Annotated in this window: 45 protein-coding genes and 1 pseudogene (1 of these 46 only partly in view); 35 read left to right on the top strand and 11 right to left on the bottom strand. The window is 61.9% G+C overall.

The window, feature by feature from the left end; translation table 11 throughout:
* Nucleotides 1–500: the 5' portion of an LLM class flavin-dependent oxidoreductase gene (locus OH764_RS10175; RefSeq protein ID WP_498846694.1), read on the bottom strand. The gene continues 496 nt to the left of window position 1, outside the view; the window shows 500 of its 996 coding nt (coding positions 1–500); the start codon lies at nt 498–500; its stop codon lies beyond the left edge, outside the window.
* A gap of 289 nt (nt 501–789) precedes the next feature.
* Between OH764_RS10175 and OH764_RS10170 the strand changes: the two genes are divergently transcribed.
* The 19 genes from OH764_RS10170 (at nt 790) to OH764_RS10080 (ending at nt 22,586) form a co-directional block, all read left to right on the top strand.
* Entirely contained in the window at nt 790–1,905 is a 1,116-nt protein-coding gene (locus OH764_RS10170; protein WP_087750346.1) for an LLM class flavin-dependent oxidoreductase, read from the top strand.
* A gap of 11 nt (nt 1,906–1,916) precedes the next feature.
* Nucleotides 1,917–2,762: a class II aldolase/adducin family protein gene (locus tag OH764_RS10165; RefSeq protein ID WP_498846693.1), complete on the top strand. Its 846-nt coding sequence runs from the start codon at nt 1,917–1,919 to the stop codon at nt 2,760–2,762.
* Between the two features lie 238 nt (nt 2,763–3,000).
* Entirely contained in the window at nt 3,001–3,609 is a 609-nt protein-coding gene (locus OH764_RS10160; protein WP_498846692.1) for a cysteine dioxygenase family protein, read from the top strand.
* Nucleotides 3,606–5,207, top strand: a complete 1,602-nt coding sequence (locus OH764_RS10155; RefSeq protein WP_498846691.1) for a rhodanese-related sulfurtransferase — start codon at nt 3,606–3,608, stop codon at nt 5,205–5,207. The genes OH764_RS10160 and OH764_RS10155 overlap by 4 nt, the downstream gene beginning before the upstream one ends.
* Before the next feature lie 373 nt (nt 5,208–5,580).
* Nucleotides 5,581–6,567: an ABC transporter substrate-binding protein gene (locus OH764_RS10150; RefSeq protein ID WP_498846690.1), complete on the top strand. Its 987-nt coding sequence runs from the start codon at nt 5,581–5,583 to the stop codon at nt 6,565–6,567.
* Nucleotides 6,568–7,171: 604 nt separating this feature from the next.
* Entirely contained in the window at nt 7,172–7,723 is a 552-nt protein-coding gene (locus tag OH764_RS10145) for a hypothetical protein (protein ID WP_498846689.1), read from the top strand.
* A gap of 38 nt (nt 7,724–7,761) precedes the next feature.
* The gene (locus tag OH764_RS10140; RefSeq protein ID WP_027777331.1) at nt 7,762–8,715 is read left to right on the top strand and encodes a patatin-like phospholipase family protein; all 954 of its coding nucleotides are present in this window, start codon (nt 7,762–7,764) and stop codon (nt 8,713–8,715) included.
* Between the two features lie 331 nt (nt 8,716–9,046).
* Nucleotides 9,047–9,736: an ABC transporter permease gene (locus OH764_RS10135; protein ID WP_027777330.1), complete on the top strand. Its 690-nt coding sequence runs from the start codon at nt 9,047–9,049 to the stop codon at nt 9,734–9,736.
* A gap of 4 nt (nt 9,737–9,740) precedes the next feature.
* Nucleotides 9,741–10,454, top strand: coding sequence for an ABC transporter permease (locus OH764_RS10130; RefSeq protein ID WP_020071452.1), 714 nt, complete (start codon nt 9,741–9,743; stop codon nt 10,452–10,454).
* A gap of 78 nt (nt 10,455–10,532) precedes the next feature.
* Nucleotides 10,533–11,324 carry an ABC transporter ATP-binding protein gene (locus tag OH764_RS10125; protein WP_110405214.1) on the top strand — a complete coding sequence of 264 codons (792 nt, stop codon included), beginning with the start codon at nt 10,533–10,535 and terminating at the stop codon, nt 11,322–11,324.
* A 24-nt stretch (nt 11,325–11,348) separates the two neighbouring features.
* The gene (locus OH764_RS10120; protein WP_027805165.1) at nt 11,349–12,398 is read left to right on the top strand and encodes a GlxA family transcriptional regulator; all 1,050 of its coding nucleotides are present in this window, start codon (nt 11,349–11,351) and stop codon (nt 12,396–12,398) included.
* Between the two features lie 175 nt (nt 12,399–12,573).
* Nucleotides 12,574–13,809, top strand: a complete 1,236-nt coding sequence (locus tag OH764_RS10115; RefSeq protein WP_498846688.1) for an aspartate aminotransferase family protein — start codon at nt 12,574–12,576, stop codon at nt 13,807–13,809.
* A 64-nt stretch (nt 13,810–13,873) separates the two neighbouring features.
* Nucleotides 13,874–14,932, top strand: a complete 1,059-nt coding sequence (gene aruF / locus OH764_RS10110; protein ID WP_498848800.1) for an arginine N-succinyltransferase — start codon at nt 13,874–13,876, stop codon at nt 14,930–14,932.
* The gene (astA, locus tag OH764_RS10105) at nt 14,929–15,966 is read left to right on the top strand and encodes an arginine N-succinyltransferase (RefSeq protein WP_498846687.1); all 1,038 of its coding nucleotides are present in this window, start codon (nt 14,929–14,931) and stop codon (nt 15,964–15,966) included. The genes aruF and astA overlap by 4 nt, the downstream gene beginning before the upstream one ends.
* A gap of 2 nt (nt 15,967–15,968) precedes the next feature.
* A complete protein-coding gene (gene astD, locus OH764_RS10100; RefSeq protein WP_204521054.1) occupies nt 15,969–17,432 on the top strand; it encodes a succinylglutamate-semialdehyde dehydrogenase in 1,464 nt (487 codons plus the stop codon).
* 9 nt (nt 17,433–17,441) lie between these two features.
* Nucleotides 17,442–18,782 carry an N-succinylarginine dihydrolase gene (gene astB, locus OH764_RS10095; RefSeq protein ID WP_498846686.1) on the top strand — a complete coding sequence of 447 codons (1,341 nt, stop codon included), beginning with the start codon at nt 17,442–17,444 and terminating at the stop codon, nt 18,780–18,782.
* Complete coding sequence (astE, locus tag OH764_RS10090) at nt 18,766–19,818, top strand: succinylglutamate desuccinylase (RefSeq protein WP_498846685.1); 1,053 nt, start codon at nt 18,766–18,768, stop codon at nt 19,816–19,818. Before astB ends, astE begins: the two co-directional genes overlap by 17 nt.
* A 279-nt stretch (nt 19,819–20,097) precedes the next feature.
* Nucleotides 20,098–20,898: an ABC transporter substrate-binding protein gene (locus tag OH764_RS10085; RefSeq protein ID WP_088175212.1), complete on the top strand. Its 801-nt coding sequence runs from the start codon at nt 20,098–20,100 to the stop codon at nt 20,896–20,898.
* 308 nt (nt 20,899–21,206) lie between these two features.
* The gene (locus tag OH764_RS10080) at nt 21,207–22,586 is read left to right on the top strand and encodes an EAL and HDOD domain-containing protein (protein WP_498846684.1); all 1,380 of its coding nucleotides are present in this window, start codon (nt 21,207–21,209) and stop codon (nt 22,584–22,586) included.
* A 130-nt stretch (nt 22,587–22,716) separates the two neighbouring features.
* On the opposite strand, the gene OH764_RS10075 is transcribed toward OH764_RS10080, so the two are convergent.
* Complete coding sequence (locus OH764_RS10075) at nt 22,717–24,174, bottom strand: HDOD domain-containing protein (RefSeq protein WP_027777319.1); 1,458 nt, start codon at nt 24,172–24,174, stop codon at nt 22,717–22,719.
* Nucleotides 24,175–24,265: 91 nt separating this feature from the next.
* A complete protein-coding gene (locus OH764_RS10070; protein WP_498846683.1) occupies nt 24,266–26,080 on the bottom strand; it encodes a putative bifunctional diguanylate cyclase/phosphodiesterase in 1,815 nt (604 codons plus the stop codon).
* A gap of 296 nt (nt 26,081–26,376) precedes the next feature.
* Here OH764_RS10070 and OH764_RS10065 point away from each other — a divergent pair, with 296 nt between their 5' ends.
* From OH764_RS10065 to OH764_RS10055, 3 genes are all read left to right on the top strand, one after another.
* Nucleotides 26,377–27,714, top strand: a complete 1,338-nt coding sequence (locus OH764_RS10065) for an EAL and HDOD domain-containing protein (protein WP_498846682.1) — start codon at nt 26,377–26,379, stop codon at nt 27,712–27,714.
* A 245-nt stretch (nt 27,715–27,959) separates the two neighbouring features.
* On the top strand, nt 27,960–28,523 hold the full coding sequence (locus OH764_RS10060; protein ID WP_498846681.1) for a peroxiredoxin: 564 nt from the start codon (nt 27,960–27,962) through the stop codon (nt 28,521–28,523).
* Between the two features lie 22 nt (nt 28,524–28,545).
* Nucleotides 28,546–29,010, top strand: a complete 465-nt coding sequence (locus OH764_RS10055) for a hypothetical protein (protein ID WP_498846680.1) — start codon at nt 28,546–28,548, stop codon at nt 29,008–29,010.
* A 112-nt stretch (nt 29,011–29,122) separates the two neighbouring features.
* Here the strand turns inward: OH764_RS10055 and OH764_RS10050 are convergent, their stop codons facing one another.
* The 4 genes from OH764_RS10050 to OH764_RS10035 all read right to left on the bottom strand — a co-directional run bounded on the left by OH764_RS10050 (nt 29,123) and on the right by OH764_RS10035 (nt 38,253).
* Nucleotides 29,123–32,437 carry an efflux RND transporter permease subunit gene (locus OH764_RS10050; protein ID WP_498846679.1) on the bottom strand — a complete coding sequence of 1,105 codons (3,315 nt, stop codon included), beginning with the start codon at nt 32,435–32,437 and terminating at the stop codon, nt 29,123–29,125.
* A 4-nt stretch (nt 32,438–32,441) separates the two neighbouring features.
* Entirely contained in the window at nt 32,442–35,576 is a 3,135-nt protein-coding gene (locus OH764_RS10045) for an MdtB/MuxB family multidrug efflux RND transporter permease subunit (RefSeq protein WP_498846678.1), read from the bottom strand.
* Between the two features lie 18 nt (nt 35,577–35,594).
* On the bottom strand, nt 35,595–37,028 hold the full coding sequence (locus OH764_RS10040; RefSeq protein WP_498846677.1) for an MdtA/MuxA family multidrug efflux RND transporter periplasmic adaptor subunit: 1,434 nt from the start codon (nt 37,026–37,028) through the stop codon (nt 35,595–35,597).
* A gap of 388 nt (nt 37,029–37,416) precedes the next feature.
* Nucleotides 37,417–38,253 (bottom strand): IclR family transcriptional regulator, encoded by an 837-nt coding sequence (locus OH764_RS10035; protein ID WP_498846676.1) that lies wholly within the window; start codon nt 38,251–38,253, stop codon nt 37,417–37,419.
* A 668-nt stretch (nt 38,254–38,921) separates the two neighbouring features.
* On the opposite strand from OH764_RS10035, the gene OH764_RS10030 reads away from it, so the two are divergent.
* The 4 genes from OH764_RS10030 to OH764_RS10015 all read left to right on the top strand — a co-directional run bounded on the left by OH764_RS10030 (nt 38,922) and on the right by OH764_RS10015 (nt 41,395).
* A complete protein-coding gene (locus OH764_RS10030; protein ID WP_498846675.1) occupies nt 38,922–39,173 on the top strand; it encodes a hypothetical protein in 252 nt (83 codons plus the stop codon).
* Nucleotides 39,173–39,613, top strand: a complete 441-nt coding sequence (locus tag OH764_RS10025; RefSeq protein ID WP_498846674.1) for a hypothetical protein — start codon at nt 39,173–39,175, stop codon at nt 39,611–39,613. Before OH764_RS10030 ends, OH764_RS10025 begins: the two co-directional genes overlap by 1 nt.
* Nucleotides 39,614–40,018: 405 nt before the next feature.
* The gene (locus tag OH764_RS10020) at nt 40,019–40,852 is read left to right on the top strand and encodes a hypothetical protein (RefSeq protein WP_498846673.1); all 834 of its coding nucleotides are present in this window, start codon (nt 40,019–40,021) and stop codon (nt 40,850–40,852) included.
* A 264-nt stretch (nt 40,853–41,116) separates the two neighbouring features.
* A complete protein-coding gene (locus OH764_RS10015; protein WP_498846672.1) occupies nt 41,117–41,395 on the top strand; it encodes a hypothetical protein in 279 nt (92 codons plus the stop codon).
* A 345-nt stretch (nt 41,396–41,740) separates the two neighbouring features.
* Here OH764_RS10015 and OH764_RS10010 read toward each other — a convergent pair whose 3' ends face one another.
* Nucleotides 41,741–42,448, bottom strand: coding sequence for an MgtC/SapB family protein (locus OH764_RS10010; protein WP_498846671.1), 708 nt, complete (start codon nt 42,446–42,448; stop codon nt 41,741–41,743).
* Nucleotides 42,449–42,986: 538 nt separating this feature from the next.
* On the bottom strand, nt 42,987–43,793 hold the full coding sequence (locus OH764_RS10005; protein ID WP_498846670.1) for an RMD1 family protein: 807 nt from the start codon (nt 43,791–43,793) through the stop codon (nt 42,987–42,989).
* Nucleotides 43,794–44,351: 558 nt separating this feature from the next.
* Here OH764_RS10005 and OH764_RS10000 point away from each other — a divergent pair.
* Nucleotides 44,352–44,669 carry a P-II family nitrogen regulator gene (locus tag OH764_RS10000; RefSeq protein ID WP_498846669.1) on the top strand — a complete coding sequence of 106 codons (318 nt, stop codon included), beginning with the start codon at nt 44,352–44,354 and terminating at the stop codon, nt 44,667–44,669.
* 146 nt (nt 44,670–44,815) lie between these two features.
* Here OH764_RS10000 and OH764_RS09995 read toward each other — a convergent pair whose 3' ends face one another.
* Complete coding sequence (locus OH764_RS09995) at nt 44,816–45,106, bottom strand: hypothetical protein (RefSeq protein ID WP_498846668.1); 291 nt, start codon at nt 45,104–45,106, stop codon at nt 44,816–44,818.
* 324 nt (nt 45,107–45,430) lie between these two features.
* Between OH764_RS09995 and OH764_RS09990 the strand changes: the two genes are divergently transcribed.
* The 4 genes and pseudogenes from OH764_RS09990 to OH764_RS09975 all read left to right on the top strand — a co-directional run bounded on the left by OH764_RS09990 (nt 45,431) and on the right by OH764_RS09975 (nt 48,322).
* Nucleotides 45,431–45,673, top strand: coding sequence for a hypothetical protein (locus tag OH764_RS09990; protein WP_498846667.1), 243 nt, complete (start codon nt 45,431–45,433; stop codon nt 45,671–45,673).
* Nucleotides 45,674–45,723: 50 nt separating this feature from the next.
* A pseudogene (gene ligD / locus OH764_RS09985) lies at nt 45,724–46,316 on the top strand (non-homologous end-joining DNA ligase LigD); the annotation flags it as partial.
* Between the two features lie 216 nt (nt 46,317–46,532).
* Complete coding sequence (gene ku / locus OH764_RS09980) at nt 46,533–47,483, top strand: Ku protein (protein ID WP_498846666.1); 951 nt, start codon at nt 46,533–46,535, stop codon at nt 47,481–47,483.
* On the top strand, nt 47,480–48,322 hold the full coding sequence (locus tag OH764_RS09975) for a tetratricopeptide repeat protein (RefSeq protein ID WP_498846665.1): 843 nt from the start codon (nt 47,480–47,482) through the stop codon (nt 48,320–48,322). Before ku ends, OH764_RS09975 begins: the two co-directional genes overlap by 4 nt.
* 131 nt (nt 48,323–48,453) lie before the next feature.
* On the opposite strand, the gene OH764_RS09970 is transcribed toward OH764_RS09975, so the two are convergent.
* Nucleotides 48,454–50,352, bottom strand: a complete 1,899-nt coding sequence (locus tag OH764_RS09970) for an acyl-CoA synthetase (protein ID WP_498846664.1) — start codon at nt 50,350–50,352, stop codon at nt 48,454–48,456.
* 1,917 nt (nt 50,353–52,269) lie between these two features.
* Between OH764_RS09970 and OH764_RS09965 the strand changes: the two genes are divergently transcribed.
* The 4 genes from OH764_RS09965 (at nt 52,270) to OH764_RS09950 (ending at nt 57,260) form a co-directional block, all read left to right on the top strand.
* Nucleotides 52,270–52,785: a hypothetical protein gene (locus tag OH764_RS09965; RefSeq protein WP_498846663.1), complete on the top strand. Its 516-nt coding sequence runs from the start codon at nt 52,270–52,272 to the stop codon at nt 52,783–52,785.
* Between the two features lie 652 nt (nt 52,786–53,437).
* Nucleotides 53,438–53,848 carry a response regulator gene (locus OH764_RS09960; RefSeq protein ID WP_498846662.1) on the top strand — a complete coding sequence of 137 codons (411 nt, stop codon included), beginning with the start codon at nt 53,438–53,440 and terminating at the stop codon, nt 53,846–53,848.
* A gap of 584 nt (nt 53,849–54,432) precedes the next feature.
* Nucleotides 54,433–56,115, top strand: coding sequence for a phospholipase C (locus tag OH764_RS09955; protein ID WP_498846661.1), 1,683 nt, complete (start codon nt 54,433–54,435; stop codon nt 56,113–56,115).
* A 164-nt stretch (nt 56,116–56,279) separates the two neighbouring features.
* Nucleotides 56,280–57,260, top strand: a complete 981-nt coding sequence (locus OH764_RS09950; RefSeq protein ID WP_498846660.1) for an NADPH:quinone oxidoreductase family protein — start codon at nt 56,280–56,282, stop codon at nt 57,258–57,260.
* Nucleotides 57,261–57,671 lie beyond the last annotated feature (411 nt).

Raw genomic sequence — 57,671 nt, 5'->3', positions numbered from 1 at the left:
CCCAGCAGCCACAACGGCACATGCAGGCCCGCGCCGGGCACAGCGCGAATCCGTTGGCCTGAGACCGGGTCCGCGAAATAGCGCTGCAATTCGGCGACGTCGTCGGGGAAAGAGTCCGCGCTGTTTTGCAGATCGCGGCGCAGCGCGCGTGCCGTGGATTGGTCCGTGCCCGGCGCGCGGCCAAGGCCGAGATCGATCCGGCCCGGATACAACGACTCGAGCGTGCCGAACTGTTCCGCGATCACCAGCGGCGCGTGATTCGGCAGCATGACGCCGCCCGAGCCGACGCGAATCGTCTTCGTGCCGCCGGCGACATAACCGATCACGACCGAAGTCGCCGCGCTCGCAATGCCGGTCATGTTGTGATGCTCCGCGAGCCAGAAGCGGCGGTAGTTCCACCGTTCCGCATGCTGCGCGAGATCAAGGGTGTTCTTGAAGGCATCTGCAGGCGTTGCGCCCGCGATGACCGGCGAGAGGTCGAGGACCGAAAAAGGGATCATTGTCTGTTCGCTTGCTGTTTCTGGCGCTTTCACGCGATGGGACATTCTCCCAAAGCTTTGTGCTTTCTGCTGATGGCGGCGCGATGCCCACGTTCGCGAAAGGGTTTGTCTGTGCGAAGCGGACCGCGGCGACGGCGCCGCCGTTACATGCAAAGTCGATATAGATATGGACGATCGATATTTAACAAGCGCATGACGCGCTGCTACCTTGAACGCCTCCAGAGAGCACGGCATTTCGCGTGCGATGCCGCTGCCCCGCCGGGCAGCAACCATTCACGGAGGTACTCGCGTGTCCATCGAATTCATCGGCATGATCCAGACCCGGAAGGTATCGGAAACGCATGCGCCGCAAGGGCCCGCTGTCGACGTCGGGTATGTCGCGCAGTTCGCCCGCGCGCATGAGGCGGCGGGCTTCGACCGCATTCTCGTGCCGCACCATTCCACGAGCCCCGATGCGCTGCTTACCGTCGCGCATGCCGCCAGTGTGACGAGCAGGGTGCATTTCATGCTCGCCCATCGCCCGGGGTTTGTCGCGCCGACTCTCGCCGCGCGCCAACTGGCGACCCTCGACCAGTATTCGGGCGGCCGGCTCGCCGTGCACATCATTTCAGGCGGCGACGACGCGGAACAGCGCCGCGACGGCGACTTCCTCTCGCACGACGAACGCTATGCGCGCACCGACGAGTATCTGAACATCGTGCGTCGCATCTGGACCGACGCAAAGCCGTTCGATCACCACGGGCAGTACTATCGTTTCGAACAGGGCTTTTCCGAAGTGAAGCCGGTGCAGCAGCCGCACATTCCGGTGTATTTCGGCGGCGCGTCGGCTCCTGCGCTCGAAATTGCCGGACGTCATGCGGATGTCTACGCACTGTGGGGCGAATCGAAGGCGCAAGTGCGCGAGCAGGTGACGCGCGTGCGCGCCGAAGCCGCGAAGCACGGTCGCACAGTGCGCTTCTCGGTGTCATTCCGGCCGATTCTCGCCGCGACAGAGGCCGCCGCGTGGGAGCGCGCCGATCACATCCTCGCTGAAACGAGACGGCTGCGCGCGGCGCAAGGACTCGGGGTAGGCGGGCCCGCGCAAAGCGAAGGCGCGCGGCGTTTGCTCGCGGCATCCGGCGATTCGGATCGTGCCGACGAACGCCTGTGGACCGGCATCGCAAAGGAAATCGGCGGACGGTCTAATTCGACCGCCCTGGTCGGCACGCCGCAACAGGTCGCCGACACGCTCGCCGAGTACTACGCGCTGGGCGTCTCCACTTTTCTCGTGCGTGGCTTCGATCCGCTCGAAGACGCGATCGACTATGGCCGCGAGCTGATTCCCGCGACGCGCGAACGCATTGCGCGCTTGCGTAGCGCCGAGGGAGCCCAGGGCGCTGCGACTACCGAGACCTTGGCCGCATGACTGGACGCGCGATGACCGATCTTTCTCACGCACGTCCGACCGGCGAAAGCTCCGCGCTCTACGGCGAATCATCGACGTTCAGGCGCCACGCGCCGCTGCGCAAATTCTGGTTCGACGACGTGCCGCCGCGCGAAGGTGTCGCCGACGAGCGGCGTTACCGTCAGGAGCGGCTCGCGGTCGCGTTTCGGCTCTTTGCACGCTACGGCTTCGATCAGGGGCTCGCCGGCCACATCACCGCCCGCGATCCGGAATGGCCCGATCACTTCTGGGTCAATCCGCTTGGCAAGCACTTCGGTCGCATCCGCGTATCGGATCTGTTGCTTGTCAATTCGCAAGGCGAGATCGTGGTCGGCGAGGGGCCCGTGAATCAGGCCGCTTTTGCGATTCATGCGGCGATCCACGAGGCTCGTCCCGAAGTGGTCGCGGCCGCGCACACACATTCGTTGTACGGCAAGGCGTGGTCCACGCTCGGCCGCAAGCTCGATCCGCTGACGCAGGATTCGTGCGCGTTCTACCAGGACCACGCATTGTTCGACGATTTCCGCGGCGTCGTGCTCGATACCGAAGAGGGCGCGCGCATTGCTGCGGCGCTCGGCGGCAATAAAGCGGTGATTCTGAAGAATCACGGCATCCTGACGGCGGGTCCGAGCGTCGAAGCGGCGGCCTGGTGGTACATCGCGCTCGACAACGCCTGCCACGCGCAATTGCTCGCCGAAGCGGCCGGCGCGCCGCAAGCCATTCCTCACGAGATGGCGGCGCTGACGCACGAGCAGGTCGGCCGTGCGAACGGCGCTTTGTTCGCCTTTCAGAGCCTGTTCGAAGGCCTCGTGGAAGCGGAGCCCGACGTGCTGACCTGAGCGCTTTTGCGGAAATCTCGCCGTTGATCGCAGCGCCGCTGCGATGCCGCGGCTACATGGCACAAAGGCGGGCGAAGGTAAGCAACCACCGGGCGACGGGCGGGCAACCACGGTCGAGCGGCGTGCCTAACTCGCACCGCTTTGGACCCGATTCTTCAATGCGGCGCTCGCTGCAGGTGCGCGAAGCGACCAGTGCCTCCCGCGCGCCGAACTTCCACATTATTCTGTCAAGCTATCCATGACCCAGACTCTGAGGCATGACCGGCTGCGCGCGTTCGTCGGCCGGATTGCGTCGCTCGTCGACGACGAAACGCCCGAAGCCGCGCTGCTCGAAGCGGGCGCTGTTGCGCTGCGCGAACTGATTGCGCACGACGACTGGCTGCCCGATGCTTTCGCGCGGCCCGACCCCGAGCGCTACCAGCAGTATCTGTTGCATGCGGACTCGCGGCAGCGTTTTTCGATCGTCAGTTTTGTCTGGGGGCCGGGGCAATCGACGCCCGTGCACGATCATACGGTTTGGGGGTTGATCGGCGTGCTGCGTGGCGCGGAAATTGCGCAGCAGTACCGTGCCGCACCGCATGGCGAGCTGGTCGAAGACGGCGCACCGCAGCGCCTCGATACCGGTGCCGTGGCTGCGGTGTCGCCGCGCACCGGCGATATTCATCGCGTGCGCAATGCATTTGGTGACCGTACGTCGATCAGCATTCACGTGTACGGTGGAAATATTGGAGCGGTGAGCCGCTCCGTTTATCCGTGCGGCGGTGGCCGCAAAAATTTTGTGTCCGGCTACTCGAACGACGTGTTGCCGAACATCTGGAATGTGTCAAAGGAGTCTCCGATCTCATGACATTCGTAAAAGATATACGTACCCGATCTTATGCAGACGTGCGCCGCGCACTGCTCGAACGCGAGGAAATCGCGCTCGTCGATGTGCGCGAGGAAGATCCGCACGCGCGCAGTCATCCGTTGTTCGCAGCGAACCTGCCGCTGTCGCGGCTCGAACTCGATGCGCCGGTGCGCCTGCCGCGCCGCGACGTGCCCATTGTCGTGCTCGACGACGGCGAAGGGCTTGCCACTCGTGCGGCGGAGCGCCTTGCGAGCCTCGGCTACACCGACGTCGCGTTGCTCGAAGGCGGTTTGCAAGGCTGGCGCAAGGCCGGCGGTGAGCTTTTCCAGGACGTCAACGTGCCGAGCAAAGCGTTCGGCGAACTGGTGGAAAGCGTGCGCCACACGCCGTCGATGCCGGCGCAGCAAGTGCAGGCGTTGCTCGATCGCGAAGAAAACGTGGTCGTTCTCGACGCGCGCCGTTTCGACGAATATCAGACGATGAATATTCCCGGCAGCATCAGCGTGCCGGGCGCCGAACTGGTGCTGCGCGCGCGTGAACTCGCGCCGGACCCTACGACGCGGATCATCGTCAATTGCGCAGGGCGTACGCGCAGCATCATCGGCGCGCAGTCGCTCATCAACGCGGGCGTGCCGAACCCGGTCGCCGCGCTGCGCAACGGCACCATCGGCTGGACCCTCGCCGGGCAGCCGCTCGCGCATGGCAGTTCGCGCCGGCCGCATCCGGTCGTCGACGATACGCTGCGCCTCGTCGCCGCCGACGGCGCGCGGGCGGTCGCCGATCGCGCGAAAGTAGGGCGCACGTCGCGCGACGAAGCACGCCGTTGGGCCGACGAGGCGGTACGCACCGTGTACCGCTTCGATGTGCGCACGCAAGAGGAATATGAAGCGGGCCACGTACCGGGCTTTCGCCACGCGCCAGGCGGTCAGCTCGTGCAGGAAACCGAGATGTTCGCGCCGGTGCGCGGTGCGCGCGTGATCCTTGCGGACAGCGATGGCGTGCGCGCGAACATGACCGCGTCGTGGCTCGCGCAGATGAACATCGAGGTGTACGTGGTGGACGGCCTGACCGCCGCCGACTTCGCCGAAAAAGGTCAGGCGCCTGGCGCGCGCCTCGCGCCCCAGCCGCCCGCCGCCGACGAAATCGCGCCGGCGGAACTCGCCGCGCTCCTGCAGTCGCCAGGCACGGTCGTACTCGATGTCACGAGCAGCGCGAACTATGTGAAGCGTCATATTCCAGGCGCGTGGTTCGCCATTCGCAGTGACCTGGAGAGGGCGGTGCACAAGCTGCCGGACGCCCAGCGTTATGTGCTCACATGTGGCAGCAGTCTGCTCGCGCGCTTCGCGGCGCCCGAGTTGGCGGCGTTGACCGGCAAGCCGGTGCAGGTACTGACGGGCGGCACGGCGGCATGGATCGAAGCGGGTCTGCCCGTGGAGAGCGGCGAAACGCGGCTGGCGTCGCCGCGCATCGATCGATATCGGCGTCCATATGAAGGCACCGATAACGCGCGCGAGGCAATGAACGCCTATCTCGAGTGGGAGTATGGGCTCGTCGCGCAACTGGCTCGCGACGGCACGCATGGCTTTCATGTGATCTGACGTTGACGCTCATGCCCGCGGTGCGGTTGCCGTAACGCGGGCTAAACCACCAACTAGCGACGAACCAGCGACCACATTGAGAACGAACACACGCGACGCGCCTTGAGCAGCGCGTTGCGTGCGCGCCTCCTTGAAGTGCCGTTCGATCGCCGCGCCGAACCCTCTCGACCGTCCGCTGCCATTCTTCAAGCAGACGTGGGATCTTCACGACGAGCCGCGAGGTGTTCGTGCGCCTGGCGACAACACGCGCGAGGCCATTTTTTCAAACCTCGCACGCAATAAAAATTCGCATATTTGCATAGCAGAATAAGGCGTTTGTCTTATATGAGCCGGTCGCTTATCGTCGCTGGAAACTCATTCGCAGGACTTCCACATGACGCTATCCGGTTCTCTTTTCGCGACGTTCTCCGCGCTGCAACGCGCGCTTGCCGAAGCGCTCACAGCCGCTGTGCTGGCGATTCCCGCTTTGCTATTTGCAAGCGCATCGAATGCCGCCGATCTGCCCGTGCTCAAGGTCGGCGATCAATCGCTGCAAACGCGCGGCATTCTTGAGGCATCGGGCCAGTTGAAAGACCTGCCGTACAAGATCGAATGGTTCAACTTTCCGGCAGCGCAACCGCTTGGCGAAGCGTTGAATGCCGGTGCCGTGGATGTCGGCGGACTCGGAGACGCGCCGCTCGTGTTCGCGCTCGCTGCCGGCGCGCGCGTGCGGGCCGTCGCCGCGACGCGGTCCAATCCGCTTGATCTCGCCATCGTGGTGGGTCCGCAATCGCCGCTCACCGAGGTCGCGAATCTGAAGGGAAAGCGCCTTGCCACGACGCGCGGCTCCATCGGTCATTACCTCGCGCTCGCCGCACTGAAGAAGGCGAATGTGTCCGCGAGCGACGTCACGTTCGTGTTCCTCGCACCGGCCGACGCCAAGGCCGCGCTCGCTTCGGGCAGCGTCGATGCGTGGTCCGTTTGGGACCCGTACACCGCGCTTGGCGAGTCGCGCGATCACGACCGCATCATCGCGAACGGCGTAGGTCTGTCTGAAGGGCTCAGCTATCAGGTTGCCACCGAGACCGCGATTGCGGCCAAGCGGGCACAGTTAGCCGACTTTCTGCGGCGCGTGGCTACCGGGCAGCGCTGGGCGCTGACGCATCCCGATGAAGTCGCGGCGATGCAGTCGCGCGTCACCGGCTTGCCGACCGATGTATTGAAGACCGTCTATCAGCGCGGCCAGGTGCATCCGGTCGCCATAGACGATAGCGTCGTGGCCGCTCAGCAGCGCACCGCCGACACCTACGAAGCAGCCAGCGTAATTCGCGCACATCTGGATGTGCGTGCGAGTTTCGACCGCAGTTTTCCTCTACCCTGAGCGCTCGACTGCAACGAAATCCTCTGCAAATTCGGTGTAAACGCGCTCTCGTCTAAACCGTCCGATCCCGTTAGATTAACGTCACCTGAAGGCTTATCGAGGGACCAGGACGGCCATACAAGCAGCGGTTCGTCACTTCCGGCGATGGCGCAAGGTGAGCGGCCAAGGTCGTTCATCGCCGCGCTGGAACCGGACCGCTGCGCGTCGTCCGCGCACTCATCCCGGTCTTTCGCATCTTCCGTAGTCCCTTCTTTCTACGCGTCGCTTCTTGCCGCCGGCCTACCTTCCGTACCGGTCGCGCGCACTTCATTGCCGCCGCGAGTCACGCCGACGCTTTCCATGGCGTCGCCTGTTTGCTTTCTGTTGCGTCTGTTGCTGTTTGCAATAAACCTCGCTCAGACAGCGTGATCTTCCAGAAAACGCCTGACGTCCCGCGTTTTTCGCATGCGAGCACCGGCATCGCCCGGTTCTGGCGCACGGGCGTGCGCTCGCGGTTTTTGCCGCACGCGGTTATCCTGTAGCGCGTTCCAAAGGATGTCCCTTTGGTGAATCACTACACGAGCGGTGCGCACAGTCGCGCTCGCATCGATACAGGAATTCCGCTGTGAGCCTGAAATTGCCTATTGCCGCCATGCTGGCCGCGTGCATCGCGCTCACTGCTTGCGACGACCAACAGAGCGAGCGCGCCGTGCAAAAAATCAAGGAACTGTTCAACGCGGTGAAGCCCGACGCGCTGCTGCTGAAGAACATGACGCCGGGCGTCACCACCGAAGCGCAGATCCGCGAGCAGATGGGTAAGCCCGAAACCGAGCGCACCTATACGGACGGCTCGAAACGCTTCGAGTATCCACGTGGTCCGCAAGGTCTGAATACGTACATGGTCGACATCGACCGTGACGGTAAGCTTCAAGCAATCACGCAGGTTCTTACCGCTGCGAACTTCGGCAAGATCCGTATCGGCATGAGCGAGGACGAAGTGCGACGCCTGCTCGGCAAACCGGGCCAAATCGCGGTGTTCCCGCTCAAGCCGGAGACGGTGTGGAGTTGGAAGTGGCGCGAAGGCGGCGTGACGGAAGAAGGCATTTTCAACGTGCACTTCGACCAGAACAGGAAGGTGTACACGACATCGCGCTCGGACGTGGTGCGCGGGCACTAGAAGCAACGACAAGACAGACGAATGGAAGGCGGGGAATCATGATACGTCGACGTCGATACAGCCGGATCGGACTGGTGTTGGGGGGCGGCGCGGCTCGAGGCTGGGCGCATATCGGTGCGATTCGCGCGTTGCACGACGCGGGCATCAAACCCGACGTGGTGTGCGGCACATCGATCGGCGCGCTGGTCGGCGCCGTGTATGCGAACGGCGACCTCGACTGGCTCGAGGAGTGGGTGTCGCGTCTCACGTGGCAGACGGTCGTGCGACTGCTCGACTTGCGCCTCTCGGGCGGCCTGCTCGGCGGGCGCAAGGTCATCCAGCTTTTCGCCGACAAGTTCGACGGCCGCTCCATCGCGCAGCTGAACATGCCATTCGCGGCGGTCGCCACCGAACTCGATTCGGGCCGCGAGAGCTGGCTGCAGGACGGCAGCGTGGTCGACGCGGTGCGCGCATCGATTGCGATTCCCGGCATCTTCACGCCGGTTTGGCACAACGGCGTATGGCTCGTGGACGGCGGGCTCAGTAATCCGGTGCCGGTGTCGGTCGCGCGCGGCATGCGGGCGGACTGTGTGATCGCCGTCGATCTGAACAACGACATTCTCAACGGCCGCGATTTCGGCGGCGCGGTGGTGGACACCCCGGCAATCGATCCCACCGCACCGCCGCCCGTGTCGCTGCGCCGTAACGGCAAGCCATGGCCGCGCTGGCTCGCGCCCGCCGAAGAGCGCGTCACCGACGACGTTCGCGTGCCGCCCGCACCGAGCGCACGCGTGCCTTCGATGTTGAGTTCGATCGCGCAAAGCATCGACATCATGCAGGTTCGGATTACCCGAAGCCGTCTCGCCGGCGAGCCCGCGGACATTCTGATCCAGCCGCGTCTCGGCGGCATGGGCATTTTCGACTTTCACCGCGCGGCGCCGGCCATCGAGGAAGGGCGCGCGGCAGTCGAATATATGCTGCCGGCGATTCGCGCGCGGCTCGGCATCGAATAGCGGCGGCGCGCAATACGTGTTTGCGCCACGTTGAGTGCGACCCTTCGCCCTGCGCGGAGCCCGCGCCCATCTATCGAAAAAGCGACCTCAAACTTGCGAAATCGCAGCGGCCATGGTTGCCCGCGTGGGAGGGCGTATCCCCCGAGGCGCCCCCGTACCAAGCGCCGTCAGCCGTACCACGTTGTCATTGCCGGTTTGTTGCGTCGCAGCAAATGCCACGCCGGCCTTTGAGAATTTAATTTTCGCTTGCGAGACTCCGCGCCATGCAGGATGAGTCGGGGCGCTAGCCGACGACATCCCTGGGATTCAACGAACCTGGATGGAGACACGCGTGGTGCTATACGGCTTTGGTCCGGTATTACTGGCCGGCACGATCCAGACGGTCGAGCTGTCGGTCCTTTCACTCGCGGCCGCCGTGGTGCTCGGCCTCGCCGGCGCGGCGGCGAAACTTTCGTTCAACCGGCCGTTGCGCGCGCTCGCCACCGGCTACACGACGTTGATCCGCTCGGTGCCAGACCTCGTGCTGATGTTGCTGCTGTTCTATAGCATTCAGATCGCTGTCAACAATCTGACCGACGCGCTCAATCTGCCGCAGTTCGACATCGACCCGTTCGTCGCGGGCGTGCTGACGCTCGGCTTCATTTACGGCGCGTACTTCACCGAAACCTTTCGCGGCGCCTTTCTCGCGGTGCCGCGCGGGCAGCTGGAAGCGGGCAGCGCTTATGGCATGAGCGGCGCGCGCGTGTTCGCACGCATCCTGTTTCCGCAGATGATGCGTTTCGCGCTGCCGGGCATCGGCAACAACTGGCAGGTGCTCGTGAAAGCGACGGCGCTGGTGTCGATCATCGGTCTCGCCGACGTCGTGAAGGCTGCGCAGGACGCGGGCAAAAGCACGTTCAACATGTTCTTTTTCATTCTGATCGCCGCGCTGATCTATCTGGCGCTGACGACCGTCTCGAACCTCGCGCTGATCTGGCTGGAACGCCGCTATTCGATCGGCGTGCGGCACGCGGAGCTTTAAGACCATGATCGACATTCTCAATCAGTTCTGGCGTGCGTTCCTCTACTGGGACGGTCAGCGCATATCCGGCCTTGCGGTTACGTTGTGGCTGCTGGTGGCATCCGTCGGTATCGGCTTCTGTCTCGCGATTCCCCTGGCGGTGGCCCGCGTGTCGAAGAAGCGCTGGCTTTCCACGCCGGTGCGTCTTTACACTTACGTGTTTCGGGGCACGCCGCTGTACGTGCAATTGCTGCTGATCTATACCGGCATGTACAGCCTCGAATTCGTGCGTTCGCATCAACTGCTCGATGCGTTCTTTCGCAGCGGTTTTCACTGCGCGATTCTGGCGTTCGCGTTGAATACCTGCGCATACACCACGGAGATTTTTGCCGGCGCGATCCGCTCGACGTCGCACGGTGAAGTGGAAGCGGCACGCGCCTACGGTATGAGCTGGTTCACGATGTACCGGCGCATTGTGATACCGTCCGCGCTGCGCCGCGCTTTACCGTTGTACAGTAACGAAGTGATTCTGATGCTGCATGCCACGACGGTCGCGTTCACGGCCACCGTGCCGGACATCCTGAAGGTCGCGCGCGACGCGAATTCGGCCACTTATCAATCGTTCGACGCGTTCGGCCTGGCCGCGCTGATTTATCTCGTGGTGTCGTTCGCCCTCGTTGCGTTGTTCCGCCGCGCCGAGCGTCACTGGCTCGGTTACCTGGCGGTGCGCACGCATTGAGCGCGCCTTGTTTGCAGCAGGCGGTGCGATAAAAGCGCGCCGTCGACGTTCGATCCGTATATTCACAGGGAGAGCATCTTGCTCCACACCACGCAAACCGAAGCTTGCAAGCTCGCCGTGCAGGACATCCACAAGCGCTATGGCGACAACGAAGTGCTCAAGGGCGTATCGCTCAATGCGAACAAGGGCGACGTAATCAGCATCATCGGCGCGAGCGGCTCGGGCAAGAGCACCTTCCTGCGCTGCATTAATTTTCTCGAGCGGCCGAACGCCGGGCAGATCGTCGTCGACGGCGAAGCGGTCAAGACGAAAGCCGACCGCGCCGGCAATCTGGAAGTGGCCGATCACAAGCAATTGCAGCGCATTCGCACGAAGCTCGCGATGGTGTTCCAGCACTTCAACTTGTGGGCGCACATGAACGTGATCGAGAACATCGTCGAGGCGCCGATTCATGTGCTCGGTCTGCCGCGTCGCGAAGCCGAGGAGCGCGCGCGCGAATATCTCGAGAAAGTGGGCCTCGCACCGCGTCTGGAAAAACAATATCCGTCGCATCTGTCGGGCGGTCAGCAGCAGCGCGTGGCGATCGCGCGCGCACTTGCAATGAACCCCGACGTGATGCTGTTCGACGAGCCGACTTCGGCGCTCGACCCCGAACTGGTCGGCGAGGTGTTGAAAGTCATGCAGAAGCTCGCCGAAGAAGGGCGCACGATGATCGTCGTCACGCACGAAATGGGTTTTGCGCGCAACGTGTCGAACCATGTGATGTTCCTTCACCAGGGTCGTACGGAAGAAGAAGGTCTGCCCGCCGAGGTGCTGAGTTCGCCGCGCAGCGAGCGGCTCAAGCAGTTCCTCTCCGGCAGCCTCAAGTAACGCTCGCCGTCTTCTATCTGATCGATGGCTCGCACGTCCAGCCCCGCACGCACCATGCAGGTTGCAATCGTGGCATTGCCGCCTGTGTCGATGTCGGGCGTCGGGCCGATTGTCGACGCGCTCAATCTCGCCAATGAAATCGACGGCCGCGCGCTGTACCGCGTGCAGGTGTGCTCGTGGGACGGCCGCGCGGTGCCGCTGGCGGGCGGCGCGCAATGGCCGGCCGACGTGGCCTTCGGCGACGCAGTGGTATGCGACTGGCTGATCGTGGTCAGCGAACGGTTTCAGCAATTCGCCGACTACCGCCTGTTTCTCGCAAGTTTGTCGCGCGTAGGGCAACGCACGCCGCTTGTCACCGGCATTCATCACGGCGTGTGGTGGCTCGCGATGGCGGGCCAGTTGTCGGGCTATCGCGTCAGCGTGAACTGGGAAACGTATCAGCAGTTCTCCGAGCAGTTCGAGCGCTCCATCGTCACCCAGCAGATTTTCGAAATCGATCGCGATCGCGCCACTTGCGCGGGCGGTCAGGCAACCGTCGACTTCATGCTCGCGATGATCGGCCGCGAGCACGGTCCGGAGCTCGCGGATCGCATCGCGGATACGCTTGGCGTCGGCGTGTTGCGTGCGGGCGAAGAGCGTCAGCGCATACCGTTCGTGACAGCGCCCGGCGAGCGTCATCCGCGCCTGAACGATGCGTTGTTGCTGATGGAAGCGAACATCGAAGATCCGCTCACCACCGACGAAATCGCCGGTCTCGTCGGTGTTTCGCGACGCCAGCTGGAGCGCCTCTTTCGCCAGTATCTCGGCTCGATGCCGTCCAAATACTATCTTGGCCTGCGCCTTTCGAAGGCACGCACGCAATTGCAGCGCACCAGCAAGTCGGTCGTGCAGATCAGTCTCGCTTGCGGGTTTTCGTCGGCGGCGCATTTTTCGAATGCATATCGCGAACGCTTCGGCGTGACGCCGCGCGAGGACCGCCGCAACTGGATCGACAAACAGACCGGCGCAAGCGGCGCCGCAGCCAGCGAGCCGCGCGCGGGTGCGCTGATCGAGCCGCCGGATAGGGGCGACTGAAGGGCGGCAAGCGGGCGGCGAGTGTTCGCGTCGGTTGGCGATGCAACGGGTCAGCATGCGTGAGGCCCCGCATGCCGCGCGGAAGCTCATAGAAAGCGTCGCGTATGCGCAAGACGTAACGCGTGTGGTTTCCTACACTATCTGTACTACCTCTCACCTGTAACGAGGATTTGCCATGAACGACCTGACTGTGACACGCAAGACCTTCGACGAAGTCATGGTGCCGGTATTCGCACCCGCCGCCTTCGTGCCGGATCGCGGTCTCGGCTCACGCGTCTGGGATACGCAAGGCCGCGACTATATCGACTTCGCCGGCGGTATCGCCGTCACCGCGCTCGGTCATGCGCATCCCGAACTGCTGAAAGTCCTGCACGAGCAGGGTAGCAAGCTCTGGCACATCGGTAATGGCTACACCAACGAGCCGGTGCTGCGTCTCGCCAGGCGTCTCGAAGAACTGACGTTCGCCGACCGCGCTTTCTTCGCGAACTCGGGCGCGGAAGCGAATGAAGCCGCGTTGAAGCTCGCGCGCCGCGTCGCATTCGAGCGTCATGGCGCCGACAAATACGAGATCATCTCGTTCACGCAGTCGTTCCACGGCCGAACGTTCTTCACCGTCAGCGTGGGCGGTCAGCCGAAGTATTCGGAAGGCTTCGGGCCGGTGCCGCAAGGCATCGTTCATCTGCCGTACAACGACATACAGGCCGCGAAAAAGGCGATCGGCGCGAAGACCTGCGCGGTCATCGTCGAGACGATTCAGGGCGAAGGCGGTGTGATCCCCGCCGATCCGGCGTTCCTCAAAGCGCTGCGCGAAGCCTGCGACCAGCACGGCGCGCTGCTGATTTTTGATGAGGTACAAACAGGTGTCGGCCGCAGCGGCTACTTCTATGCGTATCAGGACACGGGCGTTACGCCGGACATCCTGACCACCGCGAAGGCGCTCGGCAACGGCTTTCCGATCGGCGCGATGCTGACCACGACCGAACTCGCCGCGCACTTCAAGGTCGGCGTGCATGGCACGACTTACGGCGGCAATCCGCTGGGTTCCGCCATTGCGGAAAAAGTGGTTGAGCTGGTCAGCGATCCAAAGCTGCTCGAAGGCGTGCGCACCCGCAGTGAAGTGTTAAAGGGCCATCTCGCTAAGCTCAACGAGCGCTTCGGTCTTTTCGACGAGGTGCGGGGCAAGGGCTTGTTGATCGGCGCGCAACTGACCGACGCTTACAAGGGTCGCGCGAAAGACTTCGTCACAGCGGCCGGCCAGCATGGCGTCATCATGCTGATGGCAGGACCGGACGTGCTGCGCTTCGTGCCGTCGCTGATCATGCCGCTCGACGACATGAACGAAGGCTTCGAGCGTCTCGCTAAAGCTATTGCGGACGTGGTCGGCGTGAAGGCCGAAGCTGCGTCCAGGTGAACGGCGGTTCCAGCGGTTCCAACGCTCCGCCTTCGCTCATGCGTCACATTGAACAGGAACGATGATGCTCTTCGTACGCCCCGGCCGCCTCGCCGATCTCGATGCGCTCGAACATATGGCGCGCACCGCGCAACCGGTGCTGCATTCGCTACCGCACGACCGGCGCGCGCTCGAAGCACGCGTCGCGTTGTCAGAAGACTCGTTTCGCGCGGAGGTCGATTTCCCGGGCGAGGAGTTCTATCTGTTCGTGCTCGAAGATTCGGAGAGCGGCAAGCTGATGGGCACGGCGAGCATCGTTGCCGCCGCGGGTTACTCCGATCCGTTCTATGCGTTTCGCAACGACGCGCTGATCCATGCATCCCGTGAACTGCACGTGAACCGCAAGATTCACGCGCTCACCATGTCGCACGAGCTGACCGGCAAGAGCCGGCTCGCGGGCTACTACATCGACCCGTCGCTGCGCGGCGACGCCGCCGCGCATCTCATGTCGCGCGCACGAATGATGTATATCGCGGCCAACCGCAAGCGCTTTACACCCGAGGTGTTCTCGCTGCTGCTAGGCGTCACCGACGAGAACGGCGTGTCGCCGTTCTGGGAAGCGGTAGGGCGCAAGTTTTTCGGCCGCAATTTCGCCGACATCGAAATCGAGTCCGGTGGGCGTAGTCGAACGTTCATCGCCGAAGTCATGCCGACGTACCCGATCTATGTGCCGTTGCTACCCGAAGCGGCGCAGCGCGTACTCGGCGAGCCGGATTCGAAGGCTCTGCTCGCATATGAAATACACCTTGAAGAAGGGTTCGAGACCGATCGCTTCATCGACATCTTCGACGCGGGCCCGGTGCTCACCGCGCAAGTGGATCGTAGTGCCTGCGTGACGCGCAACGAAACGCGGGTGGTGCACGAGGCGTCTGCCGGGGCGAACGGCTCGACCTATCTGATCGCCCACAACGGCGCGGACGGTCAATTCCGCTGCGTGCTCGGCGAGCTGCCCACGGCGAGGAACGAAGGCGCGCCGCTCGCCCAGCCGGCGCGTGCGGCGCTCGGCGTGCAGGACGGCGATACGGTGCGCTGCGTGCCGTTGCATCGCCCGGAAACGAATGAACAATCGGGAGACGCGCAATGATCGTCGTTCGCGTGGTGCAACGAGGCGATGTCGACGCGTTGATGCGGCTCGCGCAGGAAACCGGGCCGGGGCTCACGACCTTCAAGCCGGATCGCGACGCACTTGCGGCGCGAGTCGAACGCGCGCGCCGCACGATGGAAGACAAGGCCGAGCCGCATGAGGCCGGCTACTTCTTCGTGATGGAAGACACCGCGACCGGCGACGTGGCCGGCGTGTGCGGAATCGAAACGGCGGTCGGTCTGCAACAGCCGTTCTATAACTATCGCGTGAGCACCGTAGTACACGCGAGCCAGGACCTGGGCATCTGGACGCGCATGCGTGCGCTGAACATCTCGCACGACCTGACCGGTTATGCCGAAGTGTGCTCGCTGTTCTTGAGTCCGCGATATCGCACGAGCGGCGTGGGCGGCTTGCTGTCGCGCTCGCGCTTCATGTTTCTCGCGCAGTTCCGTGAGCGTTTTCCGCAGCGGCTATGCGCGGAATTGCGCGGGCATTTCGATGCGGAAGGCACTTCGCCGTTCTGGCGCGCGGTCGGCTCCCACTTCTATCAAATCGATTTCAACGCGGCGGACTATCTAAGCTCGCACGGCCGTAAAGCGTTCCTTGCGGAACTGATGCCGCGCTATCCGGTGTATGTCGAGTTGTTGCCGCAAGAGGCGCAGGAATGCGTCGGCCTCACGCATAACGACACGATTCCGGCGCGCCGCATGCTCGAAGCGGAAGGGCTGCGCTACGAAAACCACGTCGATATTTTCGATGCCGGTCCGGTGCTCGAATGCCACATTTCCGACTTGCGCACGGTGCGCGAAAGCGCGCTGGTGCCGGTCGAGATTGCCGATGTACCGGAGGGCGCGGCGCAGGATGCACCGCGCTCGATGGTGTCGAACACGTCGCTCGGCGATTTTCGCGTGGGCGTGGCGGCGGGCGTGCCGCAAGACGGCGTGTTCCGCATGAACGCGACAGAAGCGTCGGCGCTGGGCGTCAAAGCAGGCGACCCGGTTCGGGTGCTGGCGCTGAAACACAAACAAGGATGATCATGAGCGAGCTTTTCATCGACGGCGAATGGGCCGCCGGCACAGGACCCGCATTCGCGTCGCGCAATCCGGGCACGGGCGCGACGGTGTGGGAAGGCAATAGCGCCTCGGCAGACGACGTGGACCGCGCGGTGCGCAGCGCGCGCCGCGCGTTCGCAGCATGGTCTGCATCGAGCCTCGACGAGCGGTGCGCGGTAGTGCGCCGCTTTGCCGCGCTCGTCACCGAACGCAAAGAGGCGCTCGCCGAAGCGATTGGCCGCGAAACCGGCAAGCCTCTGTGGGAAGCGCGCACCGAAGCGGCGTCGATGGCTGCGAAAGTCGAGATTTCGATTCAGTCGTACAACGAGCGCACGGGCGAAAAGCGTTCGGCAATGGCGGACGGCACTGCAGTATTGCGGCATCGTCCGCACGGCGTAGTGGCAGTGTTCGGGCCATATAACTTTCCCGGCCACTTGCCGAACGGGCATATCGTGCCGGCGCTGATCGCGGGCAACGCGGTTGTTTTCAAACCGTCGGAACTCGCGCCGGGCGTGGCGGCGCTCACCGTGCAGACGTGGCGCGACGCGGGCCTGCCCGCCGGCGTCCTCAATCTCGTGCAGGGTGAGAAGGACACGGGCATTGCGCTCGCGAACCACCGGCAGATCGACGGTCTGTTCTTCACAGGTAGTTCGGACACCGGAACATTGTTGCACAAGCAGTTCGGTGGACGTCCGGAGATCGTGCTTGCGCTGGAAATGGGCGGCAACAATCCGCTCGTGATCGGACCGGTGGCGGACCTCGACGCCGCCGTGCATCACACCATCCAGTCGGCGTTTTTGTCAGCGGGACAGCGCTGTACCTGCGCGCGCCGTATCTTCGTGCCGAACGACGCGTTCGGCGAGCGCTTCCTGGCGCGCCTCGTCGAAGTGACGTCGCGCATCAGCGTCGGCGAATACAACGCCGAACCGCAGCCTTTCATGGGCGCGGTGATTTCGGCGCGCGCGGCTTCGCGGCTCGTCGCCGCGCAGGAGCGTTTGCTTGCCGACGGCGCGCACGCGTTGCTGAAGATGGAGCAACGCGATCCGAAACTGGGTTTCGTCACGCCGGCCATTCTCGACGTGAGCGCTGTGAAGAATCTGCCCGACGAGGAGCATTTCGGACCGCTTGCGCAGATCATCCGTTACGACAGCTTCGACGAAGCGCTCGACAAAGCCAACGACACCGAGTTTGGCCTGTCCGCAGGACTGCTCGCCGACGACGAATCGCTGTGGACGCACTTCCAGCGCACCATCCGCGCGGGCATCGTCAACTGGAACCGGCCGACTAATGGGGCTTCGTCGGGTGCGCCGTTCGGCGGACCGGGCCGTTCGGGCAATCACCGGCCAAGCGCCTATTACGCGGCCGACTACTGCGCGTACCCGATGGCTTCCGTCGAAAGCGCGCAACTGCAAATGCCCGCGAGCGTTTCGCCGGGCCTCCAATTCTAAGGATCGACGATGCAAGCCACTGAAGCCAATTTCGACGGTCTGGTCGGCCCGACGCACAACTACGCGGGGCTGTCGTTCGGCAACGTCGCGTCGCAGAACAACGAGAAGTCGGTTGCGAATCCGAAGGCGGCCGCGAAGCAGGGCCTGCGCAAGATGAAGCAGTTGGCCGATCTCGGCTTTCATCAAGGCGTGTTGCCGCCACAGGAACGCCCGTCGATGCGTCTGTTGCGCGAGCTGGGTTTTTCCGGCGACGACGCGACGGTGATCGCGCGCGTGGCGAAAAACGCGCCTGAGTTGCTGGCCGCGGCAAGTTCGGCATCGGCGATGTGGACTGCGAATGCCGCGACGGTGAGTCCGTCCGCCGACACGCACGACGGCCGCGTGCATTTCACGCCGGCCAATCTGTGCAGCAAGCTGCATCGCGCGATCGAGCACGAATCGACGCGCCGCACGTTGCGCGCCATTTTCAGCGACGCCGATCGCTTCGCGGTGCACGAAGCGCTGCCCGGCACGCCTGCGCTCGGCGACGAAGGCGCGGCGAATCACACGCGCTTCTGTTCCGAATATGGCACCCGTGGTGTCGAATTCTTCGTGTATGGCCGCAGCGAGTATCGTCGCGGGCCGGAGCCGAAGCGCTTCCCCGCGCGTCAAACGTTCGAGGCGAGCCGCGCGGTTGCGCACCGTCACGGATTGCAAGACGAGGCCACGGTGTACGCACAGCAGAACCCGGAAGTGATCGACGCGGGCGTGTTTCATAACGACGTGATCGCGGTCGGCAATCGCAATACGTTGTTCGGTCATGAGCTTGCGTTCGTCGAGCAGAACGCGGTGTATGACGAATTGCGCGCGAAGCTCGCCGGTCTGAAGGCTCAGTTCAATGTGATCGAAGTGCCCGACGCGCAAGTGAGCGTGGCAGACGCGGTGTCGTCATATCTGTTCAACAGCCAGTTGCTGACGCGCCCCGACGGCAAGCAGGTTCTGGTGGTGCCGCAGGAGTGCCGCGAGAATCCGCGCGTGGCCGCTTACCTGGACGATCTGACATCGCATACGGGTCCTATCGACGACGTGCTCGTGTTCGACCTGCGCGAAAGCATGAAGAACGGTGGCGGTCCCGCTTGCCTGCGCCTGCGTGTCGTGTTGAGCGACGCGGAGCGCGCGGCGGTCACACAAGGCGTGTGGATCGACGACGCGTTGTTCGGCCGGCTCGATTCGTGGATCGAAAAGCATTACCGCGACCGTCTTGCCCCGGCCGATCTGACCGATCCGCAATTGCTCGTCGAATCGCGCAGCGCGCTCGACGAACTGACGCAGATTCTCGGACTCGGGTCGCTTTATGACTTCCAGCGCTGAGCGCCACGCGCAGCACGCGATGCTGGACGATTTCCTCGCGTACACGCTCGCGGGCACGCGGCCTTCCGCGAACCAAACACAAGGCACCTGTGACGGCGGCGTGCGCTGGTCGTGGCTCGACGACGGCGTTCTGTTGATGGAGCCCGCGGCAATTGCAGCAGACACGCGCAGCGTGCTGGCGTCGGCGGGCGTGCATGGCGACGAGACGGCGCCGATCGAACTGCTTTCTTATCTCGTGCGCGACATAGCGCGTGGCGAGGCTGCGCTGACATGCCGTCTGCTGGTGATTCTCGGCAATGTCGATGCAATGCGCGACGCATGCCGTTATCGCGACGACGATCTCAACCGCCTCTTCAGCGGCCGGCATCTGCAACTGCCGCACAGTTACGAAGCGCCGCGCGCGGCCGCGCTCGAACAGGCGGCGACGCAGTTCTTCGCCACCGCGTCGCGGCAGCCTGGAGCACGGTGGCACATCGACATGCACACGGCAATCCGCGCGTCCGCGTTCGAGCGCTTCGCGTTGCTGCCGCATACCGGCAGGCCGTTTTCGCGTGCGATGTTCGAGTGGCTTGCAGAGGCACGCATCAGTGCCGTGCTTTTGCACACCACGAAGGGCAATACGTATTCGCATTTCACCGCGCAGGCGTGCGAAGCCGAAGCGTGCACACTCGAACTAGGCAAAGTGCGCCCGTTCGGCCAGAACGACCTGACACGCTTTGCCGGCGCGGATTCGGCCTTGCGTCAGCTGCTCGCGGGCACGAGTGGCCGCGAGCAGCCGGAACTGCCTCGCGCCTTCACGGTGATCGACCAGATCACAAAGCCGAGCGAAGCGTTCGAATTGCTGGTCGCGCCCGGTGTCGCCAACTTCACGCCGTTCGGCAAGGGCACGCTGCTCGCGCGTGATGGCGACTATCGGTACGTCGTGCAACACGACGAGGAGCGGCTCGTGTTCCCGAACGCGACGGTCAAGCCCGGCTTGCGCGCCGGGTTGATGGTCATAGAGACCACGCACGACACGTTGGCCAAGCTCGTCTAACGGCGCGGTTCGCATGAACGGCGGCTGCATCGGCGAATATGTTTTTGCGTGGACGCGACATCAAGTTGCAGGTTTGAATGCACGCCTGATTCTGCGTTCCGCCTGGAGGCTTGGCTCAGTTGTCCGCGGGCGCGGCGCGCGCGCCTGTACAATCCCCGCCTCGCGGCTGCTGCGCTGCACCACATCGGCCGCACGAGTTTGAATCGCATTTTTGGCGCGGCAATCATGCCTGTCCGGATTCGGCTCCGTCTTGTTCAATACCGTAGAGGAACACCCGCAATGAAGATGAATTGGCGAAACACGGCCGCGCTCGCGCTGTTCGCGACCGCAACGGCGACAGTAACGGCAGGCTCCGCAGTGGCGGCGGACATCAAGGAAGTGCGCTTCGGTGTAGAGGCGTCGTATGCGCCGTTCGAATCGAAGTCGCCGTCGGGCGAGTTACAGGGTTTCGACATCGACGTGGGCAATGCTGTCTGCGCGAAGCTCAAGGCCAAATGCGTGTGGGTGGAAAATTCGTTTGACGGTCTGATCCCCGCGTTGCAGGCGCGCAAATTCAACGCGATCAACTCGGACATGACGATCACGGACCAGCGCCGTCAGGCAGTGGATTTCACGGACCCGATCTACACGATCCCGAATCAGATGATCGCGAAGAAGGGCAGTGGCTTGCTGCCGACGCCTGCGTCGTTGAAGGGTAAGCATGTCGGGGTGCTCCAGGGCACGATCCAGGAAACTTACGCGAAGGCGCGCTGGGCGCCGGCGGGTGTCGACGTCGTGCCGTATCAGACGCAGGACCAGATTTATGCGGACCTCGCGTCCGGTCGGCTCGACGCATCCTTCCAGGACGCTGAGGCGGCGTCCAAGGGCTTTCTGAAGAAGCCGCAAGGCGCGGGCTTCGAATTCGCCGGTCCCGCTGTCAGCGACGAGAAGCTGCTCGGCGCGGGCGTGGGCTTCGGCATCCGCAAAGGCGATGCAGCGCTGAAGGACGCATTGAACCAGGCGCTGAAGGAACTGAAGGCAGATGGCACTATCGACCGTTTTGCGGCGAAGTACTTTGACGTGAAAGTCGTGCTCAAGTAACGCGTCGCCGCGCATCACCTGAGAGGAACGGCCGCGAGTTGCGGCCGTTTTTTATTTCGGGTCAACAACCGGTTCTCTGCGCTGACGAAATTTTTGCGGATATTCTTTTCTCGACATGCCCGTGCAAGACTGCCTGCGCTAGAATCGCCAGGCGTGCTGCCGTCGCAAACGATAAATCAGTCGCAATCTGTACGGTGGCGACGGAAGGAAAGCGACAAGACGGGCATAAAGCGGCACGCATAAAGCGGCAGCAATAAGACAGCCAAAACAGCAACAAGCGCCGGGGCGGCGCGTCGCGGGGGACCAGAATGAGCACCATTGCAGTCGAAAATCCGGGCCATGCGGGCGCCACGGACGATGAGCAGTTGAACGCCAGCTTCGCACGGCAACCCATCCTCAATCGGGACGGCATGCTGTGCGGGTACGAGCTCAAGATACGCGCGCCGGAATTTTCGGCGGAACCGCTGCCCGACCTCGATGACGACCTCGACGCTGAAAGCACCGCGGACAACGCCAGCGCCAAGGCAGGCCGCGCGCCCACGCCGGCGCAGCGCGTCGCGCGAGCGATCATCCGCGGCCTCACGCAGAGCAATGTGCGCGGCGCACTGACCGGGCATCCGGCGTACATCGACCTGAGCCGGGACATGCTGTTCGACGACGCAATCGAGCGGTTGCCCGCCGAGCGCTTCCTGTTCGAGCTGCCGCCCAATATGGAAGTCGACGACGAACTGATTGCGCGCATCGTGCTCCTGCATGGGCGTCGCTACCGTTTCGTGCTCGACGAAGTGACGCAGCCCAACGAGACCTTCGCGAAACTGCTGCCCTATGCGGAAGCCATCAAGATCGACATCACGCGCGCACCCGCCGCGCTGTTGCCGAAGCTGACGAGCGTGCTCAAGTCGGCGGGCAAGCTGCTGATCGCATCGGGGCTCGACGCGCAAGCCGACTTCGAAACGGCGCACGGCCTCGGCTTCGACCGCTTCCAGGGGTATTTCTTCGCGCGCCCGCAAACCGCGCTGACCCGGCGCGTCAGCGCGCCACGCCATGCGCTGCTGAATCTGCTGCAGCTGCTCGCGGGCGACCCGACGGTCGCGCAACTCGAAGCGGAGCTCAAGCTCAATCCCGTGCTGGTGATGCATCTGATGAAGCTCGCGAATTCCAGCGGGCTCGCAGTCGGTCATAAGGTGACCACGCTGCGCGAGGCGATCAACGCGACCGGCACAGACCGGATCGCGCGCTGGACGCAGTTGCTGCTCTACGCCGACGGCCGCAAGGTCGCGCTCGAAGACGATCCGCTGCTGCAACTCGCGGCGACTCGCGCGCGTTTCATGGAACTGGCGATTGAACGCTTGCCGGAAGCCGGCCGCGACGAAGCCGACGCGGCGTTTCTGACGGGTGTGTTTTCATTCGTCGACGCGGTGTTCGGCGGCTCGCTCGAAAGCACGTTGAATGTGCTCACGCTGTCGCGTCCGATCCAGGCGGCGATTCTGCAACGCGAGGGCGCGCTCGGTTTGTTGCTGGACACTGTCGAGGCGCTGGAAAACGGCTCGTGGGATGAGCTTGCCGCACTCTGCGCACAGCTTGCGCCGTTGACGGTGGAAGAGGTCGCTCAGATGGGACTTGCCGCCGGCGCATGGGCAGGCGTTGCGGACCGCAGCGCGGAAGGTCTGGAAAGAATCGAGGACTGAAGCTCAGAAATTCAAGCGATGCCGGTATGCAGCGCAAACCGGCATCGCGAATCTGACTTGCAAAATCAGGCGTCGGGCAAATGCAGAAGCAGGAGACTTACGTACCGTGATCAACGATCACGCCACGTCTTTACATCGTCTCCATTTCCCGCATTTGCCCCAGGCCGAAAAAACGGCCTAACTCCTTGGCCAGTTCGTTCAGCACGCTCATCTCTTTCTGCGAGATGCGCCGTGGCTCCTGAGTGTGAGACCAGTCGCCGTAAAGTAGCGCGACCGTCTGGTCGGTCTCGTCCACCACCGGTAACAGCACGAAGGCGCGGGCGTCGTCGAAAGAGCGGCGGAACCATTCCGGTAGGCGAGCGACCATTTTCGGATCGCGCGCGTTTTCGATGAAGATGCCCACCGAATTCGCTATGGCGAGGTGGAACACGTCGGGCTCGAAGGCCGAACCAAACGTAAGCTTGGGCAGCGCCGCATCGATTTTCGGGCCGAGACCCAGGCGCGCGCGGAAGGTGCCGTTGCTGTGCTTGACGAACACTACCGTGCGCGCAAAGCCAAGCGCCGCGAGCACCGTTTCCGAAGCCATGCCGAGGGCCGGCGCGAGGGAACTGGTGTCGGGGAGGGCGCGCAGGTCTTCGACACCTGCTGCAATGCGCGCTTCCGGGTTCAGCGCTTCGCGCGCCATCGCGTCAGCGTTCGCGCGCAGTTCGACGATTTCCCGCATCACGCCGTCGCCGCCTTCTTCGCGGGCAAGCGCGACGCTCATTTCGAGCAGCACTTCGGGATCGGTGTTGAGCGCGTGGCTATATTCCTGGGCGAGTTCGGCGATGCGTTCCTCGCGCTCGAAGTCGGGCACGTTCTGCTGCGTGAGGACGTCGGCGACCGCCGTCGAATAATTGGTGATCGCACGCAGCCACTGCACCTGGCGCGGCTGCTCCGTGTCCTGCGGATCGAATTCGCCCATGCCCGAGCGGATCATGTCTGGCAGGCGCCAGCGCACCGCGGCTTCGGCGCCGATTTCGTCGAACGTCACGCCTAGCACCAGCACACAAGCGTCCGCTTCCTGTGTGCCCCCGTCGATGTGGCGGCGAATCTGATCCCATTCCGCGTCGAGATAGAAGACCACCAGCAGCTTGCCGATTTGGCGCATCAGCGTGCAGACCACGGCTTCCTCGCCGGCACGCAGATCGCCGCGCTCGGTCAGCTTGCGCGCGACGCAGCCCGAGAGCAGCGTGCGGTTCAGTTCGAGCTTCGCGTCGATGCGGCGTGGCGCGCTGTGATGAAAGTGATCGACGATCTTCAGGCCGACCACGAGATGGCCGACCGCGTCCATGCCCAGCACCATCAGCGCGCGCGACACGGTGGTGATATTGCCGCCGAAAGCCATATACATGGCCGAGTTCGCAAGCCGCAACACCTTTTGCGTGAGCGCGAAGTCCGAGAGCACGACCTGCACGAGGCCGGTGAAGTCGAGGTCGTCATTGTTCATCGCCGCCATGGTGGTGCGCAGCGACTGCGACAGCATGGGGAAATCGCCGCGCTCGCTCATTCGCGTCCACAGCCGGTCGAGCACAGCCGCCTTTACCATGTGAGTCCCGCAAAAGCCATACATGTTCCAATGAATGCCACGCCGGCCTGAAGCCGGCTTGTGCCGCTGCGTAAGCGCTTGACCCGCACTGCTAGGCGCTGTGCAGGTGAAGCGAGCGCGCTTCGAAACGCTGCGCCAGTTCGTCGGAAGGCAACGCCTGGCAGACGAGCCAGCCCTGTATGTGGTCGCATCCCATTTCGGTCAGCAGGGCGCGCTGCGCTTCGGTTTCGACGCCCTCCGCGACCAGTTCCAGGTCGAGTGTCTGGGCGAGGCCGACCACCGCGCTGACAATCGCCTGGTCGTTTCGGGAGGTTAGCAGATTCTCGACAAAACTCCTGTCGATCTTGAGCTTTGCAAGGGGAAACCGTTGCAGGTAAGCCAGGCTTGAGTAGCCGGTGCCGAAATCGTCGACGGCAAAGCGGATACCCATGGCGGTCAGGTCCTCCAGCAACACCTTCGCGTGTGCCGGGTCGTGCATCAGCAGACTTTCGGTGATTTCGAACACGAGGCGCCGCGGGTCGATGCCGGTCAGATTGATCGCTTCGCGCACGGCGTCCTTGAAACGCGGATCGCGGAACTGTTGCGGCGACACGTTCACGGCGACGTATTGCAGCGAAATACCCTTGGCGTCCCACTGGATCAACTGCATGCACGCGATTTTCAGCACCCAGTTGCCGAGGAAGTTGATCAGGCCGATCGACTCCGCGAGGGGGATGAACATCGACGGCGGCACGAGACCGTGCACCGGATGCAGCCAGCGGATCAGCGCCTCGACCCCGACCACGCCGTGCGTGCGGCTGCTCGTGATCGGCTGGAAATGTAGCGAGAACTCGCCGTTGCGCACGCCGTCGTAGAGATCCGCCTCGAGCTTCAGGCGCTCCGCGTCGGCGGGATTGTCGTCGGGCACGTAGAACGCGAGCGTATTGCCGCCGGCCGCCTTGGCCTGCAACAACGCGTGGTCGGCCCAGCGCAGCAGATGCGTGTCATGCGCGGCGGTGTCGTTGGCGTGGCGCACATCGGGATACAGCGCGATGCCGATGCTCGCCGAAAGATGCACCTGCTGGCCGCTGAATACATAAGGTTGCTGGATCGCGGTCAAGAGACGCCGGGCCAGCGTTTCGGCGGCGGCGGCGGCGTCGGTGCGGTTCGCAGCGGTCTTCACGAGGATCGCGAACTCGTCGCTGGCCACGCGCGCCACGGTCTCGCTCGGACTCGTCATGTTCATCAGACGCCGCGCGGTGTCGCGCAGCATCTCGTCGCCGGCATCGTAGCCGAGCGCGCGGTTCACGCGTTGATAATCGTCGATGTCGAGCAGCAGCAGCGCGGCCGGCGTGCCGTGCGCGTCGGCTTGCCGTTGGGCCTCGAGCACCGCGGGAATCAGCGCGGACTGGTTGGCGAGGTTGGTCAGGCGGTCCAGATGCAGTGCCTGGATGAGGCGCTCCTCGCTCGCACGCCAGGCGGACACGTCGAAGCCGGCAATCGCATAGCCGCCGATGCCGTTGTGGCTGCTGCGCACCACGCGCAACTCCACGGTGATCGGGTAGGTGAGCGACTTGATGAGCCCGAGCGTGGCTTTCTCCACGTTGCCGGAAGCCGCCGCGCGGGCAAGCAGCGCGTCGAGGCGCGGCACATCGGCCTGGGCGACCAGTTCATGCAGCGTGATCGTCTCGAGATATTCGCGGTGATAGCCGATAAAGCGCAGGCTCGCGTCGGACACATAGATAAAGCGCAGTTCGCTGTCCACGTGCGCGAGCAGATCGACGGCGCCCACCACCTGTTCCAGTTGCGGCGGTGAAGGCGGGGCTGCTTGCGGCGTGTCATCCACGCGACGGCCAAGCGCAAGAAGCCGGTCGACGACCGTGCGCAAGGAGCCCCGGCGGGGCGCGGTGATCCTGTTCGCTTCCATGTTTGTCGCTGGCAACCTGTGTTCGTCTGCAGGCGGAGCGGCTTGCTGTTCGCCTGGTGAAGGCGGTCAAAAGGTATCAGGCCGCCCCATCAGAACAAGATAACGGCCCGGGCCCCGAAATCTTTAGCCGGCGAACGGGAAAAACTTTTCGTAAGGCGCGGCGGGCCGCCATGGCCAGGCGTTCCGGCGATTGGGTTAAAGTGCGGCGACCCGGCGTCCGTTAATACGGCAAACCCCTTGTGCGGTGGCGGTGCGCCGCTGCCGCGCCACACTCCGACAAGCTGCACCGATGATCCATGTCTGAACTTCATTTGGTCCGTGCCACTGCCCGGCGCATCGAGGTGCGCGACGCGTCCGGCGAGGATGCCGACCGGGCATCCTCGCCCCAGTTCGTCTATCTTGGCCGCCAGCCGATCCTCGATCGCCAGGGCGCGCTCAACGCCTATGAACTGCTGTTCCGGGCCGGCGCCCACAACTATGCGGAAATCACCGACGACGCTCAGGCGACGGCGCAGGTCGTGGCGCGCGCCCTCGGCGGAATCGGCGTGCCTGCGGTACTCGGGCGGCATCGCGGCTTCGTAAATATTGATCGGGCGATGCTCTTCGACGACATTGTCCACGTCATGCCGCCCGAACGCTTCGTGCTCGAGATCCTCGAAACAGTGAGGTTCGACGCGCAACTCGCGCGCAGACTGAGCGAACTGAGGCGCAGCGGTTTCCAGGTCGCGCTCGACGACGTCAGCGAACTGTCCGGCGAACTGCTCGCCATGTTGCCGCATGCGGACATCGTCAAGATCGATTTTTTGCAGGCGAAGCGAGCGGATCTGCCTGAACTCGCCGCCGCCATGCGCGGCTACGGCAAGACGCTGTTAGCCGAAAAAGTCGAGACACGCGAGGACTTCGCGCTCGCCCGCGATCTCGGTTTCGATCTGTTTCAGGGCTACTTCTTCGCGCGGCCACAAGTGCTGGCCGCGCCGCGCAACCGGTCTCCGCGTCCGAGCCTCTTGCGACTGCTCGCGCTACTGTCGCGCGATGCGGGCATCGTCGAACTCGAAGCCGAACTGAAGCTGAACCCGAGCGTGGTCGTCCAGTTGCTGCGGCTCGTCAACTCGAGCGCATTCGGTCTTGGGCGCAATATCGCGTCGTTGCGCGAGGCGATCATCGCAACAGGGACGCGCCAGATCGCGCGCTGGGCGCAACTGCTGCTTTATGCGGACAGCGGCGATTTGCCGTGGCGCGCCGATCCGCTCGTGCAACTGGCCGGTACCCGTTCGCGCTTCATGGAACTGGCGGCAGGCTGGATGCGTCCCGCCGACGACGAATTCGCCGATGCCGCGTTCATGACGGGCATTTTTTCGCTCGTACATGTGCTGCTCGGCAGCACACCGAAGGTGGTGCTGGAAAAGCTCGGTCTTGCGCCGCAGATCCGCGAGGCAATCGTCACGCATCACGGAGCGCTCGGTACGCTGTTGCGCATCGCGGAGCTGGCGGGCAAAGGCGGCGACGCGGCGTCGATCGCGCTCGGACCCGATGCGCCGCCGGAATTCGCCGCGCTCACGCCCGAGGTACTCGCCGAGCTCAACCTTTCCGCGGCCGCGTGGTTTGGCGCGCACGTGGAAGAAGCGGCCGCCTGATCCGCGCCGTTGCTTGCATCCTGCGAGGTGCGGCGCACGTATTCTGCGTGTACGTGGTCCAATAGAGCGCAGGGCCGGTCGGTCATGTCCGGCTTTGCCGCTTAGGTCCGTACCTGGCTGCCAGGCTGCCTCGAAGGTGCCCGGACTGTGCCCGGACCTTGCCGGGCCGGCCATGGTCGCGCTGGACGGCGAGGCCGTAGACTCGTCGCCGGAATCGTGTGCATCAACGCTCAAAGGATCAGCAGATGAAAAGAAAATTCATACCGGCGGCGCTGACCGCTGCCGTGTCGGTGGCCTTCGCCGCGTATTCGTTGGCGGCGAACGCGACACTCAAGCCGGGCGATCCGGCACCGCAGTTCACCACGCAGGCGTCGCTGGGCGGCAAGACGTACACCTATTCGCTTGCCGACGAGCTGAAGAAGGGACCGGTGGTGCTGTACTTCTACCCGGCCGCTTTCACGAAGGGCTGCACGATCGAGGCTCATGAATTCGCCGAGGCCGTCGACGAATACAAGAAATATGGGGCGACGGTGATCGGCGTGTCGCACGACAACATCGACACGTTGACGAAATTCTCGGTAAGCGAGTGCCGCAGCAAATTCCCGGTTGCCGCGGACGCGGAGTCGAAAGTGATTGGCGCATATGACGCGGGCTTGCCGATGCATAGTTCGATGGCCAATCGTGTCTCATACGTGATCGCGCCTGACGGCAAGATCATCTACGAATACACGAGCCTGTCACCGGAAAAGCACGTCGAAAATACGCTTAAGGCCGTGAAGGACTGGGCCGCTGCGCACAAGCAGCCTTAAGGCTCATCGTCGGGAACTCGCCATGCCGATTATTGTTGCGCTACTGGCGCTGATTGCGCTGGTCTATGGCGCGGTGCGCGCATTCTATGGGTTGCAGTCGGCCTTCGGCACGACGGTCGCCGTCGGTGCGGCGGTGCTGGCCGCCGTGCTGCTGATTGCCGCCGTCGCGTACTGGTTGCGCCGCCGCAAGGAAGTTGCGCCGAATATTCGCGACAGCGACTGGACGCACCGGCTCGACGGCACTTGGGGCTCGGTGCGGCTCGCGTCGGGCAAGCGTCTGTGTGAGATTTATCTGGGCTCGGAGCAGGGCGCGTATATCTTTGCCGATCTGCTCGGGGCCGACATGAAGCGCGACGGCGCGCAATGGCACGTTGCGCTGAAAGTGAAGGATGCCGCACACGGCGTGTGGCACTTGCCGATGCAAAGCGAAGGGCAAGCAAAGCAATGGCGGCGCATTTTTTTGCTCGCTATCGACCAGAAACTTTGAGGTCGTTTTCGGCGGTGGAGCGGCGATGGAGCGGCGGTGAAGCGGCGGTACTGCCGGTTCAACCGCCGCTTCATCGCGCATGCACGACGCTATGTACGCACAACGCCATGCGTCACGCAGACGGAGCAATCCCGCCCCTGCGCGCTTTCCGCGACTCCCAGCGAACGCGAATCCGGTCCATGTAAAGATAGACCACCGGTGTCGTGTACAAGGTCAGCATCTGGCTGACAATCAGCCCGCCGACAATCGCAATGCCGAGCGGCGCGCGCAACTCCGCGCCTTCGCCGCGGCCGAACGCAAGCGGCACTGCGCCGAGCATGGCCGCGAACGTGGTCATCATGATCGGACGGAAACGCAGCAGGCACGCCTCGTGAATCGCGTCACGCGACGAGCGGCCTTGCCGCGACGCTTCGATAGCGAAGTCCACCATCATGATCGCATTCTTCTTGACGATGCCGATCAGCAGAATCACGCCGATCAACGCGATGATGCTGAACTCGGTCTTGAAGAGCAGCAGCGCCAGCAGCGCGCCCACGCCCGCCGACGGCAGCGTCGACAGAATGGTCAGCGGGTGAATGTAGCTCTCGTACAGGATGCCGAGCACGATGTACACCGCGGCGAGAGCGGCCAGAATCAGAATCGGCTGGTCCGACATGGACTGCTGGAATGCCTGCGCCGTTCCCTGGAAGCTGCCGTGGATCGTCGCCGGCATGCCGATCTGCGCCATGGTCTCGTAGATCGCCTGGGTTGCCGTGGACAGCGACACGCCGGGCGGCAGGTTGAACGAGATCGTCGAGGCCACGAACTGACTCTGGTGATTCACCGACAACGGCGTATTGCCCGGACTGAAGCTCGCAATTGCCGACAGCGGCACCATGGTTTCCTTCGAGGTCGACACGGCCGCGCCCGACGAAGCGCTCGACTTGCCGCTCGCGGCGATCGAGTTGATCGCCTGGTTGCGCGCGGAATCGGCGGCGATCGTCGCGGCGCTCGACGCCGTGGTGCCCGCGGTGCCGCCCGCTGAGGCGCTCGTGGACGACGTGGTGGTCGCCTTCGTCACCGTGCCCGCAGGCGCGTTGGTGGTCTGCGCGCCGCTCGCGCTGCCGCCCGACGTGCTGACGTAGATCTGCTTCAGCATGTCGGGGCTCTGCCAGTATTTCGGCGCGACTTCCATTACCACGTGATACTGGTTCAACGGGTTGTAGATCGTCGATACCTGGCGCTGACCGAAGGCGTCGTACAGCGTGTTGTCGATCTGCGCGGGCTTGATGCCGAGTCGCGACGCGCTCGCGCGGTCGATGGTCACCATGGCTTCGAGTCCGCCTTGCTGCTGGTCGGAATTCACGTCGGTCAGTTCGTGGCGCGCCTGCAGCGCCTCGGTGAGCTTCGGTCCCCACAGATACAGGTCGGGTGTCGAATCGGCGAGTAGCGTGAACTGATACTGCGCATTCGATTGCCGCCCGCCCACGCGGATGTCCTGCACCGATTGCAGGAACGTGCGTGCGCCGGCTACGTCGCCAAGCGGCGCGCGCAGTTGCTGGATCACCTGATCGGCGGAAAGCTTGCGCTCGCCCTTCGATTTGAGCGACACGAACATGAAGCCCGAATTGGTTTGCCGCCCGCCAGTGAAGCCGACCACGCTATCCACGGCCGGGTTCTTGCTGACGATCTCCATCATCTCCGCGAACTTGCCTTTCATGGCCTGGAAAGACGTGCTCTGGTCCGCCTGAATGCCGCCGATGAGCCGCCCGGTATCCTGCTGCGGGAAGAAGCCCTTCGGCACGATGATGTACAGCCAGATATTCAAGCCGATGGTCGCGAGCAGAATGGTGAGGATCAGGCGCGGATGCAGCAGCGCCCAGCCGAGCGTGCGTTCGTAGCCACGTTGCATGGACGCAAAACCGCGTTCGAGCCAACGTCCGAAACGGCCTTCCTCTTTCTGTTCGCGGGGCTCGCGCAGAAGGCGGGAGCACATCATTGGCGTGAGCGTGAGCGAGACGATTAGCGACACGCCGATTGCGAGCGACAGCGTCAACGCGAACTCGCGGAACAGCCGGCCCACGATGCCTCCCATCAGCAAAATCGGCAGAAACACGGCGACGAGCGAGATGCTGATCGACATGACCGTGAAGCCGACTTCGCGCGCGCCGATGAATGCAGCCTTCATGCGCGGCACGCCGTTCTCGATATGCCGCGAGATGTTTTCCAGCACCACGATGGCGTCGTCCACGACGAAGCCTGTCGCGATCGTCAGCGCCATCAGCGAAAGGTTGTCGATCGAGAAGCCGAGCAGGTACATCGCGCCGAACGTGCCGATGATCGAGATTGGCACCGCCACGCTTGGAATGAGCGTGGCGCGCCAGTTGCGCAGGAACAGGAACACGACCATCACGACGAGCGCGACCGCGATCATCAGCGTGTACTCGGTGTCTTTCAGCGACGCGCGGATCGTGACCGAGCGGTCGGACGTGGGCGAGATGTCGACGTCGGCCGGCAGCGACGCATGCAGTTGCGGCAGCATAGCCGTGACGCGGTCGACCGTTTCAATGATGTTCGCGCCCGGCTGGCGATACAGGATCACGAGCACCGAGCGCTTGCCGTTGAAGAGCCCGAGGTTGCGCAGATCCTCGACGGAATCGACGACTTCCGCCACGTCCGATAGCTTGACCGCCGAGCCGTTGCGGTAGGCGATCACGAGGTCTCGATACTGCGACGCCTTGCTCGCCTGGTCGTTCGTATAAATCTGCACGCGGTTCGGGCCGAACTCGATCGAACCCTTGGGACTGCTCGCGTTGGCCGCGGCGAGCGCCGCGCGCACGTCTTCGAGACCGATGCCGTAGTGAAAAAGCGCCTGCGGCTCCAGTTCGACGCGAACAGCCGGATTCGCCGAGCCGCTCACGTCCACTTCGCCCACACCGTCCACTTGCGACAGCGACTGCTGCAGCACCGTGGCCGCCGAGTCGTAGAGCTGACCGGCGGTGAGCGTTTTCGACGTGAGCGCGAGAATCATGATCGGCGCGTCAGCCGGATTGACCTTGTGATAAGTCGGATTGCTGCGCAGGCTCGCGGGGAGATCGGCGCGCGCGGCGTTGATTGCCGCTTGCACGTCGCGCGCTGCGCCGTCGATGTTGCGGTTCAGACCGAACTGCATGGTGATGCGCGTCGAGCCGACGGAACTCGTCGACGTCATTTCCGTGACGTCGGCGATCGAACCGAGATGCCGTTCGAGCGGACTCGCCACGCTGGTCGCGACCGTGTCCGGGCTTGCACCCGGTAACGATGCCTGGACCGAAATGGTCGGGAAGTCGACCTGCGGGAGCGGCGCAACCGGCAGCTTCGTGAAAGCGAAGATGCCGGATAGCGCAATGCCGATTGCCAGCAGTGTGGTGGCGACGGGGCGCGAAATAAACGGACGCGACAGGTTCATCGCATCAGTTCCCTGCGTCCGTGGCTGGCGGCGTTGCGCCCGCCGATGGACCGCCCCGGTTGAAGCGCTCGCGCGTGCGGCGGGCCAGCGAATCGAACGCGAGGTAAATCACCGGCGTGGTAAAGAGCGTCAGCAGCTGGCTGACGATCAGACCGCCCGCGATCGCGATACCGAGCGGGCGACGCAATTCCGAACCGGCGCCGGTGCCGAGCATCAGCGGCAGCGCGCCGAGCAGCGCGGCGAGCGTGGTCATCAGGATCGGCCGGAAGCGCAGCAGGCACGCCTGGTAAATGGCTTCGCGCGGCGCCTTGCCTTCTTCGCGTTCCGCATAGAGCGCGAAGTCGATCATCATGATCGCGTTTTTCTTCACGATGCCGATCAGCAGCACGATGCCGATAATGCCGATGATGTCCAGGTCGTGGCCCGTGATCAGCAGCGCGAGCAATGCGCCCACGCCTGCCGAAGGCAGCGTCGAAAGAATTGTGATCGGGTGGATGAAGCTCTCATACAGCACGCCGAGCACGATATACATCGTGACGATGGCCGCCAGAATCAGGAACAGTTCGTTCGATAGCGACGCCTGGAACGCGAGCGCCGCGCCCTGATAGCGCGTCTGGAACGAGGCCGGCAAGCCGATGTCCTGTTCCGCCTGCCCAATTGCCTTGACGGCCGCGCCAAGCGACGATCCCGGCGCCAGGTTGAACGACACCGTCGTGGCGGGGAACTGGCTCAGGTGCGTGACGAGCAACGGGGCCGGTCTTTCGATGAATCTCGCGATCGCGGAGAGCGGGACTTGCCCGCCCGACGAGGTGGAAGAGGGCAGATAGATCGAGTTGAGCGACTCGGTGTAGTGCTGCATCGACGGCTGCGCTTCTAGGATCACGCGGTACTGGTTCGACTGCGTGAAAATCGTCGAGACGATGCGCTGGCCGAATGCGTCGTAAAGCGCGCTATCCACGGTGGCGGGTGTGATGCCATAACGCGACGCGGTGGCACGGTCGATCTCGACGTAGACCGACTGACCGTTGTCCTGCAGGTCGGTTGCGACGTCCGCGAGTTCCGGCGACTGCCTCAACCGCTCGACGAGCTTCGGCACCCAGGTCGTGAATTCGCCCATGTTCGGGTCGGTCAGCATGAACTGGTACTGCGTGGGGCTCACGGTCGAATCGATCGTCAGGTCCTGCACCGGCTGCATGTACAGCGACGCGCCTGCGATATGCGCGACGTCCCGCTGCAGTTGCCGGATCACTTCGCTCGCGGTGCTGCTACGGTCGTCGCGCGGCTTCAGGTTGATGAGCATGCGGCCGCTGTTCAACGTGATGTTGCTGCCATCCACGCCGATGAAGGAGGTCAGGCTTTCCACGTCCGGGTTTTTCAGAATCTGCGCGGCGAGTTCCTGCTGGCGCTCGGCCATCGACGCATACGACACCGACTGCGGCGCCTGCGTAATCGCCTGGATCACGCCCGTATCCTGCACCGGGAAGAAGCCCTTGGGAATGAACACGTAGAGCAGCGCGGTCAGCACGAGCGTCAGCACTGCAACGACCAGCGTGGCGCGTTGCCGGCTCAGGACCCACGTGAGCGCGACCGCATAACGGGCGATCACCCAGTCGATCGCGCGGTGCGCGCGCGCCTCGAAGCGGTGGCTCTCGTGCGGTGGCGTGTGGCGCAACAGTTTCGCGCACATCATGGGTACGAGCGTGAGCGACACGATTGCCGAAATCACGATGGTCACCGCGAGCGTGATCGCGAATTCATGGAACAGACGGCCTACCACGTCGCCCATGAAGAGCAGCGGAATCAGCACGGCGATCAGCGAGACAGTCAGCGATATGATCGTGAAGCCAATCTGCTTCGAACCTTTCAACGCGGCTTCGAGCGGCGCTTCGCCTTCTTCGACATAGCGCGCGATGTTCTCGATCATGACGATCGCGTCGTCGACCACGAAGCCGGTCGCGATCGTCAAGGCCATTAGCGATAAGTTATCCAGCGAAAAGCCGCACAGATACATCACCGCGAGCGTGCCGATCAGCGAGAGCGGCACCGACAGGCTCGGAATGATGGTCGCATACACGTTGGCGAGAAACAGGTACATGACGAGCACGACGAGCACGACCGACATGGCCAGTTCGAACTGCACGTCGCGCACGGAAGCGCGGATCGTGGTGGTGCGGTCGGTGACGACCTGCACCTCGAGTGCGGCCGGCAGCGACTGCTGCAACTGGGGCAGCAGTTTCTTGATGCTATCCACGACCTGAATCACATTCGCGCCCGGCTGACGCTGCACGTTCAGGATGATCGCGGGCGTGCCGTCGACCCACGCGCCGAGCTTTGTGTTTTCCGCGCCCTGCACGATGGTGGCGACGTCGGTCAGCATCACGGGACGGCCGTTCTTGTACGCGACCACCGCGCTCTTATACGCATCGGCGTCGGTCAACTGGTCGTTTGCGTTGATCGTGTAGTTGCGCGTCGGGCCGTCGAAGTTGCCCTTCGGCGTGTTGACGTTCAGGTTCGAAATCGTGGTGCGCAAGTCGTCAAGATTCAAGCCATAGGCGGCGAGCGCGCGCGGGTTCGCCTGGATCCGTACGGCCGGCCGCTGGCCGCCCGACAGACTCACAAGGCCCACGCCCGCGACCTGCGAAATTTTCTGCGCAAGACGCGTGTCGGCGAGATCCTGAACCTGCGTGAGCGGCAATGTTTTCGACGTGATCGCGAGCGTGATGATCGGCGCATCGGCGGGATTGACCTTTGCGTAGATCGGCGGCGCGGGCAGGTCCGAGGGCAGCAGGTTACCCGCCGCGTTGATCGCGGCCTGCACTTCCTGCTCGGCGATATCGAGCGGCAGGTCGAGGCTGAACTGCAGCGTGATGATCGACGAGCCGGCCGAGCTTTGCGACGACATCTGATTCAGCGAGGGCATCTGCCCGAACTGACGTTCGAGCGGCGCGGTGACCGACGACGTCATCACGTCCGGGCTCGCGCCCGGATAGAACGTTTGCACCTGGATTGTCGGATAGTCGACCTGCGGCAGCGCTGACAGCGGCAAGAAGCGCAGGGCGACGAGGCCGACCAGCATGATCGCCGCCATCAGCAGCGCGGTGCCGACGGGGCGCAGAATAAAGGCGCGGGATGGATTCATGCGGTAAGTGCCATGCCCTTATTGCGAAGCTTGCGCTGCGTGCTTGCCGTGGTGCGGGCGTGCAGCCGAGGCACCGGAGGCACCAGAGGCACCGGAGGCCGCAGCTGCGGGTGCACCGCTGGCCCCGCGCGCGCCGCGCGGTTTGTCCGCCGGAATCGTGATTTTCGCGCCTTCCTTCAGGCGGTCCGAACCGTCGATCACGACGCGCTCGCCCACTTGCAAACCCGACTTGATGCTGGTGCGCTCGCCATCGACCGGGCCGACCTTCACCGGGCGCACCGTGACGGTGTTGTCAGGCTTGACGACGTACACGAACTGGCCGATGGAACCGTTCAACACAGCCGATGTGGGTACGATCACTGCGTCCTTGATCGTATTGACGAGCAACCGTGTGTTCACGAACTGATTCGGGAACAACAGGTTCTTGTTGTTCTGGAAGATCGCGCGCAGCTTGACGGTGCCGGTCGTGGTGTCGATCTGGTTGTCGAGCGTTTCGAGTGTGCCGCCTTCGAGCGACGTGGTGTTGCTGCGGTCGTACGCGGTGACCGAGAGCTTCGTGCCGGATTGCGCCTGCTCGAGGATTTGCTGCAGGTTGTCTTCGGAGGTGGTGAAGATGACGCTGATCGGCTGCAATTGTGTAATCACGACGATGCCGTTGGTCAGGCTCGGCGTCACGTAGTTGCCGGGATCTACCTGCCGCAAGCCCACGCGCCCCGACACCGGCGCGGTGATTCGCGCATAAACGAGGTCGAGCTTATAGGTGTCGACGTTGGCCTTGTCGGACTTCACAGTGCCTTCATATTGGCGCACGAGCGATGCCTGCGTATCGACCTGCTGGCTCGCAATCGAGTCTTGCGAAAGCAGCGTCTGATAGCGCTTGAGGTCAAGACGCGCGGTTTGCAGCAGCGCCTCGTCGCGCGCGAGCGTGCCTTCAGCGTTGCTGAGCGAGATCTGATAGGGACGCGGGTCGATCTGCGCGAGCAGGTCGCCCTTCCTGACCATCTGGCCTTCCTTGAAATACACCTCTTGCAGCGTGCCGCTCAGTTGCGGCAATACCGTCACGCTGGCGAGCGGGGTGACGGTGCCGAGCGCGGTCAACACGACCGGCATCTCACCTTGCGTCGCCGTGGCCACATGGACCGGTTGCGGCATGTTCGCCATGCCGCCCGGGCCGCCGCGGCCGGACCGCCCGCTATGTGTGCCGCTCGCGCCCGGTGCGGCGGCGCCGCCCGGCGAGCCCCACGGATGCCAGCGCCACAGCACGAAGCCGAGAATCGCGAGCGCGGCGACGATGAGTGCGATATTGCGGCCGCGATGCGATTTGACGACGCCGGGCGGTGTGTCCCGCTTATCGCGGCTGTGCAACGGACGGTCAGGCCCGCCACTGGCGGGCGTCGGGGAAACCGGAGCGGTGGGGCGTGAAGTTTCCGAATGCTGTTGTTGTTCGTCCATCGGTTCGGTCAGTGACTGGCTTGGAAGTGAGGCGTTCGCGCGATTGTGCCGCATTGGCGCGTGGCGCCCGATGCGTGCGGATCGCACGACAGGCGGTTTCGACAGCGGTCGGTCCGCAAATGTTCAGCGCGATGCTACCTGAGACGTGGCCTACGATGCATGCACAGTGCTGCGGGACACGCGTGCGCTCGGGGATTCTGCGCACCGTGCCGGACGGCCCCGAGGCCAGACCGCGCGGGCGCGGCTCCGCGACAGGAATGCATGATCCTACGTCCCGCGCTCTGTAACAGTCCACCCGCGTATTTTTCTTTTGATTACGCCGGTTACACGATGTGGAATGGCTGGCCGCTGAGCGGGGCGGGCAGCGCGTTCGCGGCACTTCTGTTGTTCAGTTGTCGAGACGGCGCCCCGGCGTCCCCCCGATCTCCAGCACGATTCGCGCGACACAATCGAGCAGGTTGGGTCCGGCACGGTTGATGAGCCAGTCGCGCGGGCACTGGTCGGCGGAGCCGCCGCAATTGACCGCGTACCGCTCGCCGGACGGGCCGGTGAAGCCGAGCGCGATTGCATTCAGTCCGTCGTGCCATTCGCCGGTCGCGATCGCGAAGCCGCGCTCCATGGCTTCCTGCAGCGCCGTTTCAAGCCGGCCGCCGACGTGGCCCCAGTCGTCGCCCTCGGCGGCCTGCAATCCGGTCAGCAGTTTCATGCGCTCCGGCTCGTCGAGCGCCGCCAGGTAGGCGCGGCCGATGGCGGTGCGGCTCAGGCTCATCCGCGCGCCGACCTCGAGGCGCGACACGAGCACGGCCGAACGTGGCCGGATCACGTCGATCACCACCATGTCGAGCCGGTCGCGCACGGCGAGATGCACCGAGAGCCGGGTGCGCTCCGCGAGTTCGATCAGAAACGGGCGGGCCCGCGCGCGAATGTCGAAATTGCGCAGAAAGCCATTGCTCAGTTCCAGCACCGACGAAGTCAGCACGAAACGCTCGCTGTCCGGTAACCGGAATAGAAAGCCGGTGCCCACGAGCGTCGCGGTGATACGCGAGACTGTCGGCTTCGGAATGCCGGTGAGTTCGGTCAACTCGCGGTTGCTGAGCGGCGCGTCTGCGGCGGCAATCGCGCGGAGCACCGTCAGACCACGGGCCAGCGCGGTGACTTCGTCGCCGGAGCCGTCTTTTTCCTTGACGGGGTCGGCGAAGCTATTGAGTCGCGTGCGTGGGTTCATGTGGATTATGAAACGTTATTTCAGATTATTGGCTTAGAGGGGCGCTTAACGGCGATGCGTTGGGCTCGAAACGCTATTTGCACGGGCTTGCCTCGCGCGTATTTTCTTCATCTGATCATTGTAACGAAATAATTTCCGACATCGCGCCGAAGGTCCCGAGATTTTGCTTGACTAAGTCAGCATTACCGGAAAAAATGGAACCTCATTTCGAAAGCGAGTATCAGGTGTCGCGTTTGTACCTCTGAGCTTCGGTGACTTGGAGGCTGTGCGATCAGCGCGTGTCCGCCTACTTTGATACTGCTCGCCTGGCGCCGTCTGTGTTCGACACCGCTCAAGCGCGTTCGGTCACCCGCCAATTTTCGAAGTACCTTCTCTCAGGTTCTAGCACGGCCCTCGGAATGGCTAGAACTTTTCAAGGCGTCACGGTAACGTGACGCCTTTTTTTTGCTCTTATGAGGGCACAACAAAGTGTACTGATGACCGCGGCAAGCAAGTCGCGACTAAGGGACAGGGTGATGCGCTCAATGCGGCAGCGGCCAGGCGCGGTGATTCTCAGGTCGGAGTTATCTCATTTGGGGCATCCCTCGCAACTGAGTCGCGTGCTGTAAACACTGGTCAAGGCCGGAGCGTTGGTAAGAGTCGGTTCGGGTGTGTACGCGAAAACAAGGTTGAATAAGTTTTCCGGGCAACTGGCGCCGGCTGCTCCGTTCGAGGTAATCGCTGCCGAGGCGGTCCAAAAGCTTGGCATCAAGGTGAGCCTCGGGACGCTCGCGGCCGAATACACCTATCGCCTGTCGACACAATTGCCGATGCTTCCAATGGCGACAGGGCGCCGGCTCATCAGCCGGAAAATCCAGGGTGGAAGTAAGACTTCCATGTATAAGCGACCAACTGCGAAGCAGCGCAAGGACACGAAGTGATGGCTGCAGACAAGGTATCGGTGTCCGAAGACCCGACTTCGCTACGAGATATCACGGGTGTCCAGACGGACGTGTCCGTGTACCTGGGCGACTGTGACGGAGACATCTTAAGCGTTGTGTGCGACGGAACATCGGTGGGAATGGGCGGCTCGATATGGAAGCGAGCCGTAGATGCGCTTGACCATCCGTCGCCGCGTGGTCCGTATCCCGTGGCCTCCCGCTTCACCATTTTTGTCCATCAAACGCTTCCTGACTCCGACTGCGAAGACCGCGTCCTAGCGACCATTCGCATCGACGTCGCATGCCAGAGAAGCAAGGCATATGCAACACCCCGCAGCACCGTTATTGGCAGCCCACTTGCTGGTGTTGGCCCGATACGCTTCTCGTTGCGGGATGACGTCATCGAGATTACGCGAGCAATTTTCAAGGCGGCGTCATGACTCACATGCGCTTACGGATTCTGAGCGAGAACTGGCTGTTGCTTGCAATTTTGTTCCGTTGAGTGCGGCCGTTGCGGGCCAAGCAGTAGGTCGACTTCTACGGACCTTGGCAAAAGGAGGGGCAGACTCATGAGGGTCATCGACCTAATGAACGTATTGCGCGACGCAAACCCTGATGCCATCGTGATGCTGCTCTCGGATGGCGACGCTGAGGAATATGCGCAGGCCGCTCGTTATGTTTGTGGAGGGATGGAGACGTGGACGTACAAACGCGGAGTCAGCAAGGGCCGGCCGTACTATTCTCTGTACCCTGGTAGTCCGCACCGGGACCTTCGGTACGACTGCGAGCAAGTCTCTTACGAGGCTGTCTCTGTGGTGTTACTTGCAACGAAGGAGTTTCGGTGAGTGACATCGCTGTTTATTGGTGCCGACGCGACTCATGCCGGCATGACGACGTGGTCATTCCGTCGGCTCCTATCGGAGTTCGGTATGGCTAGCAGCGGTTGGGATATCGCCATGCGCAACATCGATATGGAATTCGATGTGCCTCAATTCGTCGCCTCATCGCTTGTACGCAAAATAGCCGCAAACCACTTCCGTCTACCGGCGACCGACCGTCACCGGTTTCAACCAATGCCTGACGATGTGATTGCTCGCGTAGAAGACATTGTTCGGCAGGCTTACATCGAAGCTGGCGAAGACCTTGGCGGCGACATTCTTCGCGAGCATCTTTGGCAGCAAGCGCTCGACGGCCGTCGCGAAATAATTGCAAATGGAGAGCTGCTGTCACCCACTGACTTCCGGGTGCGCACCGGCGCAGATGGGACGCAACTTGAGCGACTGCTTGGCGATGGCAGTCTGTTAGCAGTTGAAGTCGACGGTGCTGAGTACATTCCCGCTGTGCTCGCAGACCCTGCGCACAATCTGCGGCGGCTGCAAGCAATCTGCCAAATCATAGTACCTTCGCCGCCGATGAGCCGCCTCGATTTTTTGACGGCACAGAACGGCACTCTTGGCGACCGGACCCCGCTCGATATGCTCGACGATGACGGTGATTGCAAGGTGCTCGAGCGAGCCGCTGCGGCTTGGGCGGCCGAATGGTCGCGGACCTCGGTAAGAGCCTACGACGGCCTGCACGAGACAGAGCCGATTGACGTCTCGCCGTTATACACAGCGAGTGCGGAAATTGACCCGCGCCGTCCGTTGTGGGAACGCGCGTCGGAGGCGCTTCACGCCTAAGGATACCAATGGCCGCTTGGCCCTTATATGGACGCCCGACAATTCACCCTCTTTGTTGAGCGACAAACAGCTGGGGATGCTGCGTCAACGCCTGAGGCGTGCATACAAATCGTAGCGGACGGCGAAGATGTCCGTATCCGCATCGTTGCCGCGCCCGGTGCGACGCTTAAGTCACAGACGTTTCCGGCCTTGAGGCAAACGAATCTTATTGACCTAGCTAAGCGGGTCATCGCCCGCGGAACTTAAATCAAAACTGGAGCCGGTATGCGATACGAGAATCTGATTGCCGACGCACGCGATGGCGAGCTGACCGAGTCTACGCGGGTACGCGCAGCGTTTGATGCCATTTATTGCTGCTCTCCGGACTTGGAATCGATGGTGCAGTCGTTGGCGGCGCTCGGGCTGAACGCAGACGATGCCTCGCTAGTGGGCCGGCTGGCCGACTGGGTCATGAACGTAGCGCCGCGTGGGCCGCTGCCCATGTCGCCAAGCGAGGCAGTGGCGCTCGCGGAGCGCGTTCACAAAGTCACTGCAGGCGAGTAATGCTGGGCGCGACGGTCAGATTATGTCCGGGCGGACGTGAGTGAGGCACGGGGAGTGATTGCGACGGTAGACATCGGTCGAATGCGACGGCTACCTAAGTCCTAAGTTAATCGCTGCGGCAAATTGCCCGCGCGCATATGCGGACGGCACACACCGTCGCACCTGAACACGCGGAAGCCTATCGCTTGAGAGCAAAGGGGGGCGGCCGCAGCGCACTCGAAGACCTAGCGCGCGTCTCCCAAGATGCCGACGTCTAGAGAGGACATAAGTGACCACTGACAGCTCGTTCAATTACCACTTTAACGGAGTCTAGGCATGACCATTGATGGAGTCGCGAAGTCATGCTCATTCCGGTGTCGGTTCAGCTTCAAGTCCTGACCAGCTGACGCTCGACACGCTTTTTTCCATGCTCAGCCGACTGGCAATCCGTTCAAGTTTGGGCTGGTCTTTCGGATGGAGCTTCAATGTCGCCGTAACCTCAATACGCTGGGGGTCATCCTCGTAGTCTCGGCTCGTCAGGCTCTGGAAGGACAGGGGCGCGGAGGACATTGAGTTCGACAGGGCCGCCCGGATATGAACTTCGTCGGCTTCGCGGCATACCACCGTAATGGTGTATTGCCGCACCAGGTCGGCCGCCGAGACCGGAGCCGTGTTGATGGCTCGGCTGACTTCGCGCAGGACGGTGTTGGTAAGCAGCACTACGCCGGTCCCGGCTAACGCTGGTCCAAAATGTCCTGAACCGCACAGGACGCCGACGGCAGCGGAACACCAGAGCGTGGCGGCCGTGTTGATGCCTTGTATCGAGCCTTTGTCACGCATGATGACACCGCCTCCTAGGAAGCCGACGCCCGAGACGACATAAGCGGCAATCTGCGTCAGTCCCGTCGTTCCATTTCCAGTCAGTGCCCCGAGCGTAACGAACAGGCAGGACCCACTAGCTACAAGCGTGATGGTCCGCAGACCGGCGGTGCGCTGGCGCATCTGGCGCTCTAGTCCGATGGCCACGCCACACGCAAAGGCGGCGAGCAGCCGGAGGGTAAAATCGAGAGTCATGTTTGCTGGTTTGAGTTGTGCCGGCGGCGGCACGCATGGTTCGGAAACGGGCTGAGCATCGCATGCGCGCAAGACTGGATGAAGTCAGGCTTAGTCTCACGAGCCGTCCTGCGTAAGTCGTCCCTGCCAGTCTGACGGTCTGGTGGCAGACGCGGTTTCTCTTACAACAGGGAACGAACGCTGCCGCGAACTCACGCGCGCAGCGGGGTGCCGAGCGGACGCGCGTAATCGCTGCGACTGAATGGCGCTAGTCTAGGTACACGGGATGGATAACTGCGGCGCGCACCGTTTGCCTGCTGGCAAGACGGCGGCTAAGAAATGAGAGCGCGGGCGTCCTGCCGGTCAGGCAGCGAAACTGTTCGAAAGTTGACTACTACAGAATTCCAAGGCGTCGGCCCCTTTTGTGAAGATGCGCGAATTTTATGTGTTGCTTTAAACCGAAGTCAATATGATTCGCTAAGCAGAGCGAATATCATTGCTTGGCCTAACTCTTTCAACGCGCAAAGAAAGAAAGGCGGAAGAAAGACAAGTGGATGACTCAGAATAAGAACTTATGCGCCAGGTCCGCCAAACCAATCACGATTTCAATGGCAATAAGCCCTATTACATACCATTCGAGGCGGTGAACGTGTTTGGTTTCCGCGATTTCAGCCAAGGTTTGCGCAGTTCCCGAAATCAGCTGCAGCTTGCGTTCAAGCGCGGCTTGTCGCTCGTGCAGCTCGTATTCGTCCTCCAATAGCGCATAGAGGCCGCCGAGCTCCGGGTGTTCCCAAAGGGTCTCCGGCTTGTCGCCGATTTCAGCCCGGCCGACCATGCGGTGTTCGATTAGGAGCATCCCGCCAATTTTTGAGAGTAGCGTTTTGGCGTCCGCGCTCACCTTTCCTGTTCTTGCCAGTTCCGATGCCAACGGAATGATGCTATCGAACTCGCTCGCGGTCTTGTCCTCGTACATCGACAGCACAAGGCTTTTACTGAGGCTGTCCGCTATCACCTGAGCCTTTTCCAACGTTAGCGCGTCGAGCCAGACTGCACCGCCTTGCACACCAACGTTTGTCTTGCCGCCCTGGATGGCGATTTCTTCGAGCTGAGGTCGCCCGTAGGCGTTGTACAGCAACTGAGCTAACGAGGAGAGAAACCGTTGTTCATCACCAAGCGACACACCAAAAAGCACGACGACGCCGTACCTGAAAAGAACGGCGATGCCGTCAGCCCCCCCTACCGTTACGGTCAGAGGCGTGGTGGCGAGTGAATCCGTGATTTTGAAGTTCTTGAGGTCAATCCGGTCGGCGATGAGATGTGCACGAACCTGTACCTGCGGAAGCGAACTGATGGCGAGATTCGACATTGGGTACGCACTTCAATTCGTTGAAGTCATCGAAAGTATAGGTGTGAACCGGGACAGGTTTTGATGTGAGTCAATCCGGTTCCTTTAGGTGCGCCTAGTTTAGAAAGTAATAGGCTGTCGTGCGTAACCACCGGCGCAACCGCGTAGCGGTGTAGTTGTCGAGCGCCCGAATTCCAGTCCACCGCGGCCGGGAGGGGCGCATGCTGGTCTCGACGAGTGCGATATTGGTTTCGATGAGCGACGAATAGCCAGCAGAACCTGTTCTTCGCGTTCGCCTAACCCTGTCGGCATACCGGTTGCCGCTGGCGTACTTTATCCGTGGCTCGGCATCGTGTTGAGCCTGATTGTCGACAGCGCTGCGATGCGTTGAACTCTGTATCGGTCAGTCATTGGCAACGCGCTGCGGTTAAGAAGCGCGAGAACGTGAATCACAGCAACGCGCCAAATGCACAACGCCTTCGGCTTGACCACGCCGTCAGCCGAAGTCACCCAGAGAGCTGGGCTTCGTCCATCTGGTGCCCGTCTCTCGCGGCACGTCGTATTGGAGGGGAGGCGAATATGGAACTGAAATGCGTCGTCGCCATCGTGAGGCCTGATGTGCTCGAGGTGCTGGAGCGAAAGCTCGCGGCCATTCACGTGCATGGCATCACCGCGACCCCCGTGCGAGGATTTGGCACACATCCGAACGTCTTCGCGGATGACTGGAAGACCGACCACGTGAAAATCGAAATCTTCGCGCGCGCGGAAGATGCGGATGCGCTGGTCACAACAGTCATGGACATCGCCCACGTCGGCGCAGTCGGTGACGGCGTTGTTGCCGTGCTTCCGGTCGACAGGTTCTTCCGGATTCGCACCCGGTCTGAGACAGCGCCTTAGGGCATCGTCTACCCGGCCACCGCTTGGCGGCAACTTGATAGAAGGCGACCCGCTGTCGCATAGTGAACCGCCATCGGCCTTCGAAGGGTCTCGAAGGCCGACTTGTTTCGGGGGGCGGTGGGATACCTCGTCGAACCTACGCGTGGTCACTTCAGGTGAAGGAGGACTGGTCCCTCCAATACCTCAGGCGTGCCAGCACCCGCGCTTCCGGCGTTTTTCGCAACAAAGTCCCTCGCTTTTTGAACGCTTTCGTCAACACCTGCCTTGTCCTGGCAGACGGTCACCGAGAGGCCACCCTCGCTAGTGCGCACAAGCGTATATCCGACAAAACCCTTTACTGAGCGCATCAGTTCCTCAATATCCGCCGTGCGCTGTTCCAGCACGTCGAACAATTCCTTGGCTCCTTTTCCGGAATACCTCCTTACAACGGTATGCATGGCTTGCCTCCTGTTCGTGAACCATAGGAACGACCATGGCTGGCGCGCCCATCCAGCTTCGCCAGTTGGCGAGGGGGCGCAAACCTGGTCCGCATCGCCGCTTTGGCCCGCGTGGGGCCGTCGCGACTGCTATCAAGTGTAGGCTGTGTCCGGCCCTTGCAACGGTCAAGATGAGGGAGCGTTGCACCCGCGTTCTCGCTTGCCAGACCTGGAGGTGTGAGCTCGTCATTGTCGAGCTTCGTGCAGCACGCGTGCCATGCCGACTGTGTTCTCACGCGCTCGGAGTAGTATGGTCACGTAGGCCTAACCACCAAGGGGGAAGCGATGACTACCTGTCAGCAATGTGGCGGCCAGGGAAAAATCACATGCGGAAGATGTGGCGGAACGGGGAAGGTGCGGATAACCGAAGTCGAGACTGTTTCGGACGTGTCTCACACGTCCAACACCATCAAGTGCCCGAAATGTGACGGAGAGCGATGGCAACTCTGCCAGCGGTGTTACGGCTCCGGAGACGTCCATGATAGCGAGACGTCTGATGTTTTCGACCCCGAAGGCAGGGATACTTGACTTCCTCGGAGAGCACCGCCCGGACCACCCAATTCGCGGTTGCAGTTGCGATATACGCAGCGCAGATGAATGTCGTTGAATTTCACACGTGGAATTCAACGACCCAGCACATTGATACACCGGACAGGGTCATCTTCGACCTCGACCCCGGCGAGGGAGTGAAGTGAAGCAGGTTCAGGAGGCCGCGCTTCTTACGCGGGCGTTGCTTGAGGAGCTTGGCCTGCAAGCTTGGTTGAAGACGAGCGGCGGTAAAGGGCTGCACGTCGTCGTTCCGCTCGCGCCCAGACTCGACTACAAATCCGTCAAGTTGTTCTCGCAGGCGTTCGTCAGACATCTGGCGAAAACGATTCCCGACCGCTTTCCCGCAACATCAGGGGCAGCGAACCGAATCGGCAAAATCTATGTCGATTATCTTCGCAATGGCAAGGCGCAGACCACTGCCGCCGCCTTCTCCGCGCGGGCGCGGCCAGGAATGGGCGTCTCGATGCCCGTGTCATGGGAACAACTGTCTGACCTTAAAAGCGGTGCACAGTGGACGGTGCAAACGGCGAGGGAGTATCTTAGCTTTCAGACGCAAGACCCTTGGGAAGCTTACTGGTCGGCGAGACAGTCGCTGGCGTCGGCGATAAAGCGCCTGCGATGAAGTGCCTCGATGCAACGGCTGGCGCCGGCAGGAACAGGGGCTACAGGCGAGGGATTCGTTCCGGCGCAGCAGGCGCTGACGTGCCCGCGAGTCAGTCTCCCGACGCGGACCTGCCACTCACCGGCACAAGACGTGCTCTGTCGCGTGCAATCGCGCCTGCGGACTTTGAATCATGCAGCGCAGATAAATCACCGCGTCCGCTCACAGGAGGCTCACATGGCGGCTCGTTCCATCGCATCGCTGACACTGTCCTTCGGTCTTGTGTCCATTCCGGTGAAACTGTATTCGGCGACGGATAGCGCCGCGGGTGTGGGCTTCAATCTTCTGACGCCTGAGGGAGGCCGCGTAAAGCAGCAGTACATCTCTGAGGCCACGGGCGCTGTGGTTGCGCGCGCCGACATGAAGAAAGGGTACGAGTTCGAGAAAGGGCAGTTCGTCGTCTTCGCTCCGGAAGAACTGAAAGCGCTGGAAGAAGGCGCGAGCCACGTCGTGGACATTGTGTCGTTCGTTCCTGAGAAGTCAGTGGACCCCTTGTACTACGACAAGGCGTACTTCATCGCGCCTGACAAACGCGGTGGCAAACCGTACAGCCTGCTTCAGCTTGCGATGCGAGAAAGCGGACGCTGCGCGCTGGCAAAATGGTCGTACAAGGGCAAGACCCGAATCGTCCAGATACGGCCTGCCGAAGACGGCATGGTCTTCCAGCAACTGCTGTTCGCCGATGAGGTGCGCGCGCTGAGCGATTTGCACATCGAACAGGTGACTGTGAGCGATACCGAGCTCAAACTCGCGCTGCAAATCATCGACCAGGTGTCGGAAGACGCCTATGACCCGACGGCTTACGAGGACGAAGAGAAGAAGCGGATACTCGGAGCCATTGACCGGAAGATTGCAGGCAAACAGATTGTTTCGCCTGAGGCACCGGCCGAAGAGTCAGGCGGTCAGGTGATTGACCTGATGGAAGCACTTCGCGCGAGTCTCAGCGCCAACAAGGAGAAACGTGAGGCCCCGGTGAGGACGGCAGCGACAAAGACGCCGGCCACGAAAAAGACTCCGCCCGCTGAGGTCGAGGTACTCGCCGCCAAACCGCGCCGGCCTGTCAAGCGCGCGACACCGAAAGCGGACGTCAAAGAGGCGCCACCAGCCAAGGTCCGGGCACGCAAGTGACTAGACGGAGCCAGTCTAACGATTATTCGTTGCGCAGCCTGCAATCGCTGCTGGGCGTGTCGCGTCGAGTCCTCTCCGGGCTGATTGACGCCGGATTTGTCCACCCGTCGCGTGGCCGACGCAACGAGCTTCGATTCTCCTTCCAGGACGTTGTGCTGCTGCGCACTGCGTTCCAGCTGCAATCGGCCAAAGTCTCCGCACGAAAAATTCTGAGGGCGCTTGCCAAGCTGAAAGCCGAACTCCCTGACGAGCTTCCACTGTCCGGGATTCGAATCACGTCTGTGGGTGAAACCGTGGCCGTGAGGTCGGGACAGGCGCAGTGGGACGCTGATTCGGGCCAGCATCTGCTCGACTTCGAAGTCGCGCCTATCCGGGGCGACGTGGCGTTTCTCGACTCGGTGCCACGAAACCAGGAGAGCCGTGAAGAACAGGCGGAAGAATGGTTCGCACTGGCCGAACAGTTGACCGAAACCGACGCTGTCGGTGCAGAGCAGGCCTACCGGAAAGCGCTTGAGCTCTCGCCATCACCGCACTATGACGCATACACCAACCTGGGCGTATTGCTATGCGAGGCAGAGACGCGCTGCGATGAAGCATTGTCCATTTTTGAAGATGCGCTTGAGCACTTTCCCGAGGACGCCTTACTGCACTTCAATCGGGCGGTCGCCCTCGAAGAGCTTAAACGCTACGATGCTGCCGAAGCGGCCTATCAGCGATGCATAGAACTCGACCCGACGCATGCCGATGCTCACTTCAACCTCGCAAGGCTGAGCGAGATTCGTGGCGACAAGCAAGGCCTCGTCCGACATCTCAGCGCTTATCGTCGGCTCGTCGGCTGAACAGGCTTCACGCGCGTCGCTATCGGTGGCTGTCAATGCAGGCGCGCGCCGATGCCAGTCCAGCTTCAGGCCGCAACGTCGACAACTGACTTTACTGCATTGGCCGAAACTATTGCACTCCGGCTCGTTTGCTACCTCCAGTCAACTTGGAATGAGTAACGACCTAGCCGGTCGACGAACTCCGGCTGTCTCTTTCGGGCGTTTATGCGCGCAACAACGCCGCGACACCTATCATCTATAAGTTCAACCGAGATGCTCGCAATTCCAACTGCGTTGGCCTCTTCGGTAATAGTTCGTTCAATCTCTTTTTTAATCAGAGCCGGCTTGAAAATCTTCCCTACAGCCGTGAGAGGCATGCTCTCAATGATTTCAATGCGTTGGGGCACCGCAGCGCGCTCATGTATCACCGATGCCGCAAAAGACTGCAATTCTTCAGCCGTCACGCTGTGTTCCGGTTTCAGTTGAACGTAGGCCACGGGCACCTCACCAAGGTAGCTGTCAGGGGCGCCAACTGCTGCGACCAGAGCGATAGCTGGATGAGCCTCCAGCGGTCCTTCAATAAGCCTCGGTTCAATGTTGTGACCTCCGCGGATTATCAACTCTCGCTTGCGTCCCGTCAGCCAGAAATAGCCGTGCTCATCTTCTCTTCCCAGATCACCTGTGTTGAGCCAACGAGTCCCGTCGATGCTCACCCAGATGCCAGCGTTGTGCACGTCTTCCAGGTAACCTTTAAAGAGATTAGGGCCTGTTATCAGAATGGCTCCCACTTCATCGGGCTCCGAGTCGCGGAGATAACCACCGTGGTTGTCAAGTACGCAGACGCGCATTCCCTGATAACAAAGCCGAATGCCAATCGAGCCTGGAATTCGGTCGCCATCAGGCGGGTTGCACGATGCAACGCAGGTTCCCTCGGTCAGTCCGTAGCCCTCGAGAATCCTGATGTTCATTCGCCTCTCGAATTCGCGCATCAGCCCTGTGGGCAACGGCGCGGCCCCACAAACGGCAAATTCAAGGCTCGATATGTCTCGCGCGCCGACTGGATGCTTCAGTAAAGCGGCGTACACCGTCGGAACGCCAGAAAAGAAGTTGATGCGATAGTGTTCAACGACTGCCCAGAAGTTTGAGAGTACGGATTCGCCTTTATATCCCTGAGGGGTTCCGAGAATGACATGATGTCCGTGCATAAACGCCATCAGCCCAGTCACCATTTGGGCGTTCGCATGGAACAGCGGAAGTCCACAGAAGAGTGTTTTGACGGATTCGCGAAACTCCATGTGGGCTGCCATTGCCCACGCGTTGAATACCTCGGCGCCGTGCGAGCGGACCGCAATTTTGGGCAGCCCCGTCGTACCACCGGTGCAAAAGTATGAAGCGGTATCACCTTGTTGGAAGTGACGTTTACTCGTCAAGCCGTCCGCACTCTGGCGACGCATAAGGGCTCTTAAATCGTGAATCCTAAGACGTCTGTGGCGTACTCTTTCCCTTGCCGCGATGACGTGCAGTGCAAGTCCTTCAAAAAGACTTAAATAAGGTGCCAGATTGACCCACACGATGTCACGCAAGGTCGGAAGTTCTTCTAAATGAGTTGCAACTTTGAGCCAGATGTCAGTTCCCGGCGTCGGTGCTAACGTAATCAGCACCTTGGCGCGAGCTGCCGAAAGTAGCGCGGTAATCTGGGCGCCGTCGAGCAACGGATTGATGGCCATTACAATCCCGGCCGCTTCGCCGCCCCATATGGCGAAATGTGTCTCAGGGAGGTTTGGTAGGACGAACGCCACAACATCGTCGCTGCGAACACCCAGTTGGTGCAAGGCGTTTGCGGTCCGGGTCACATCTGCGAAAAATTGCGAGTATGTCCAGCACTGCGCCTTTTCGAACCGCCTACCATCTACGAAAAAGGTAAGCGCTGCTGCGGTCGGATGGGCGAGCGCGCTGCGCCCTATAGCTTCGTAGGTGCTGGTCGGTAGCCCGCGGTCCGCGAGGGGAATTGACTCGGCTTGTAAGACGTCGAACAAAGCTTTGAATGCCATCGGCCTCTCCTAAGCGCGGCCGAGCGCCGCTGCGCCCAGATAAGAGGATGCGCTCATTAAGATTCGCCGTCTATGAATGGGTGGTACTCCTCAGAGTTGCCAAAAACGAACGCTGAGCCGGTCATTGGGGTGGACCCGCAAGGAAGGGGTCATTGGTACCGCAGCAAGGCTAAGTGCCACGCGGGAGTGCTTGGATGTCAATTTTGTGCGGGGTTGTCACGCGCGGTGTGCCTCGCAGCACCTTTACTGCACAGCACGATGCGGCACAAACCGGCCCGCTGGCGTCCGAACGTTGACCGTCGACCACACCCTCCGATTGCGCGACGGCCCGCGCGCGTCAGGCCGCCTTCCGAGCCTTGTCACACCATTGCCGATGTGACGGTTTCACCTGTTTGTCCAGCCTCATAAGCTATCTTGCTTCGCGGACGAAGGGTGAAGCTGCGATGTGGTGTTCGGCGTTTGGTCCCGGGCCGTTTGTTATGCTGTCCGACGCTTTCCCGCTGTGCTCGGCACCGCCGCGAGATTAGTGTCCAGCGAAAATGTGACACGTCTGCCATGATGAGCACGTCGGGCGAATCGGCTGTTGCCCCCCTGACTGGTTGTGTGACGCTGGCATACCACCGTAAGACGACTCGACGTTTGGCACACCGGTCGGGTCGGCCTGTTGCCGCGCTGAGAGCCGGTCCGCTTGCGGGGCCGGGGACTCGAAGAGGTTGACCTCCTCTTGAGAATAGGCATACGCCGGGCCCGTTTGGGTCAGTAGCCATAAGGCATTTGCTGCAATTGCTAGGCGCGCTTTCATGTTGCCTCCCTGTCAAAGGCGCTCGGGTGACGACCTCCAGTTCGTTCAGCAACCCGAATGGCCATCAGGTTGGTCCGCTGAAACTGGAAATGCGCTAGCGAGTTGTACGTGTTGGTCGAAAAAAGCAAGCGAACAGCCGTGCACCGGTGCGAAGCCGTTGCATCCGGGGGCGACTTTTTGAGAAGTTATAGAGAAGGCTTGGTCACCAAGAATGATTGCTTGGTGTGGGCAGACGTGCTTCGAATCAGACATCGGTGCACAAGGCTGCCCGTGGGACTTTGTGGGTCGGCAACGGCGGTAAGGTGTAGCCGCAAATTGTGTTATAGGCCTCATCTTCGCAAAGTTCTAGTCTTCAACGCGGCTTCTAATGAGCAGTCAAATTTATGGCTCGGGCCGCACTTCACGTTTTTCGAAGTTCATCTTATGGGCGCGCCGGCCGGGTAGCCGGTTAGCAAGGCGTTTTTTGCGCGGCCCATCTTCTTTGGACTGCCTGGCAAAGGTCGCTGCTGCTCATCTTGCGGGCATCTGCACGTCGCAAATGGATGAAGGCGAATGCACCGCCGGAGGCGAGCAATGGAGCGTTTCGTCATCTCTTCCAACCCACACTCAGGCAGGCAATCGCACCTCTGCACGCTGCTAGTAGGGGCCTGCTCTCGCTATTCGGACACCTACCGTCGGGCCGCAGTCCCATTCACGAATGAATGTGCGATAACAAAGTTAGGAATGCAAAGTCTCTCACTGTTTTACCAACACGACGTAAAGCACGAGGTCACTGTCCGCGACATTCTTAATAATTAGAGCTGGCCGGAAGGCTTTTCGTCTCCTGGCTCGCTGCCGTCAGATGCCGTCGCACGGCAGGGGCTTTCGGCCCGGACAAGACGTGTCGTGCGCCATTCTCCGCGCTGTAAGCGAAAGCGTTTCACAGCGTAACGCCCCACGCGAGCCCTCGTCCCGACGACAATCGATGAATGGCCGGCGTTTCGCGACCGTTTCCCCGGCGGCCGTAAACCGCATGCGCATGAACCCCGCGGCGCCAGGCACCCCGCTTGCTCAATGTAAGCAAACTGTACGAAAGGCGCGAGGCAAGGTATGTCGCGTCTGACCCGGAGCTGATTATGGAAGCGCTGAATGCAACGTCGCGCGCGGGCGGCCTCGTTGCGGTGTTGGCCTTGTCCGCAACTTTGTCGGGTTGCTACTACTACGTGCCCTACGGCTACGTTCCATACGGCGAAGTGCCGGCGGCGGCGCCGCAGCTGCAGTATCCTTTTTCGATGACCGACGCAGCCGCGACCGGTGCCGCCGCGTCAGATGCAACCGCATCGACCAACACCTATATCGCACCAGCCGCGCCCGTCTTCGTCGTGCCTGCGTATTACCCCGTCGCGTATCCGTACTACGGCTGGCCCGCGTGGTGGGGGCCATCGGTGTCACTGAGCTTCGGCTACTGGGGCGGATGCTGTTATGGCGGGGGCGGGCACGGGTACTGGGGGCACCACGGCTATTGGGGCCATGGATATCGGGGCGGTTGGGGCGGTCATGGCACTTGGGGTGGGCACGGATACCCAGGGCGAGGTATGGGCGGCGGCGGCCAATACTGGGGCGGTGGCGGCGGTCACGGGCGTTCGCATTGAATGCTAACCGAAACGCGCGGCAGCGTTGGACCATGCGGTGACCAGTTTCAGCCTCCACTGCAGGTCGACGAGTCTTTTCAAACCAGGGACTACTGGAAGCAGCGGAGTCCCAAACGCGCCGGGTTGTCCCTTCAGTCGAGCTGGACGTGCCCCCGCCTGGCCTGACTCCCTATCGCGCAGGCAATAGACATCATCGGGCTTGTAGCTGCGGGGTTCACATTCGGCGTCGGCCACGCGCCTGGCATCTCCATTTCATAGACCTTTGGCGCGGTTGCGACGCTGTGATTGATGCGGTCAGAGGCATCGTTTCCGACACCGGAGCACTACCCGGGAAATCACTTCCGTACCCCGAAACGCCGTTGGGCTGCTGCGGCGATGATGCCGGCAACGCGAACATCGTGCGCCGTACATCTGACCTTGTCGAGCGCAAGCCTCGGGTTGAGCCGCGACCTTCCGATAAATCATTCGACGGCAGCGAAGGTCACCGTCGCAGGGTCAGAAATTGCCCCTTATTGCAGCGGCGATAAGCGTCACACGCAGTCGCGAGCAGTGATTGGCGGATGTTGTCTGGCTAGAAAACTGGTAGAGGGCGGAAAAACGATTTAAGATAGTAACTACGAATAGTTAGGATAATATAATAATAAGAAACTGTATGAACCCGCGTTTCAAAACCGAGGAAAGCCGGATGGATGTGCTTGTCGTTGAGGACAATGAGGATGTGGCAGACAGTCTGGCTTTCCTGCTTGACTGCTATGGTCACCACGCCACCGTCGCGCGAGACGGAGAGACAGCACTTTCGCTGCTGGGCGGCCATGCCTTCGAGTTGGTACTTCTTGATGAGAACCTGCCGGGAATCAGGGGAAGTGCAGTCGCACGGTCGATTATCACAACGCCTTCCGCTGGGCGGCCCTTCATCGTGTCCATGACCGGTGACAGTGAAGCCGGTGGGCTCACCGGGCTTTTCGACGTTTGTCTGCGGAAGCCGTTTTCTCTCGATGCACTTCTGCAAGCCATGGAAGATGCCCGAATGTGGGGGCAGGCCTGCGCTCTTCTCGCCGCCTAGGCAGTGCGTTGGCGTCAGGTGCGGTCCGCCGCAAGCCCGATATGACGCTAGCCAACGTGGTTCTCGTAGGACCGCAAAGTTCTGCTTTTGCGCTCGAATGCAAAGTCACATTCGAACAATGGCATCACGAAAGCGTCATGCGGAGCATGTCGCCTGTGGCGCGCAGAGCTGATAGCGAATTGCATAAAAGCACATATACCTGAGAGAACTGTCACATGATGAGTCCTCATTCCGAAAGAAGCAGGAGCGTCAATGGGTTCTGGAGGGTGAACTGAGCGAACGCTAGCTAGAATGCCCGAGTGAGCGTGAGAACGCGGCGAGATTTCTGTTCAACGACGCGGGATGAGGGTGCCGAGCGGCTCCGGGCCGTACGAGTGCGGTCTCCTCTTTGTCCACCGCAGTAAGCGTTCGATACTTTTCGCAGTGAATCTTGCGTTAGGATTAGGTAAATAAAGCGCCATTCCGTCGGCACGGGACGCTGCTTAACTGTTCGTGGTTCTCAACGGTCTGGCTACGTCCGCTCACTTCACAACTGAATGGCGGGCGAAAGACAAATGGCCGAATCACATCGGGAGTTAGCGCATATGGCTTCTCGAGCGTTCCTATTCGGCGTATCAGGTATCGCTTTAGCTGTCTCGCTGTATGCATGCGGCGGCAGTAACAACACCGTGGCCGCAGTGTCGGCACAGAACCAGTTGACGACGGCCACGCCCATCAAGCACATAGTTGTGGTTTATAACGAAAACGTCTCGTTTGACCACTACTTCGCAACGTATCCGAACGCGACCAACCCGTCGGGCGAACCCGCGTTCACGGCCGCTGATGACACGCCGACGGTCAACGGGTTGAGCGGGTCGCTGTTGACAAGTAATCCAAACTTCATCAATACACTGAATGGCGCGGGCGCAGCAAATCCGTTCCGTCTGGACCGCACGCAGGCCGCGACGGCCGACCAGAACCACGCATATACGGCAGAGCAGCAGGCATATAACAATGGTGCCGCTGACCTGTTCCCGTTTTATACCGGTAAAGAGTCGAGTGGCGGTGCCGGTGCGTTCGGCACTACCGGCCAGGTCATGGGCTACTACGACGGTAATACTGTGACGGCCATGTGGAACTACGCTCAGCACTTTGCGATGAGCGACAACGCTTATACCGACACGTTCGGACCGTCGACGCCGGGAGCGTTAGAGGTGATTTCTGGCCAGACTAACGGCGCTCAACTGGTCAAGACCAGCCAGCAGCCATTCAATCTGACGACGGCTTCAGATTCGTACTACGTCAACGACGGTCAGGGTGGCGTCACGCTAATCAATGACGCGGACCCTGCGAACGACCTGTGTTCCAGCGCGACTGACCAGATTCTGATGTCGGGGAAGAACATCGGCGACCTGTTGAATGCCGAGAACATCACTTGGGGCGGGTTCATGGGGGGCTTCAACCTGTCGACCGTCAACATTAACGGCACGACGGGGTGCAAGCGCAGCACGGTCACGCCAGCAGTAGGTCAGCCGACGGCAGACTACATTCCGCACCACGCCTGGTTCCAATACTACGCATCGACGGCAAATCCGCAGCACACGCGCCCGAGCTCGATATCGACCGTTGGCTTCAGCATGTTGCCTGATGGCAAGACGCCGGAACCGGCCAATCACCAGTACGACTCTGATGACTTCTTTGCCGCAGTGAAGGCGGGCAACTATCCGTCTGTGAGCTTCATCAAAGCCCCGGCATTCCAGGATGGCCATGCGGGCTACTCGGACCCGCTAGACGAACAGGCGTTCACGGCCAAGGTGGTCAACTTCCTGCAACAACAGCCTGACTGGAAGAGCACCGCGGTTATCGTTGCGTGGGACGATTCGGATGGCTGGTACGACCATGCCTATGCGAATCCGACGAGCCCGTCGTTCGACGCTGAGGCGGACCAGCTAAACGGTGCCGGTGAATGCGGTACGGGCACAGCTCCGCTCGGCGTGGCAGGCGCTCCGGTCAACGGTCGATGCGGTCCTGGCACGCGTATTCCGTTCCTTGTGATTTCGCCGTGGGCCAAGGTCAACTACGTTGACCACACGCCGATTAGCCAGGCATCTGTTGTCCGCTTCATCGAGGACAACTGGCTGGGCAGCCAACGTATCGGCGGCGGTTCTTTCGATGCGACGGCCGGCAGCATCATGGGCATGTTCAACTTCAGCGGCAGCGGCAACAACCCGACCGTGTTCGTGGACCCGAACCTGGGCTCGGTCGTACCTTCCGTACCTGCCATCTAGATTCCAGAACTTCGTGCCGACGTCGAGATGACGAAGCCGTCCATGCTTTTGCGTTCAACCTGCGCACGCCGCATGCAACTGCTGGGCACACATCGCGAAACATTCTCGCGGCACGTCGAACTCCGAAGCGAATGTGCAAACTTCATTAGCCTCTGGAGGCTTCAATGCATCGAGCGGTCGTTAAAGCATTTGAAAGTCCACCTGTCATAACTTTCGAAGCGGCCGAAAGGCCTGCTCCGGCAGAAGGCGAGGTTGTATTGCGCGTGACCGCCACGGCACTCGGCTTTGTCGACGGACTGATTGTCCAAGGCAAGTATCAGTTGAAGCCCGACCTTCCGTACGTGCCTGGAGGCGAAATAGCCGGAGTCGTCGTAGATGTGGGCGAAGGCGTGAGAGGCATCGCTACAGGAAGCAGGGTTGCGGTTTGGCAATTTGGTGGTGGCCTTGCCGAGTATGCAGTCGCGAAAGCGGGAGACGTAATCGCTCTGCCCGATGGGCTTGATGACCGCATGGCAGCTTGTGCTCTCGTCGATTACCTGACGGCTCACTATGCTTTGTTCGTGCGTGGCTGCCTACGGCCCGGCGAGACGGTGCTGGTGCTGGGAGCCGCGGGCGGGGTTGGGCAGGCCGCGGTTCAGCTTGCATCCTCTAAATCCGCCAGAGTGCTAGCCGTTGTATCGTCCCAAGATAAGGCGGCGAGGGTTTCGGAACTTGGCGCCACCGAGACCGTTAAGCTTGAGCCAGACGGCCCTGCATTGCGTGACCAACTCCGCGCAATGGCCGTAGATGGGGCGATTGACGTGATTGTCGACCCTGTCGGAGGCGCAACTTCGGAGGCGGCGTTTCGTTCACTCGACAAGGGCGGTCGACATCTCGTTGTGGGCTTTGCGTCCGGGACCATACCGAAGCTGCCGACGAATCTTGCGTTACTTAAATCGGCGAGTCTCATCGGAGTGGACGTCCGGCACTTTTTCGGCGCTCACAAACAGGAGGCGCTTGCCGCGGCCGGCGCGTTGTTCCAGCAATTTGCGAATAAGTCATTGCTGCCCGTGGCGTACATCGAGCATTCGTTGGACGAGGCCCAACAAGCATTTGCGATGCTCGCTGAGCGGAGCAGACTTGGCAAAGTCCTGGTCAAGCCATAGGTAGTTGTCAAGGCGTGCTGAAGGCCGACAGTTCGGGAAAGAGGGACTGCTGGCATTTACGAAGACGCGAGTCCTGTACTGCCCACCGGCGGTCTAGCTCCTTTTGAGTCACAGCTGCACACAAGAAGCGACGCGCCGCTTCGTAAGAGCGGGAGCACCAGTAATGGAGACTTGCATGAATACACACGCTAGCGTCGAAACCTGATTGGTCGATACGGCCCAGACATTTCAACGGGCGACCTGTGTCGCCGCGGGATTGCGACGCAAGGCATGCGACAGCGACAAACATGAGCTGGCGTACGAGGCGCGCGGCCATGCGAGTCCCGCTTCTTCTGCGTTCTGCGCGTCGCCAAATAAACCCAGAACGCCTGAGGCTTCGACGAACTTCTCGTCGCGCGTGATTGTGCCACC

Origin of the sequence: Burkholderia sp. M6-3, from assembly GCF_050858985.1 — a bacterium.
Taxonomy (GTDB): Bacteria; Pseudomonadota; Gammaproteobacteria; order Burkholderiales; family Burkholderiaceae; genus Paraburkholderia; species Paraburkholderia caledonica.
This window is presented reverse-complemented; position numbering and strand designations above follow the sequence as displayed.

Excerpts from the sequence above, each read along its gene's own strand:
- astD (WP_204521054.1), top strand. The coding sequence starts at position 15,969 with ATGAGCGAGCTTTTCATCGACGGCGAATGGGCCGCCGGCACAGGACCC.
- astB (WP_498846686.1), top strand. The coding sequence starts at position 17,442 with ATGCAAGCCACTGAAGCCAATTTCGACGGTCTGGTCGGCCCGACGCAC.
- OH764_RS09995 (WP_498846668.1), bottom strand. The coding sequence starts at position 45,106 with ATGCATACCGTTGTAAGGAGGTATTCCGGAAAAGGAGCCAAGGAATTG.
- OH764_RS10010 (WP_498846671.1), bottom strand. The coding sequence starts at position 42,448 with ATGACTCTCGATTTTACCCTCCGGCTGCTCGCCGCCTTTGCGTGTGGC.
- OH764_RS09960 (WP_498846662.1), top strand. The coding sequence starts at position 53,438 with ATGAACCCGCGTTTCAAAACCGAGGAAAGCCGGATGGATGTGCTTGTC.
- OH764_RS10065 (WP_498846682.1), top strand. The coding sequence starts at position 26,377 with ATGTCTGAACTTCATTTGGTCCGTGCCACTGCCCGGCGCATCGAGGTG.
- OH764_RS10055 (WP_498846680.1), top strand. The coding sequence starts at position 28,546 with ATGCCGATTATTGTTGCGCTACTGGCGCTGATTGCGCTGGTCTATGGC.
- OH764_RS10040 (WP_498846677.1), bottom strand. The coding sequence starts at position 37,028 with ATGGACGAACAACAACAGCATTCGGAAACTTCACGCCCCACCGCTCCG.
- OH764_RS10000 (WP_498846669.1), top strand. The coding sequence starts at position 44,352 with ATGGAACTGAAATGCGTCGTCGCCATCGTGAGGCCTGATGTGCTCGAG.
- OH764_RS10005 (WP_498846670.1), bottom strand. The coding sequence starts at position 43,793 with ATGTCGAATCTCGCCATCAGTTCGCTTCCGCAGGTACAGGTTCGTGCA.
- OH764_RS10060 (WP_498846681.1), top strand. The coding sequence starts at position 27,960 with ATGAAAAGAAAATTCATACCGGCGGCGCTGACCGCTGCCGTGTCGGTG.
- OH764_RS10130 (WP_020071452.1), top strand. The coding sequence starts at position 9,741 with ATGATCGACATTCTCAATCAGTTCTGGCGTGCGTTCCTCTACTGGGAC.
- OH764_RS10070 (WP_498846683.1), bottom strand. The coding sequence starts at position 26,080 with ATGGAAGCGAACAGGATCACCGCGCCCCGCCGGGGCTCCTTGCGCACG.
- aruF (WP_498848800.1), top strand. The coding sequence starts at position 13,874 with ATGCTCTTCGTACGCCCCGGCCGCCTCGCCGATCTCGATGCGCTCGAA.
- OH764_RS10155 (WP_498846691.1), top strand. The coding sequence starts at position 3,606 with ATGACATTCGTAAAAGATATACGTACCCGATCTTATGCAGACGTGCGC.
- OH764_RS10165 (WP_498846693.1), top strand. The coding sequence starts at position 1,917 with ATGACCGATCTTTCTCACGCACGTCCGACCGGCGAAAGCTCCGCGCTC.
- astA (WP_498846687.1), top strand. The coding sequence starts at position 14,929 with ATGATCGTCGTTCGCGTGGTGCAACGAGGCGATGTCGACGCGTTGATG.
- OH764_RS10045 (WP_498846678.1), bottom strand. The coding sequence starts at position 35,576 with ATGAATCCATCCCGCGCCTTTATTCTGCGCCCCGTCGGCACCGCGCTG.
- OH764_RS10160 (WP_498846692.1), top strand. The coding sequence starts at position 3,001 with ATGACCCAGACTCTGAGGCATGACCGGCTGCGCGCGTTCGTCGGCCGG.
- ku (WP_498846666.1), top strand. The coding sequence starts at position 46,533 with ATGGCGGCTCGTTCCATCGCATCGCTGACACTGTCCTTCGGTCTTGTG.
- astE (WP_498846685.1), top strand. The coding sequence starts at position 18,766 with ATGACTTCCAGCGCTGAGCGCCACGCGCAGCACGCGATGCTGGACGAT.
- OH764_RS09950 (WP_498846660.1), top strand. The coding sequence starts at position 56,280 with ATGCATCGAGCGGTCGTTAAAGCATTTGAAAGTCCACCTGTCATAACT.
- OH764_RS10080 (WP_498846684.1), top strand. The coding sequence starts at position 21,207 with ATGAGCACCATTGCAGTCGAAAATCCGGGCCATGCGGGCGCCACGGAC.
- OH764_RS10120 (WP_027805165.1), top strand. The coding sequence starts at position 11,349 with ATGGCTCGCACGTCCAGCCCCGCACGCACCATGCAGGTTGCAATCGTG.
- OH764_RS10035 (WP_498846676.1), bottom strand. The coding sequence starts at position 38,253 with ATGAACCCACGCACGCGACTCAATAGCTTCGCCGACCCCGTCAAGGAA.
- OH764_RS10075 (WP_027777319.1), bottom strand. The coding sequence starts at position 24,174 with ATGGTAAAGGCGGCTGTGCTCGACCGGCTGTGGACGCGAATGAGCGAG.
- OH764_RS10140 (WP_027777331.1), top strand. The coding sequence starts at position 7,762 with ATGATACGTCGACGTCGATACAGCCGGATCGGACTGGTGTTGGGGGGC.
- OH764_RS10015 (WP_498846672.1), top strand. The coding sequence starts at position 41,117 with ATGCGATACGAGAATCTGATTGCCGACGCACGCGATGGCGAGCTGACC.
- OH764_RS10115 (WP_498846688.1), top strand. The coding sequence starts at position 12,574 with ATGAACGACCTGACTGTGACACGCAAGACCTTCGACGAAGTCATGGTG.
- OH764_RS10050 (WP_498846679.1), bottom strand. The coding sequence starts at position 32,437 with ATGAACCTGTCGCGTCCGTTTATTTCGCGCCCCGTCGCCACCACACTG.
- OH764_RS10085 (WP_088175212.1), top strand. The coding sequence starts at position 20,098 with ATGAAGATGAATTGGCGAAACACGGCCGCGCTCGCGCTGTTCGCGACC.
- OH764_RS09990 (WP_498846667.1), top strand. The coding sequence starts at position 45,431 with ATGACTACCTGTCAGCAATGTGGCGGCCAGGGAAAAATCACATGCGGA.
- OH764_RS09970 (WP_498846664.1), bottom strand. The coding sequence starts at position 50,352 with ATGGCATTCAAAGCTTTGTTCGACGTCTTACAAGCCGAGTCAATTCCC.
- OH764_RS09955 (WP_498846661.1), top strand. The coding sequence starts at position 54,433 with ATGGCTTCTCGAGCGTTCCTATTCGGCGTATCAGGTATCGCTTTAGCT.
- OH764_RS10150 (WP_498846690.1), top strand. The coding sequence starts at position 5,581 with ATGACGCTATCCGGTTCTCTTTTCGCGACGTTCTCCGCGCTGCAACGC.
- OH764_RS09965 (WP_498846663.1), top strand. The coding sequence starts at position 52,270 with ATGGAAGCGCTGAATGCAACGTCGCGCGCGGGCGGCCTCGTTGCGGTG.
- OH764_RS10025 (WP_498846674.1), top strand. The coding sequence starts at position 39,173 with ATGGCTGCAGACAAGGTATCGGTGTCCGAAGACCCGACTTCGCTACGA.